This window comes from Variovorax sp. YR634, from assembly GCF_900106655.1.
GTDB lineage: Bacteria > Pseudomonadota > Gammaproteobacteria > Burkholderiales > Burkholderiaceae_C > Variovorax.
Map to the genome: position 1 here is coordinate 169,534 of NZ_FNOL01000010.1, position 47,569 is coordinate 217,102.

46 protein-coding genes and 1 riboswitch (1 of these 47 cut by a window edge) are annotated in these 47,569 nt (G+C 66.8%); of the genes, 9 read left to right on the forward strand and 37 right to left on the reverse strand.

The features are described 5' to 3' along the window. A protein-coding gene (gene uvrA / locus BLV60_RS18535) for an excinuclease ABC subunit UvrA (protein WP_093056728.1) crosses the window boundary here: on the reverse strand, nt 1-1,237 show its beginning. 4,514 nt of this gene lie to the left of the window's left edge; only the first 1,237 of its 5,751 coding nucleotides appear in the window; its start codon is at nt 1,235-1,237; its stop codon lies off the left edge, out of view. A gap of 186 nt (nt 1,238-1,423) precedes the next feature. On the opposite strand from uvrA, the gene BLV60_RS18540 reads away from it, so the two are divergent. Together BLV60_RS18540 and BLV60_RS18545 are read left to right on the forward strand one after the other, a co-directional pair. Further along, on the forward strand, nt 1,424-2,536 hold the full coding sequence (locus BLV60_RS18540; RefSeq protein ID WP_093056729.1) for an ABC transporter substrate-binding protein: 1,113 nt from the start codon (nt 1,424-1,426) through the stop codon (nt 2,534-2,536). A gap of 185 nt (nt 2,537-2,721) precedes the next feature. Beyond that, the gene (locus BLV60_RS18545; protein ID WP_093056730.1) at nt 2,722-3,834 is read left to right on the forward strand and encodes an ABC transporter substrate-binding protein; all 1,113 of its coding nucleotides are present in this window, start codon (nt 2,722-2,724) and stop codon (nt 3,832-3,834) included. 9 nt (nt 3,835-3,843) lie between these two features. On the opposite strand, the gene BLV60_RS34425 is transcribed toward BLV60_RS18545, so the two are convergent. From BLV60_RS34425 to BLV60_RS18610, 14 genes are all read right to left on the reverse strand, one after another. Beyond that, nucleotides 3,844-3,993: a hypothetical protein gene (locus BLV60_RS34425; protein WP_019656389.1), complete on the reverse strand. Its 150-nt coding sequence runs from the start codon at nt 3,991-3,993 to the stop codon at nt 3,844-3,846. A 119-nt stretch (nt 3,994-4,112) separates the two neighbouring features. Continuing rightward, entirely contained in the window at nt 4,113-5,807 is a 1,695-nt protein-coding gene (locus BLV60_RS18550) for an MFS transporter (protein ID WP_093056731.1), read from the reverse strand. Nucleotides 5,808-5,979: 172 nt separating this feature from the next. Next, nucleotides 5,980-6,636, reverse strand: coding sequence for a 2-hydroxychromene-2-carboxylate isomerase (locus BLV60_RS18555; protein ID WP_093056732.1), 657 nt, complete (start codon nt 6,634-6,636; stop codon nt 5,980-5,982). Next, entirely contained in the window at nt 6,633-6,899 is a 267-nt protein-coding gene (locus tag BLV60_RS18560; RefSeq protein ID WP_093056733.1) for a DUF1289 domain-containing protein, read from the reverse strand. The genes BLV60_RS18555 and BLV60_RS18560 overlap by 4 nt, the downstream gene beginning before the upstream one ends. Next, nucleotides 6,896-7,384, reverse strand: coding sequence for a YbaK/EbsC family protein (locus tag BLV60_RS18565; RefSeq protein WP_093056785.1), 489 nt, complete (start codon nt 7,382-7,384; stop codon nt 6,896-6,898). The genes BLV60_RS18560 and BLV60_RS18565 overlap by 4 nt, the downstream gene beginning before the upstream one ends. A gap of 65 nt (nt 7,385-7,449) precedes the next feature. Then, entirely contained in the window at nt 7,450-8,088 is a 639-nt protein-coding gene (rhtB, locus tag BLV60_RS18570; RefSeq protein ID WP_093056734.1) for a homoserine/homoserine lactone efflux protein, read from the reverse strand. A gap of 3 nt (nt 8,089-8,091) precedes the next feature. Then, nucleotides 8,092-9,012 (reverse strand): hydroxymethylglutaryl-CoA lyase, encoded by a 921-nt coding sequence (locus BLV60_RS18575; RefSeq protein ID WP_093056735.1) that lies wholly within the window; start codon nt 9,010-9,012, stop codon nt 8,092-8,094. Between the two features lie 138 nt (nt 9,013-9,150). Beyond that, nucleotides 9,151-9,444 (reverse strand): acylphosphatase, encoded by a 294-nt coding sequence (locus tag BLV60_RS18580; RefSeq protein ID WP_093056736.1) that lies wholly within the window; start codon nt 9,442-9,444, stop codon nt 9,151-9,153. A gap of 16 nt (nt 9,445-9,460) precedes the next feature. Then, nucleotides 9,461-10,630: an acyl-CoA dehydrogenase family protein gene (locus BLV60_RS18585; RefSeq protein ID WP_093056737.1), complete on the reverse strand. Its 1,170-nt coding sequence runs from the start codon at nt 10,628-10,630 to the stop codon at nt 9,461-9,463. Next, complete coding sequence (locus BLV60_RS18590) at nt 10,627-11,856, reverse strand: CaiB/BaiF CoA transferase family protein (RefSeq protein WP_093056738.1); 1,230 nt, start codon at nt 11,854-11,856, stop codon at nt 10,627-10,629. Before BLV60_RS18590 ends, BLV60_RS18585 begins: the two co-directional genes overlap by 4 nt. After that, on the reverse strand, nt 11,853-12,869 hold the full coding sequence (locus BLV60_RS18595; protein WP_093056739.1) for a Bug family tripartite tricarboxylate transporter substrate binding protein: 1,017 nt from the start codon (nt 12,867-12,869) through the stop codon (nt 11,853-11,855). Before BLV60_RS18595 ends, BLV60_RS18590 begins: the two co-directional genes overlap by 4 nt. Before the next feature lie 28 nt (nt 12,870-12,897). Then, nucleotides 12,898-13,293 carry a cupin domain-containing protein gene (locus tag BLV60_RS18600; protein ID WP_093056740.1) on the reverse strand — a complete coding sequence of 132 codons (396 nt, stop codon included), beginning with the start codon at nt 13,291-13,293 and terminating at the stop codon, nt 12,898-12,900. Next, nucleotides 13,290-14,039, reverse strand: a complete 750-nt coding sequence (locus BLV60_RS18605; protein WP_093056741.1) for an IclR family transcriptional regulator — start codon at nt 14,037-14,039, stop codon at nt 13,290-13,292. Before BLV60_RS18605 ends, BLV60_RS18600 begins: the two co-directional genes overlap by 4 nt. A gap of 89 nt (nt 14,040-14,128) precedes the next feature. Continuing rightward, complete coding sequence (locus BLV60_RS18610; protein WP_093056742.1) at nt 14,129-15,049, reverse strand: 2-hydroxyacid dehydrogenase; 921 nt, start codon at nt 15,047-15,049, stop codon at nt 14,129-14,131. Between the two features lie 94 nt (nt 15,050-15,143). Between BLV60_RS18610 and BLV60_RS18615 the strand changes: the two genes are divergently transcribed. After that, on the forward strand, nt 15,144-15,458 hold the full coding sequence (locus BLV60_RS18615; protein ID WP_093056743.1) for an EthD family reductase: 315 nt from the start codon (nt 15,144-15,146) through the stop codon (nt 15,456-15,458). 15 nt (nt 15,459-15,473) lie between these two features. Here the strand turns inward: BLV60_RS18615 and yfcF are convergent, their stop codons facing one another. From yfcF to BLV60_RS18665, 10 genes are all read right to left on the reverse strand, one after another. Continuing rightward, a complete protein-coding gene (gene yfcF / locus BLV60_RS18620; RefSeq protein ID WP_093056744.1) occupies nt 15,474-16,106 on the reverse strand; it encodes a glutathione transferase in 633 nt (210 codons plus the stop codon). A 57-nt stretch (nt 16,107-16,163) separates the two neighbouring features. Next, nucleotides 16,164-17,147: a DUF4349 domain-containing protein gene (locus BLV60_RS18625; protein ID WP_093056745.1), complete on the reverse strand. Its 984-nt coding sequence runs from the start codon at nt 17,145-17,147 to the stop codon at nt 16,164-16,166. Between the two features lie 69 nt (nt 17,148-17,216). Further along, on the reverse strand, nt 17,217-19,220 hold the full coding sequence (locus BLV60_RS18630) for an acetyl-CoA carboxylase biotin carboxylase subunit (protein WP_093056746.1): 2,004 nt from the start codon (nt 19,218-19,220) through the stop codon (nt 17,217-17,219). Then, nucleotides 19,213-19,887 carry a DUF4126 domain-containing protein gene (locus tag BLV60_RS18635; protein ID WP_093056747.1) on the reverse strand — a complete coding sequence of 225 codons (675 nt, stop codon included), beginning with the start codon at nt 19,885-19,887 and terminating at the stop codon, nt 19,213-19,215. Before BLV60_RS18635 ends, BLV60_RS18630 begins: the two co-directional genes overlap by 8 nt. A gap of 12 nt (nt 19,888-19,899) precedes the next feature. Next, on the reverse strand, nt 19,900-20,403 hold the full coding sequence (locus BLV60_RS18640; RefSeq protein ID WP_143042603.1) for an SMI1/KNR4 family protein: 504 nt from the start codon (nt 20,401-20,403) through the stop codon (nt 19,900-19,902). Nucleotides 20,404-20,408: 5 nt separating this feature from the next. Next, nucleotides 20,409-21,209 carry an enoyl-CoA hydratase/isomerase family protein gene (locus BLV60_RS18645; protein WP_093056786.1) on the reverse strand — a complete coding sequence of 267 codons (801 nt, stop codon included), beginning with the start codon at nt 21,207-21,209 and terminating at the stop codon, nt 20,409-20,411. Between the two features lie 17 nt (nt 21,210-21,226). Next, a complete protein-coding gene (locus BLV60_RS18650; RefSeq protein WP_176928825.1) occupies nt 21,227-22,090 on the reverse strand; it encodes an alpha/beta hydrolase family protein in 864 nt (287 codons plus the stop codon). A gap of 22 nt (nt 22,091-22,112) precedes the next feature. Continuing rightward, on the reverse strand, nt 22,113-23,735 hold the full coding sequence (locus BLV60_RS18655) for a carboxyl transferase domain-containing protein (protein ID WP_093056750.1): 1,623 nt from the start codon (nt 23,733-23,735) through the stop codon (nt 22,113-22,115). Further along, nucleotides 23,732-25,402 carry an AMP-binding protein gene (locus BLV60_RS18660; RefSeq protein WP_093056751.1) on the reverse strand — a complete coding sequence of 557 codons (1,671 nt, stop codon included), beginning with the start codon at nt 25,400-25,402 and terminating at the stop codon, nt 23,732-23,734. Before BLV60_RS18660 ends, BLV60_RS18655 begins: the two co-directional genes overlap by 4 nt. Before the next feature lie 17 nt (nt 25,403-25,419). Then, the gene (locus BLV60_RS18665; RefSeq protein WP_093056752.1) at nt 25,420-26,592 is read right to left on the reverse strand and encodes an isovaleryl-CoA dehydrogenase; all 1,173 of its coding nucleotides are present in this window, start codon (nt 26,590-26,592) and stop codon (nt 25,420-25,422) included. A 142-nt stretch (nt 26,593-26,734) separates the two neighbouring features. On the opposite strand from BLV60_RS18665, the gene BLV60_RS18670 reads away from it, so the two are divergent. Then, nucleotides 26,735-27,763, forward strand: a complete 1,029-nt coding sequence (locus BLV60_RS18670; protein ID WP_093056753.1) for an AraC family transcriptional regulator — start codon at nt 26,735-26,737, stop codon at nt 27,761-27,763. Nucleotides 27,764-27,833: 70 nt separating this feature from the next. On the opposite strand, the gene BLV60_RS18675 is transcribed toward BLV60_RS18670, so the two are convergent. From BLV60_RS18675 to BLV60_RS18695, 5 genes are all read right to left on the reverse strand, one after another. Next, on the reverse strand, nt 27,834-28,160 hold the full coding sequence (locus tag BLV60_RS18675; RefSeq protein ID WP_093056754.1) for a thioredoxin family protein: 327 nt from the start codon (nt 28,158-28,160) through the stop codon (nt 27,834-27,836). A gap of 51 nt (nt 28,161-28,211) precedes the next feature. After that, the gene (locus BLV60_RS18680) at nt 28,212-28,904 is read right to left on the reverse strand and encodes an HAD family hydrolase (RefSeq protein WP_093056755.1); all 693 of its coding nucleotides are present in this window, start codon (nt 28,902-28,904) and stop codon (nt 28,212-28,214) included. A gap of 63 nt (nt 28,905-28,967) precedes the next feature. Further along, nucleotides 28,968-30,851, reverse strand: a complete 1,884-nt coding sequence (gene thiC, locus BLV60_RS18685; RefSeq protein ID WP_093056756.1) for a phosphomethylpyrimidine synthase ThiC — start codon at nt 30,849-30,851, stop codon at nt 28,968-28,970. Between the two features lie 90 nt (nt 30,852-30,941). After that, nucleotides 30,942-31,047: riboswitch (TPP riboswitch) on the reverse strand. Between the two features lie 26 nt (nt 31,048-31,073). Beyond that, entirely contained in the window at nt 31,074-31,508 is a 435-nt protein-coding gene (locus BLV60_RS18690; protein WP_093056757.1) for a YchJ family protein, read from the reverse strand. Nucleotides 31,509-31,564: 56 nt separating this feature from the next. Next, nucleotides 31,565-33,385, reverse strand: a complete 1,821-nt coding sequence (locus BLV60_RS18695; protein WP_143042604.1) for a hybrid sensor histidine kinase/response regulator — start codon at nt 33,383-33,385, stop codon at nt 31,565-31,567. 131 nt (nt 33,386-33,516) lie between these two features. On the opposite strand from BLV60_RS18695, the gene BLV60_RS18700 reads away from it, so the two are divergent. Next, nucleotides 33,517-34,263, forward strand: a complete 747-nt coding sequence (locus BLV60_RS18700) for a helix-turn-helix transcriptional regulator (protein ID WP_093056759.1) — start codon at nt 33,517-33,519, stop codon at nt 34,261-34,263. Here the strand turns inward: BLV60_RS18700 and iaaH are convergent. The 7 genes from iaaH to BLV60_RS18735 all read right to left on the reverse strand — a co-directional run bounded on the left by iaaH (nt 34,256) and on the right by BLV60_RS18735 (nt 42,727). After that, entirely contained in the window at nt 34,256-35,767 is a 1,512-nt protein-coding gene (gene iaaH / locus BLV60_RS18705) for an indoleacetamide hydrolase (protein ID WP_218132238.1), read from the reverse strand. The genes BLV60_RS18700 and iaaH overlap by 8 nt on opposite strands. Before the next feature lie 129 nt (nt 35,768-35,896). Next, nucleotides 35,897-37,027: an acyl-CoA dehydrogenase family protein gene (locus BLV60_RS18710; protein ID WP_093056760.1), complete on the reverse strand. Its 1,131-nt coding sequence runs from the start codon at nt 37,025-37,027 to the stop codon at nt 35,897-35,899. 33 nt (nt 37,028-37,060) lie between these two features. Then, nucleotides 37,061-38,308 carry a glutamate carboxypeptidase gene (locus BLV60_RS18715; RefSeq protein WP_093056761.1) on the reverse strand — a complete coding sequence of 416 codons (1,248 nt, stop codon included), beginning with the start codon at nt 38,306-38,308 and terminating at the stop codon, nt 37,061-37,063. Nucleotides 38,309-38,395: 87 nt separating this feature from the next. Beyond that, a complete protein-coding gene (locus BLV60_RS18720; protein ID WP_093056762.1) occupies nt 38,396-39,580 on the reverse strand; it encodes an acetyl-CoA C-acyltransferase in 1,185 nt (394 codons plus the stop codon). A gap of 46 nt (nt 39,581-39,626) precedes the next feature. After that, nucleotides 39,627-41,447 (reverse strand): bifunctional isocitrate dehydrogenase kinase/phosphatase, encoded by a 1,821-nt coding sequence (gene aceK, locus BLV60_RS18725; protein ID WP_093056763.1) that lies wholly within the window; start codon nt 41,445-41,447, stop codon nt 39,627-39,629. Between the two features lie 33 nt (nt 41,448-41,480). Next, complete coding sequence (can, locus tag BLV60_RS18730; RefSeq protein WP_093056764.1) at nt 41,481-42,269, reverse strand: carbonate dehydratase; 789 nt, start codon at nt 42,267-42,269, stop codon at nt 41,481-41,483. A 29-nt stretch (nt 42,270-42,298) separates the two neighbouring features. Beyond that, a complete protein-coding gene (locus BLV60_RS18735; RefSeq protein WP_093056765.1) occupies nt 42,299-42,727 on the reverse strand; it encodes a MerR family transcriptional regulator in 429 nt (142 codons plus the stop codon). Nucleotides 42,728-42,833: 106 nt separating this feature from the next. On the opposite strand from BLV60_RS18735, the gene BLV60_RS18740 reads away from it, so the two are divergent. The 4 genes from BLV60_RS18740 (at nt 42,834) to BLV60_RS18755 (ending at nt 46,985) form a co-directional block, all read left to right on the forward strand. Continuing rightward, nucleotides 42,834-43,898 carry an MBL fold metallo-hydrolase gene (locus tag BLV60_RS18740; RefSeq protein ID WP_093056766.1) on the forward strand — a complete coding sequence of 355 codons (1,065 nt, stop codon included), beginning with the start codon at nt 42,834-42,836 and terminating at the stop codon, nt 43,896-43,898. Nucleotides 43,899-43,907: 9 nt separating this feature from the next. Beyond that, complete coding sequence (locus tag BLV60_RS18745; protein WP_093056767.1) at nt 43,908-45,218, forward strand: leucine-rich repeat-containing protein kinase family protein; 1,311 nt, start codon at nt 43,908-43,910, stop codon at nt 45,216-45,218. Beyond that, nucleotides 45,215-46,135, forward strand: a complete 921-nt coding sequence (locus BLV60_RS18750) for a pseudouridine synthase (RefSeq protein ID WP_093056768.1) — start codon at nt 45,215-45,217, stop codon at nt 46,133-46,135. The genes BLV60_RS18745 and BLV60_RS18750 overlap by 4 nt, the downstream gene beginning before the upstream one ends. Before the next feature lie 79 nt (nt 46,136-46,214). Beyond that, nucleotides 46,215-46,985, forward strand: a complete 771-nt coding sequence (locus BLV60_RS18755; protein ID WP_093056769.1) for an SDR family oxidoreductase — start codon at nt 46,215-46,217, stop codon at nt 46,983-46,985. The last annotated feature ends 584 nt before the right edge of the window (nt 46,986-47,569 follow it).

The following is a 47,569-nucleotide window of genomic DNA, read 5'->3' on the forward strand; positions in this document are numbered from 1 at the left end:
GCCACAGCAGGCTGTCGAGCTTCAGGCGCGCGCCGCTGCAGGTGGGGCACGGCGTGTAGCTGCGGTATTTGGACAAGAGCACGCGGATGTGCATCTTGTAGGCCTTGCTCTCCAGGTAGCCGAAGAAGCGCCGCACGCCGTACCACTGCTTGTTCCAGTTGCCTTCCTTGTAGTTGGGCGTGCCTTCGATCACCCAGTGCTTCTGCTCGTCGGTGAGCTTGTTCCAGGGGGTGTCGCGCGGAATGCCGGCGGTTTCGGCATGGCGCATGAGGTCGTCCTGCGCTTCCTTCCAGGCGGGCGTCTGGATGGTCTTGATGGCGCCGGCTCGCAGCGTGAGCTTGTCGTTCGGAATCACCAGGCCCAGGTCGACGCCGATCACGCGGCCAAAGCCGCGGCAGGTTTCGCAGGCGCCCACGGCCGAGTTGAACGAGAACATCGACGGGATGGGGTCGGCGTAGCGGATGTCGCTCTCGGGGCAGTGCAGGCCGGTGGAGAACTTCCACACATCGGTCGGTGCGTTTTCCTCTGAACCGGTGGCATGCACGGTGACGCGCCCGCTGCCGCGCTTGAGCGCCACCTCGATGGCCTCGACCACGCGCGAGCGCTCGGCGCTCGAGGCGCGGAAGCGGTCGGCCACCACGTCGAGCACCTTGCGCGGCCCGGTGGGCGTGGCCACCTCGCGCTCGGCCTGCACGCGCGTGAAGCCGCTGGCCGACAGCCACTGCGTGACTTCCTCGGCCGTGGTGCTCGCGGGCAGCTCAACCGGAAAGGTGACCACGAGGCGCGGATCTCCCGCCGCGGCCGCGCGCTCGACGATCTGCGCGTAGATGCTGTCGGGCGAATCGTGGCGCACCGGCAGCGCGGTTTCGCGGTCGAACAGGTTGGCCGCGCGCGCGAAGAGCAGCTTCAGGTGGTCGTTCAGCTCGGTCATCGTGCCGACCGTGGAGCGCGAGGAGCGCACCGGGTTGGTCTGGTCGATGGCGATGGCGGGCGGCACGCCCTCCACCTTGTCGACGGCCGGCTTGTCCATGCGGTCCAGGAACTGGCGGGCGTAGGCGGAGAAGGTCTCCACGTAGCGCCGCTGGCCTTCGGCGTAGAGGGTGTCGAAAACGAGGCTGGACTTGCCCGAGCCGCTGGGCCCGGTGACCACCGTCATCTCGCCGGTGCGGATGTCGAGGTCGAGGTTCTGGAGGTTGTGCTGGCGCGCGCCGCGAATCCGGATGGAGCCCTGTGTCATGAGTGCCTTGGGGGGTGGGGCAAACATTCTAGGGAGTGCTCCATGACGGGTTTGCGCACTGCGTCACAAGGTCGGTGGCCGCGCAGGGGTTTGTCCGGATGGAGTTTCAGACACTTTCAGAAACAAATACGACATTTGTTTTCACATGTTCCCGGGCCAGTTCCTGCATTCCCTCGAAAGACTTCCATGACAAAGACGCGCATGCTTTGCGCCGCCGCCCTGCTGGCCCTCAGCGCCGTGGGTGCGTCGGCCCAGATCCTGATCGGCCAGACCACCGGCGTGACCGGCTCGGTGGCCGCGAGCGTGAACGAGACCATCGGCGGCGCGCAGCTGCTGATCGACTCAGTCAACGCCCAGGGCGGCATCCACGGCGAGAAGATCGAAATACTGCGCATGGACGACGGCTTCGACGTGAAACGCGCCAGCGAAAACGCTCGCGTGCTGATCGAAGACAAGAAAGTGCTGGCGCTGTTCATGAGCCGCGGCACGCCGCATTCGCAGGCCATCATCCCGTGGCTCGACAAGTACGACGTGGCGCTCATCGGCCCCTCCACCGGCGCGATGGTGCTGCACAAGCCGCTGCAGAAGCACGTGTTCAACGTGCGCGCCACCTACCAGCGCGAGGCCGAGAAGGCGGTGCAGCACCTGCTGACCATCGGCCTCACGCGGATCGCGGTGGTGCACGTGACCGACTCGTTCGGCACGGACGCACTCGAAGGCGCGATGACCGGCTTCGCCAAGGGCAAGGCCAAGCCGGTCGTGACCATTCCGGCCGACCGCGACAAGCCCGACTACAAGGTCATCGTGCCGGCCATCAAGGACGCCAATGCGCAGGCCGTGGTGTGGATCGGCTCGGGCGTTGCCGTGGTCGATGGCATCAAGGCGCTGCGCGCGGGCGGCTCGGCGGCGCAGGTGGTCACGCTGTCGAACAACGCCTCCTCGGGCTTCATCAAGCAGCTGGGCGACGCGAGCAAGGGCGTGATCGTGACGCAGGTGTTCCCGAACGAGCGCTCGCTCGGCCAGCCGATGGTGAAGGAAGCCCAGGCACTCGCACAGGCCAAGGGCCAGGCGGAGCTGTCGCCAGCAATGCTCGAAGGCTTCGCCTCGGCCAAGGTGCTGGTGGAGGCGCTGCGCCGCGCGGGCCCCAAGCCCACGCGCGCGAAGATGGTCACTGCGCTCGAAGGCCTCAAGGGCTACGACCTGGGCGGCGGGCTTGAAGTGAGCTATTCGCCGCAGGACCACAGCGGCATCGACTTCGCGGACCTTTCGATCATCAGCGACGGGCGCTTCAAGCGCTGAGCCCCGCCCCTCGACTACGCCTTTCGAACCAACAGCCCGCCGGCAAAACCGGCGGGCCGTTGGCCCTGGGCATTCTGCAAACCTTGGTTTGACAGGGTTTCCGCGAACTGGCGGCAAGTGACGTTCAGCAACACATTACACACCTGCTGACAGAAGCACTCCGCTTCGTGGAAAGGCTTTGCTCGATGAAAAAGACGTTCACGTCCTGCGCCGTGGCGCTGCTCCTGGCCATGGCGGCCCCGGGCGCATCGGCCCAGATCCTGATCGGCCAGTCGGCCGACCTTTCGGGGCCGGTGGCGGCCAGCGTCAAGGAAACCATCATGGGCTCGCAACTGGTCATCGACCAGGTCAACGCCCAGGGCGGCATCAACGGCGAGCAGATCGAGGTGATCCGCATGGACGACGGCCTCGACGCCAAGCGCTCGCTGGAGAACACGCGCGTGCTCATCGAAGACAAGAAGGTCGTCGCGCTGCTGCTCAACCGCGGCACGCCCAACACGCTCGCGGTGATTCCGCTGCTCGACAAGTACGGCGTGGCGTTGGTCGGCCCTTCGACGGGTGCGATGGCGCTGCACAAGCCGCTGCAGAAGAACATCTTCAACGTGCGCTCGACCTATCAGCGCGAGGCCGAGAAGGCCGTGCAGCACCTGCAGACCACCGGCATCCAGCGCATCGCCGTGGTGCAGGCCGACGACTCCTTCGGCAAGGACGCGATGGAAGGCGCGAACAAGGGCTTCGAGAAGGCCAACCTGAAGCCGGCCGTGGTCGCGCTGGCCGACCGCAACAAGCCCGACTTCGCGGCGATCGTTCCGCAGCTGACCAAGGCCAACGCGCAGGCGGTGCTGTGGATCGGCTCGGGCACTGCCGTGACCGACGGCATCAAGGCGCTGCGCGCCGCGGGCTCGGCGGCGCAGATCATCACGCTGTCGAACAACGCGGCCTCGGGCTTCATCAAGGAACTGGGCTCGGCGAGTGCCGGCGTGATCATCACGCAGGTGCTGCCCTACGAGCGCTCCTTCGGCCACCCGCTCATCAAGGAAGCGCTGGCGCTGGCCAAGGCCAAGGGCCAGAACGACCTGTCGCCCGCGCTGCTCGAAGGCTTCGTCGCCACCAAGGTGATGGTGGAGGCGCTGCGCCGCACGGGCCCGAAGCCCACGCGCGCAAAGCTCATCGCCACGCTCAACAACTTCCAGTACGACGTGGGCGGCGGGCTCGACGTGAGCTACTCGCCGACGGACCACACGGGCATCGACTTCGTAGACCTGTCGATCGTCAGCGACGGCAAATTCAAGAGATAAGGCTGCGCCTTACTTGGGCGCAGCGGCGGGCGCAGGCTCGTGCGTGGTGGTATCGCCACCGTGCTTCTCGCCCGACATGTCGACCTTGTCGCCGGCCTTGGAGATCACGTACAGAGCAATGGCGGCAAAGATGACGAAGCCGACGACGAGTTTCCACATGGGTGTTGTCTCCTGACGAGGTTGATTGATTCGAGGGGTTCAAGAAAAAGGCCTCATGCGGTTGGCATGAAGCCTCTTTGTTGAACGGAGGGCATGGCGCCCTCCTGTGCGAGCGACGCTCAGTCGTTCGCGTAGATGTCCACGTTCTTGGTTTCGCGGATGAAGATCGTGCCCACCACCAGCGTGATGCCGGCAATGATGATCGGATACCAAAGCCCGTTGTACATGTTGCCGGTGGAGGCCACGATGGCGAAGGCCGTGGTCGGCAGCAGGCCGCCGAACCAGCCGTTGCCGATGTGGTACGGCAGGCTCATCGAGGTGTAGCGGATGCGCGTGGGGAACAGCTCGACCAGCATCGCGGCGATCGGGCCGTAGACCATGGTCACCAGCAACACCAGCCAGAACAGCAGCAGCACCGTCATCACCTTGTTGATCTTGGCTGGGTCGGCCTTGGCCGGGTAGCCCGCAACCTTCAGGTCTTCGGCCACGCCCTTCTTGAAGGCAGCGATTTCCTTGGCGGAGTTCTCGTCGAACTTGGAGTTCGCGACGTTGCCGACCGGCGCCTCGACCGACTTGTCGCCGATCTTCACGATGGCCTTCGAACCCGGCGCGCCGGCCACGTTCTCATAGCTCACCGAGTTCTGCACGAGGTAGCGCTTGGCGATGTCGCACGAGCTGCGGAAGTCGATCTCGCGAGCCACCGGATTGCCCTGGAACGAGCAGGTCGCCGGGTCGGCCGTCACCGTGACGGCGGCCGTGGCCTGTGCGCGGGCCAGGTCGGGGTTGGCGGCTTCGGTCAGCATCTTGAAGACCGGGAAGTAGGTGACCACGGCCAGCAGGCAGCCGGCCATGATGATCGGCTTGCGGCCGATCTTGTCCGACAGCGTGCCGAACACCACGAAGAACGGCGTACCGAGCAGCAGCGCGGCGGCAATCATCAGGTTGGCCGTGGTCGCATCGACCTTCAGCTGCGCCGTCAGGAAGAAGAGCGCGTAGAACTGGCCCGAATACCAGACCACCGCCTGGCCTGCCGTGAGGCCGACCAGCGCCAGGATGACGATCTTCAGGTTCTTCCACTCGCCGAACGACTCGGACAGCGGCGCCTTCGAGGTCTTGCCCTCGGCCTTCATCTTCTGGAAGGCCGGCGATTCGCTCAGCGACAGGCGGATCCACACCGAGATGCCCAGCAGCAGGATCGACACCAGGAACGGAATGCGCCAGCCCCAGTCGTTGAACACCGCTTCGCCGAGCCATTCGCGCACGCCCAGGATCACCAGCAGGCTCAGGAACAGGCCGAGCGTTGCCGTGGTCTGGATCCACGAGGTGTAGGCGCCGCGCTTGCCGTGCGGCGAGTGCTCGGCCACGTAAGTGGCGGCACCGCCGTATTCACCGCCGAGCGCCAGGCCCTGCAGCATGCGCAGCGCGATCAGGATCACCGGCGCCGCGACGCCGATGGTCGCGTAGCTGGGCAGCAGGCCGACGATGAAGGTCGACAGGCCCATGATCAGGATCGTGACCAGGAAGGTGTACTTGCGCCCGATCATGTCGCCCAGGCGGCCGAACACGATGGCGCCGAACGGACGCACCAGGAAGCCGGCGGCGAACGCCAGCAGCGCGAAGATGAAGGCCGCGCCCGCATCCAGGCCACTGAAGAACTGCTTCGCGATGATCGCGGCCAGCGAACCGTAGAGGTAGAAGTCGTACCACTCGAACACGGTGCCGAGCGAGGAGGCGAAGATGACTTTCTTCTCCTCCGCTGACATGGGCCGGGGGGCCGGATGCGGCACTCCCCTCGAATCTAGTGTGGCTGCCATTGGTCATCTCCTGTGTATGCGTTCGTTGCGGTTCCCGGCATTCGGGACCGTGAGGCATTCTTGGAGGCGCGACTGACCCGAGCCTTGCGCGAAACTGAACCGACGCTTACGGATTAGGGTGAAACCCGCGCAGCGCGTTTCAGCCTGTAAGAAATTCGGCCCTTACCGGGTTTTACCTAGGTGCCTGGTTCTTGCTGCTGCGCAGCAGGGATGGGCGCTGGTCCGCAGACGCCCATTGCGGGCCGTCGAACCATGCGTCGCCCATCAGATAGGCACGCAGCATCTGCAGGCCGTCGAAGCCCCAGAACAGGCGGCCATCGACCACATAGGCCGGCGTGCCAAACACGCCGAGCTGCAGGGCCTCGTCGGTGTTGCGCTTGAGCAGGGCCTTGCTCTCGTCGCTGCTCGCTTCGCGCTTCGGCTTCAGCTGCGCGGTGAGCGCAGCAAGGCGCGTGGCGTCGCCAGGCTCTTCACCGCCGCGCCACACGTGGCGGAAGACGGTCTCTGCCACGAGGCGGCTGATGCTGCCGTCGTCACTGGTCGACAGCGCGAGCCGCAGGTGAGCAAGCGGGTTGTAAGGATGCGAGGCCGGCATCTCGATCTCGATGCCGTTCGCATGGCCCAGCCAGAGCACGTGGCGATACGTCCAGCTGCGCTTCGACGGAATCTCCGCCGGGCCGAGTTGCCCGTGCTGCTTGAGCAGCGCGCCCAGCAGCACCGGCTTGTACGCCACGCTGTAGTTCAGGCCTTCGAGCGCCTCGGGCAGGTGTTCGAACGCGAGATGCGCGTAGGGCGAGATGAAGTCGAGATAGAAGTCGATGTGCTTCATGCGTGCCTGTCTCCTGTGTCGGCTGGAGCCCGCCAGATGCCGGCCTTGGCCCGCAACTCTATCGCTCGCCACACATGGCGCCGCGTTTCGTCTTCCATCTTGCTCCAGCCCGCGATCTCGGGAATGGTGCGCAGGCAGCCTTCGCAGAAGCCGCTGAGGCGGTCCATGCGGCACACCGAGGAGCACGGCGAGGGCACGTCTTGCGCCATGGCCTGCACGGCCACGGCGCGTTCGGCGAGCGTTTCCGCCTCGTCGAAATTCACACCACGTCCGCCACCGGCGCGCCGGTGAGCTTTTCGAGGTCATGCGGGCGCAGCTGGAACACCGCATGCGGATGGCCCGCGGCCGCCCAGATTTCCTCGAAGCGGAACAGCTCGCGGTCGATCAGCACCACGGGCTTGGTCACATGCCCCACGGGCGAGACGCCGCCGATGGTGAAGCCGGTGCGCGCCTTCACGAAGTCGGCATCGGCACGGCCGGTCTTGCCGACCAGCGCATCGACCTTCTTCTCGTCCACGCGCTTGTCGCCCGAGGTGATGACCAGCACCGCCACTTCGTCGCTCTTGCGGCGGAAGATGATGCTCTTGGCGATCTGCCCCACGGAGATGCCGAGCGCATCGGCCGCCTGCTGCGCGGTGCGGCAGGCGTCGTCGAGCATGCGTGGCGAATGGGGGTGGCCGGCGTCCTGCAGCACGCGGGAGACGCGCTGGACGCCTTCGGGGAGGGAGTGGAGTTCAGAGCCGCACATGGACATGGATTCGAATCTATCAGGCACCGTGGTGCCGGGGGAATGAGGAAACGGGTCCGCAGCCTCTACGCGCTGCGCTTGAATGCAAACAGGAATGCGCCCATCGCCATCAGCACGCCGCCGAAGACGCGGTTCTGCGCACGCCGGGCGCGCACGCTGCGAAGCACGCCCTGCAGCCGCGCGGCCAGCCAGGCGTAACCGTGCATCACAGTCACGTCGACCATCACCGTCGTGGCCAGCAGCACCAGCAGCTGCAGCCACAGCGGCCGTGTCGGCTGGATGAACTGCGGCAGCACGGCCGCCATGAAGACGATGCCCTTGGGGTTGGTCACGTTGGTCAGGAAGCCCCGCAGCACGCGCTGCGGCGCAGTGAGGTCGGGCTCGGAGGCCGCCTCCTGCGCGTTGCCGTCGATCTTCGCAACGGGCGCGCGCCACTGGCGCCAGCCCAGCCACAGAAGGTAGCAAGCGCCGACCACTTTGATGACCGTGAACGCGGTGGCCGAGGCGGTAAGCACCGCGCCCACGCCGAGCCCGGCCACCAGCAGGATCACGGCGAGCCCCAGCTGGAGCCCGACGATGGTCGCCGTGGTGCGCCGCACGCCGTAGCTGAGCCCATGGCTCATGCTGAGCACCGCGCCCGAACCGGGCGACACGGCGATGACGCAGCTCGCCACCAGGAATGCGAGCCAGACTTGCAAGTCCATGCTTCAACCCGCCCGCTTGGTGCGGATGGCCTTCGAGGCACGCGAGTTCGGCTCGCGGCCCAGCGCCTCGCTGATGTACACGCCCGCGTCGATCAGCCTGTCGAGATCGATGCCGGTCTCGATGCCCATGCCGTGCAGCATGTAGACCACGTCTTCGGTCGCCACGTTGCCGGTCGCGCCCTTGGCGTACGGGCAGCCGCCCAGGCCGGCCGAGGACGATTGGAAGTTCCACACGCCCATCTCGAGCGCCGCCAGCGTGTTGACCAGCGCCTGCCCGTAGGTGTCGTGAAAGTGGCCGGAAATGGCGTCGACATCGAAGTGCGCCAGCGTGGCCTCCATCGCCGCCTGCACCTTGCGCGGCGTGCCCACGCCGATGGTGTCGGCCACGTCCACGCGCTGCACGCCGATGCCCTTCATCAGCTGCGCGAGGTAGCCGACCTTGGCCGGCGCAATCTCGCCTTCATAGGGGCAGCCCACGGTGCACGACATGGCGCCGCGCACACGGATGCCCTTCTCGAGCGCCGCGGCCACCACGGGCGCGAAGCGCTCGATGCTCTCGGCAATGGAGCAGTTGATGTTCTTCTGGCTGAAGGCTTCGCTCGCGGCGCCGAACACGACGATCTCGTCGGGCCACTCTTCGCGCGGCGCAGCGATGGCGGCCTCGAAGCCTTTCATGTTGGGCGTCAGCACCGAATAGCGCACGCCGGGCTTGCGCCTGATGCCGTGCATCACCTCGGCGTTGTCTGCCATCTGCGGCACCCACTTGGGACTGACGAAGCTGGTGACCTCGATCTCCTTGAGCCCCGCGTCCTGCAGGCGGTGCACGAGGCCGATCTTGATTTCGGCGGAGACCGGCTGCTTTTCGTTCTGCAGGCCGTCGCGCGGGCCGACGTCGACGATCTTGACTTTGGTTGGGAGTTTCATGGGATGTCTCTTGTGTCGCGGGAGGATGAGAAACCGCCTTCGATTGTCCGACACATGCAATTGCCCTGCTTGGTACACAAGCCGCGGAAGGTAGCAATGCCCGCCTGCGGGGTTGCAAATGGCGCCAGCCGGCGGGTACTAGGCGGTTTCGCGCTGCTCGAAGCCCTCGGGCACGCCGTGCGTAGCCGCATCGCTCACGTCGACCGTTTCCACGCGCGCACCGTCCGGCCCCTGGTGCGCCCAGCGGATCAACGCCTCCACCGCCGCAGCCTCGCCAGCCGCGAGCGCCTCCACGCTGCCGTCGCGCCGGTTGCGCACCCAGCCGCGCACGCCGAGCCGCTTCGCCGCCTGCACCATCGACCAGCGGTAACCCACGCCCTGCACGCGGCCGCGGATGGCGAGGTGGCGGGTGACGACGGCGTCGTTGTTCATGGCGTGGTGGTGCAGATCAGTACGACTTGGGCAGCCCCAGCGCCTTCTCGGCGATGAAGTTCAGGATCATCTGCGGGCTCACGGGTGCGATGCGCGGAATGTAGCTCTCGCGCAGCAGGCGCTCAACGTGATATTCCTTCGCATAGCCCATGCCGCCCAGCGTAAGCACGGCGTTCTGGCAGGCGTCGTGCGCCGCCTCGGCCGCAAGGTACTTGGCGGCATTGGCTTCGATGCCGCAGGGCTCGCCCGCGTCGTACAGCGTGGCGGCCTTCAGCATCATCAGGTCGGCCGCCTCCAGGTTGGCCCAGGCGCGCGCCAGCGGATGCGCCACGCCCTGGTTCTGGCCGATGGGCCGGCCGAACACGACGCGCTCCTGCGCGTACTGCGAGGCGATGCGCAGCGCCGCGCGGCCGATGCCGATGGCTTCCGCCGCGATCAATATGCGCTCGGGGTTGAGGCCGTGCAGGAGGTACTCGAAGCCGCGCCCTTCCTCGCCGATGCGGTCTTCTTCCGGCACTGCGAGCCCGTCGATGAAGAGCATGTTCGAGTCGACTGCCGCACGGCCCAGCTTGTGGATCTCGCGCACCTCGACCTTGCTGCGGTCCAGCGGCGTGTAGAACAACGTGAGGCCCTGCGTGGGCTTCTTCACCTGGTCCAGCGGCGTGGTGCGCGTGAGGATCAGCATGCGGTCGGCCACCTGCGCGGTCGATATCCAGATCTTGCGGCCGTGCAGCAGGTAGCCGCCATCGGGCTGTCGCACCGCCTGCGTCTTGAGGCTGGTGGTGTCGAGCCCCGCATCGGGCTCGGTCACGGCGAAGCAGGCTTTCTCCTTGCCGGCGATCAGCGGCGGCAGAAAGCGCTGGCGCTGCTCCTCGCTGCCGAACACCACCACCGGGTTGAGCCCGAAGATGTTCATGTGCACCGACGACGCGCCCGACATACCCGCGCCCGATGCGCTGATGGCGCGCATCATCAGCGCCGCCTCGGTGATGCCGAGCCCCGCGCCGCCCTGCGCCTCGGGCATGGCGATGCCGAGCCAGCCGCTCTCGGCCACGGCGCGGTGGAACTCGTGCGGGAACACGGCGCGGTCGTCGTGGTCGCGCCAGTAGTCGGCGGGAAAGTCTTCGCAAAGGCGTTCGATGGCCGCGACGAGCGAGCGCTGGTCTTCATTCAGGGAGAAATTCATTCTTCGCCGTCTTTCTTCAATGAGTCCGGTTGCAGCGTGACGCCGCGCTCAAGCATGCGTTCGATGGCCTCGTCGCCGTAGCCCGCTTCGCGCAGCAACTCCACGCTCTGCTCGCCGATGCGCGGCGTGGGACGGCGGATGGCGGTGGGCGTGGCGCTGTAGCGGCCGACCGGCGCGAGGGTGCGGATGCGGCCCTCGGTCGGATGGTCGAGCTCGGGGTAGAAACCGACGGCGCGCAGGTGCGGGTCGTCGAGCAGGCTGTCGGTGCTGTGCAGCCGCGCGACGGGAATGTCCGCGGCATCGAGCGCGGCAAACCATTCGTCGCTGGTGCGCGTGGCCATCACCTCGGCCACGAAGGCATAGACCGCGCCGATGTTCGCGGCGCGCGCCGTATGGGTGCCGAACATCGGCGAGCTGCGCAGCTCGGGCCGGCCGATCACGTCGAAGAAGGCCTGCCAGTGCTTGTCGTTGTAGATGAGCACGCTGAGGTAGCCGTCGGCCGTGGCGTAGGGCTTGCGATGCGGTGCGAGCAGGCGCGCATAGCCGGTGGGGCCGAGCGGCGGCTCGAAGCTGTGGCCGCCGAGGTGGTCGCCCATGACGAACTGCGACAGGGCTTCGAACATGGGCACTTCGACGGCCTGGCCCTTGCCGGTGCGCTGGGCATGCAGCACGGCGGCGAGCAATGCGATGGCGGCTTGCAGGCCGACGGCGCGGTCGGCCAGCGTGACGGGTGCGTAGCGCGGCGCGCCGCCGCTTTGCTGCGCGAACAGCGAGGCAACGCCTGCTGCACCTTGGATGAGGTCGTCGTAGGCGGGCTTGCCGGCATAGGGCCCCTGCTCGCCATAGCCAAAGGCGCCGAGGTAGACGATCTTCGGGTTGACCGCAGCCACGGCTTCGTAGCCCAGCCCGAGCCGCGCCATCGCCTGCGGCCGCGTGTTGTAGATCAGCGCATCGCACCCCGCCGCCAGCTTCAGGCAGGCCTCGCGCCCCTCGGGCTGCTTGAGGTCGAGCACGATGGAGCGCTTGTTGCGGTTGAGGTGCATCGCCATCGCGCCCATGCCCGGGTGGCGCATCGGGCCGACGGCACGCAGGTTGTCGCCGCCGGGCGGCTCGACCTTGATGATGTCGGCGCCAAGGTCGCCGAGCGTCTGCGTCGCATACGGCCCCATCACCACGGCCGTGAGGTCGAGGATGCGGATGCCCTCCAGAGGTCCGGTCGCACTCATTCGGGCTGGATCCCCGCGGCCTGGATCAGCTTCTTCCACTTCGCAAGCTCCGACACGGTGAACGCGCCCAGCTCTTCCGGCGTGCTGCCGAAGGCATCGAAGCCCAGCTTCGCCACACGCTCCCGGAAGGCCGCGCCGTTGGCCATCTCGGACAGCGCCTTGTTGAGCTTCAGCACGATGTCGCGCGGCGTGCCGGCCGGTGCGAACACGCCGTTCCACGAAGTGATGTCGAAGCCTTTCAGCTCCGGCGTGTCGGCCAGCGGCGGCAGCTCGGGAAAGAGCTTGGTGCGCTCCTGCGTGGTGACGGCAATCGCGCGCATCTTGCCGGCCTTCACCGTGGCAAGGCCCGCGGCGAGGTCGACCACCATCATCGACACCTGCCCGCCGATCAGGTCGGCAATTGCAGGCGGCGTGCTCTTGTAGGGCACGTGCAGCATCGGCACGCCGCTCATGCGCGACAGCGTGGCGCCGCTCACGATGCCGGTGCTGTTGCCGCTCGCATAGGTCAGCTTGCCGGGGTGCGCGCGGCCCCAGGCCAGCAGCTCGGCCACGCTTTTGACGGGCAGGTCGTTGTTGACCACCAGCATGAACGGCAGGTTGCCCATGCGGCTGACGGGCGCGAAGTCTTTCACCGGGTCGTAGGGCAGCGACTTCATCAGGCTCGGGTTGGCCGAGTGCGTGGTGTTGGTCGTCATGAACAGCGTGTAGCCGTCGGGCGGCGCCTTGGCGACGAACTCGGCCGCGATGACGCCGTTGGCGCCGGCCTTGTTGTCGACGATGACCGAAGCCTTGAGCGCCTCGCCGAGCATCTGCCCGGTGATGCGCGCCACTGCATCGGTGCCGCTGCCGGCCGCGAAGGGCACGACGAGCCTGATCGGCTGCTTCGGGTAGCCGTCCTGCGCGAAGGCCCATGGCACGGTGCCGGCAAGCCCCGCGGCCGCGCCGATGGAAATGAAACGGCGGCGGTTCGCCACCGCGACCGTTTGACCTGTCGCGTTCTTCGTCGTCTGCATGTGGTTTGTCTCCGGTTGTTGTGTCGGTTCAGGGCCGGATCACGCGCTCCGGCGATTCCTCGTACGGCGGGCTGTAGATCACCAGCACGCGCACCGGCTCGTCGCTCACCACCGTGAAGGTGTGCATCGCGTCGGCCGGAAAAAAGCAGCTGTCGCCGGGGTGCAGCTCCTGCCGCTGGCCGCCCACCTCGGCGACCGCGCGGCCTTCGAGCATGTAGCAGACCTGCTCGATGCCCGGGTGCGCATGCGGCAGCGCGCCCTTGCCCTTCTGGATGTGGCCGACCAGCACTTCGAGCTGCCTGGCGCCCACGGTCTCGGGGCCGATCAGGCGCTTGTTCAGCGTGCCGGTGTGGTTGGCGGGGTGGTAGCCGGCGATCTCGTCCTCGCGGATGAAGTAGCGTGGGACAGCGGTCGTTGCAGTCATCGGGGGCTTTCTGTCTTGGGTTCGATGGCGAGGCAGGCCGAGCGCAGCATTGCGGCGATCTCCTCGATGCGCGCCTCCATGCGGTAGCGCGGGCCTGCAACCGAGATGGCATAGGCCTCGCCGCCGATGCGCAGCGGCCAAGCCAGGCCGATCAGGTCGGGAATGCTTTCGCCGAGGTTGCCGTACCAGCCGCGCGCGGCGGAGCGCTGCAGCTCGGCCTCGATGGCGTCGGCGGTGGTGAGCGTGGCATCGGTCAGCGGCGCGAGCGTCATGCCATCCAGCAGCTTGCGGCGCGCTTCGGCGTCGAGCGTTGACAGCAGCGCGCGGCCCAGCGAATTGGCGTAGGCCGGGCGCGTTTCGCCCGACTCGGCCGTGTAGCGGATGCTCTGCGGCGCGCTCAGCACCTCCAGGTAGACCACCAGGCCCGCATCGCGGAACTTGGCGAAGACCACCGTCTCGCGCGCCGCGTCGCGCAGCTCTTCGAGCGTGGCCTTCACCCGGTCGAGCACCGGGTCGTGGGCGGCGATGACCTGCGCCATCGCAAGCAGCCGGCCCGTCGGGTAGTAGCCCTGGCGGCGGCCGGTCTCGTACATGTAGCCCTGCTCTTCGAGCGTGCGGATCAGGCCCAGGCAGCTCGACACCGGCATGTCGAGCAGGCGCGCCATTTCTGACAGCGCCAGCGGCTGTTTCTCGCGAGCGAAGAGCTCGACGATCTCGATCACCCGAAACGCAGTTTTCACAGTCATGAAAAGATTTTCATACTTGTGAAAAACTTGCGCTTCGGGGTTTCCCCTGCCCGCACCCTATTCCGGCGGGCCCGACGTAGCTTGTGCCGTCAGTAGCCGCGCGCGGGATCGACCACGCCGGCAACCGGCAGGCCCTGCTCCATCGCGCGGATCTTCGCGGCGATCTGGGTGATGGACTCCTCGCGCAGCGTGCGCGCCGAGCCGTGCGGTGTCACGGTGATCTTGGGATGCCGCCAGAAGGCATGCTCCGCCGGCAGCGGCTCGACCTGGAACACGTCGAGCGTCGCGCCCGCGAGCTGGCCCGCGTCGAGCATCGGAATGAGGTCGTCTTCGACCAGATGGCCACCGCGCGCGATGCTGATGAGATAGCCCTCGGGCCGCAGCTTGCCCAGCGTGTTGCGATTGAGGATGCCGCGCGTCGCCTCGGTCAGCGGCAGCAGGTTGACCAGCACGCGCGTGGACGACAGGAACTCGTCGAACTGCGCCTCGCCGCTGAACACGCGCACGCCGTCGATCTCTTTTGGCGAACGGCTCCAGCCCAGCACCGGAAACTCGAACTGCGCCACGGCCTTGGCCACGCGCTCGCCGAGCACGCCCAGGCCCATGATGCCGACCGGAAAGTCACGCCGAAGCTTCGGCTTGCGGTAGCTCCACTTGCCCTCGCGCGCATCGGCCTCGTAGGCGTCGAACTCGCGGAAGTGGCGAATGAGCGTGTGGCAGACGTACTCGGCCATCTGCACCGACATGCCAGCGTCGTCGAGCCGCACGATGCGCGTGTGCGCCGGCACCTTGAGCTTGAGCAGCGCGTCGACGCCCGCGCCGATGTTGAAGATGCCGCGCAGCTTGGGCTGCTCATCGAGAAACGCCTGCGGCGGCGCCCAGACCACGGCATGGTCGGCCTGCGGCGCGCCGGGCTTCCATGCTTCGATGACGGCGTCGGGGAGTTCGGCCTTCAGGCCTTCGATCCAGGGGTCTGGGCGGTTGTCGGTGAGGTAGACGGTGATTCGCATGGGCACGCATCTTAGGTTGCGCCCGCGTCGCCCTCGGCTTGTGCGGGCACTGGCCATCTCCTATCCTCGAACGCTCACTTCAGGAGACCCCTACATGATCAAATTCAGCGTGATGTATCCCCACGCCCCCGGCGCACGGTTCGATCACGACTACTACCGCGAAAAGCACATGCCCCTGATCAAGGCCCGCATGGGCGACGCATGCCTCTCGTACACCATCGACAAGGGCCTTACCGGCGGCGCACCGGACTCCGCGCCCACCTACGTCGCCATGTGCCACGTGTTCGCCGAATCGGTCGAGGCCTTCCAGAATGCGTTCGGTCCGCACGCGAAGGAGATCAGGGGCGACGTGAAGAACTACACCGACATCGCGCCAGTGATACAGATCAGCGAAGTGGTGGTGGGCTGACGGGCCGCCTCGCCCTCAGCGCAGCGGCCGCTCCAGCGCCACCCAGCTCTGGACGGACGGCCGCTGCCACTGCCGGTCCGCGTACGACGCCAGCCGCTGCGGCACGGCGTCTCCGTTCATGACCAGGCGATTCAGCATCAGCGCCAGGTCGACGTCGGCGATGGACCACTCGCCGAACAGGTTCTCCGCGTCATCGGGAAGCAGCGCCTGCGCCACCTGGAAGAGCGTCTTCGCCGACTGATGCGCCACCGCCGACAGCGGTGCGCTCGCCGGGCCGTAGAAGATCACCTCGGTCGAGCGCTCCTGGCGGATCGGCATCAGGTCGCTGCGAAGCCAGGCCTGCAGCTGGCGCGCGCGGGCTCGGGCACGCGGCTCGGCCGGGTACAGCGCCGTTCCCTGCGCGAAGGTCTCGTCGATGTACTCGGTGATCGCGGACGACTCCGACAGGGAGAAGTCGCCGTGCACCAGCGTCGGCACGCGCTGCGTCAGCGAGAGCTGCGAGAAGCCGGCCGCCCGGTGCTCCAGCGCCCCAAGGTCGACGGGGGACAAGTCGAAGTCCAGCTGCTTTTCATGCAGCGCCACGAACACCGACATGGCATAGGGGCTGGTGAACTGGGCATCCACGTAGAGACGTAGCGGATCCGGCATCGAGAAAGGCTCCTGCGTAAGAAAAAGGGCCTCAAACCGACCCTCCCGCGATCTTACTTACTTGGCTTCCCTGGCTGTGGCGCGGCGACGACGCCACAGCACGCGCACCAGCCATCCCATCGGCAGCACCACCAGCACCAGCCACGGCAGCACCGCCGCGATGAAGGTGATCAGCGAGCCCACGCTTTCCGCCAGCACCGAGCCCGCGTTGCGCAGCGCATGCCCCATCGGGCTGTACCCATCGCTGCCACTCACCAGCGCGCGCCTGGGCGTGAACTGGATCTGGATGTGCTGCTTGCTGGTCTGCTGCGCCAGCACCTTGCGCTGCGTGGCGATGGCGTCGAGCTCGGCCTGCGTGTCCGACAGCGTGCGCTGGATGGCCAGCAGGTCGGCCATGGTGCGCTTGGTGACGGTGTCGCGCAGCATCGTACGCAGGCTGTCGCGGAACTCGGTACGGTTCTTGATGCGGGCCTCGACGTCGATCACCTCGGCGGTCTTGTCCTCGCTGGTGGTGGTGTGCGAGACCACGTTCGCCACGCCGGCCAGGCCGCCGAGCAGCTTGTCGACATCGGCGGGTTCCACGCGCATCTCGAGCATGGCGTTGCCGGGCTGCTGCGGCGTCTCGCGCAACAGGGAAGACGACAGCAGCTCGCACTTCAGCGAACCGCACAGGTCGCGCACCTTGCCCCAGGCATCGGCCAGCTGCTCGGCCGGCACCTCGACGTTCAAGTCCTGCCGCACGGCCAGGAAGCGCTGCAGCGGCGTGTTGTCCTGCGACTGGTCGGTGGCCGACGGTGCGGAGGCCGGTTCCGCGGAACGCATCCGCGCCTCCTTCCTCATGGCCATGCCACCGGCATAGCCAGCTGCAGCCTGCATGGGCGCGGGCGGCGGCGAGGCCGGCTCGGCAAGCGCGGCAGTCTCGTTGTTCCTGCGGTCGCAACCGGCGAGCGACAGCGCGGCCGCCAAGGCCAGCAGGACGATGCCCGCGCGGTGGCGGGCAGAGAGGAAACGGGGCGAACCGGAAGGCGTGCGATAGGTCATGGAGAGTTCCCTTGAATGATGACTACCGCAGCTGATACGGGCAGGCGCCCGGAACGGGGTTAAGTTTTTTCAGGCGGCCGCGGCACCCATTCGCAACAACTCGTCGCCTTCGGCCACCTGCTCGCCCGGCGCGAACATCAGCTCTTCCACCGTCCCGTCGGCCGGCGCTGCGATGGTGTGCTCCATCTTCATGGCCTCCATCACCGCAAGCGGCTGGCCGCGGCTGACCTTGTCGCCGGCCTTGACCGCGAAGGACACGACCTTGCCCGGCATAGGCGCAGTGAGCCGGCCGCCTTCGGCCTGCGTGTCGCCAGCGTGGGCGAGGCGATCGATGGCGGTGATCTTCGTGGCGCCCTTCGAGGCGAAGATGTGGGCGGTGGCGCCATCGACGTGCACGTCCAGCGTCTGGCGGTTGCCCGCGAACTCGACCTCGAACTCACCCGACGGGAACTGCCCGACCACCAGCGGGCCTTCGGCGCCGCCGGCTTCGAGCCACAGGCTGCCGTCGCGCTTGTAGGTCAGCAGGGCGATCTGTTCGGCGCCGCGAAATTCGAAGTCGAAGCGGCGCAGGTACTCGCCGTGCGAACGCCAGCCGTCGCGGCGTTCGAACGGGTCGGGCACGCCAACCGGCCGTTCAGTGACCAGCGTGCGCGTGATCGCGGCAGCGGCTGCCAGTGGCAGGCCCAGCGCTTCGCGGTCGAACAGCACGGCGCGCTCGCGCTCGATCAGCGCGGTGTCGAGGTTGGCCTTCGAGAACGACTCCGTCGCCAGAATGCCGCGCAGGAACTGCACGTTGGTCGACACGCCCACGATCTGCACCTGCGCCAGCGCGGCGTCGAGCCGGGCCAGCGCCTCTTCGCGTGTAGTGCCGTGCACGATGAGCTTGGCGATCATCGAGTCGTAGAAGGGCGAGATCTCGCCGCCCTCGCGCACGCCATCGTCGATGCGCACGCGACTGCGCTGGAAGGCCGTGGCTTGCGGCTTGCGATACACGCGCAAAGTGCCGGTGGCGGGCAGGAAGTTGTTGTCGGGGTTCTCGGCGCAGATGCGTGCCTCGATGGCATGGCCGTGGATCTGCAGCTCTTGCTGCTTCGCGGGTAGCGTCTCGCCCGATGCCACGCGCAGTTGCCATTCGACGAGGTCGAGGCCGGTGATTGCTTCGGTCACAGGGTGTTCAACCTGCAGGCGCGTATTCATCTCCATGAAGAAGAAGTTCATCTCGCCGCCCTCGCGCTGCTCGACGATGAATTCCACCGTGCCCGCGCCCACGTAGTTCACCGCACGTGCCGCGGCCACGGCGGCATCGCCCATCTGCTTGCGCATCGCCTCGGTCATGCCGGGCGCGGGCGCTTCTTCGAGCACCTTCTGGTGGCGCCGCTGCACCGAGCAGTCGCGCTCGAACAGGTAGACGTAGTTGCCGTGCGTGTCGCCGAACACCTGGATCTCGATGTGGCGCGGGCGCTGCACGTACTTTTCGATCAGCACCGCATCGTCGCCGAAGCTGTTGATGGCCTCGCGCTGGCACGAGGCCAACGCGACGGCGAAGTCTTCGGCCTTGTCGACCGCGCGCATGCCCTTGCCGCCGCCACCCGCGCTGGCCTTGATGAGCACCGGGTAGCCGATGCGATCGGCCTCGCGCTGCAGCAGCTGCGGGTTCTGGTCATGGCCGTGATAGCCCGGCACCAGCGGCACGCCGGCCTTTTCCATCAGCTGCTTCGACTCGGCCTTCAGGCCCATCGCCTTGATGGCCGAGGGCGGCGGGCCGATGAAGACCAGGCCCGCGTCGGCGCAGGCCTGCGCGAACTCTTCGTTCTCGCTGAGGAAACCGTAGCCCGGATGCACGGCCTCGGCGCCCGTGGCCTTGGCGGCTTCGAGGATCTTTTCCCAGCGCAGGTAGCTGTCCTTCGGGGCGCTGCCGCCGAGGTGCACCGACTCGTCGCAGGCGCGAACGTGGTTGGCATGCGCGTCGGCATCGGAGTACACGGCGACCGTGCGAATGGCCATGCGGCGCGCCGTCGCGGCAACCCGGCAAGCGATTTCGCCGCGATTGGCGATCAGGATCTTCTTAAACATTCGGAGTGTCTCCCGGAGGATTCTTTTTCAGTTGGAATGCGGGCACCACGCCCGGATCGGGTCGGCCGCTGAAGATGCGGGCCACGCGGGCGAACAGCGCCTTGAGGAAACGCCAGCTCTTGCGGATGAGCCACACGCTCAGCACAAGCACCAGCACGAACAGCACGAGAAAGACGAAGGGATGCGCCACCGCGAGCCACAGGCCCGCCGGCACCATCGTGTCTTCGACCAGCGAAGCGCCCACGTTAGAAAACGGCTCGGGCGATGTGTTGATGGCCGCGCGCGTCGTGGCCTTGGCCGCATGCGCCGTGGCCGCGAAGCTGCCGCCCACCAGCGCCGCGACGACGGCCATCGCGCCATGGTCAGCGCCGAACACGCTGGCCGCGAGCGCCGCGCCGGCCGGGATGCGGATGGCCGTGTGCACCACGTCCCACAGCGAATCGAGGCCGGGAATCTTGTCCGCGAAGAATTCGATGAACACCATGAAGCCGCTGGCCGCGATCACGACCGGATGCGCCAGCAGTTGCAGCCCGCTCGGCAGCGGCACCCAGCCGAAATAGCCCACCACGCCGGTCAGCAGCACGACCAGGTAGAGCCGCACGCCGCTGGCCCAGCCGATGGCGGCGGTCAGTGCGATCAGCTGGGGCATGTCGAGGCTGGTGTTCATGGCGATCAGTCCTCAGTCGAATTCGATGGTGCCGGCTTCCATGGAAGCCACGAGGTCCGCGAGCCATGCCTCGACGGACGCATGCTCGACGGGGCGGTCTTCGTCCGCCTTCCAGAAGGCGATCAGCTGGCCCGGCTCGCCGCCGCCCTCGGCATCGATGTCCACGCACAAGTGGCTGCCGCCGCCGTTCGACAGAAACGGCACCCAGCCACGCCGCCACGTGGACGGGTCTTCGAAGTCGGAGCCGATCATGTCGTCGAGCATCTCCTTGGTGTCGGCGATGTCCTCGAGCGCGCTGAACATGCGGTTGTCCTGCAGGCTGTCGAAGCTGCTGTTCGGCTGGCCGTTGCGCCAGCGGTAGAGCGCGCGAAAGGCTTCCGGCAGCTCCAGCGAGAACTTCGCCTCGAAGGCATCGAGGTCAGCGTCGCTCACACCGGGTTGCAGCACCGCGTGGTAGTCCGCGCGATGGGCAGCCAGCCACGCGTCCATGCGTTCGATGAGGGCGTCATGCGTCATGGTGTTCAGGCCTTGTTCGTTTCCAGCCACGAGGGCTTGCGCTTCTGCAGGAAGGCCTGCACGCCCTCGCGGCCTTCGTCGCTCGCACGAATGTCGGCGATGCCCTCGACGGTCTTCGCGATCAGCACATCGTCGATCTCGCGGCCGGCCACGTCGGCAATCAGTTGCTTGCAGGCGCGCACGGCAGCAGGGCTTGCGCCGGTCAGCGCCTTCAAGAGCTCGTCGACCTTGGCATCGAGCGCATCGGCTGCGACCACTTCATGCACGAAGCCGATACGGTGGGCCTCGGCGGCCGTGAAACGCTCGGCCGTGAGAAAGTAGCGCTGCGAGGCGCGCGTGCCCATCGCGCGCAGCACGTAAGGGCTGATGGTCGCGGGCACCAGGCCGATCTTCACTTCGCTCAGGCAGTACCACGCGGTGTCCACACTCACGGCCATGTCGCACGCGGCCACCAGCCCCATGCCACCCGCATACACATCGCCTTGCACGCGCGCAATGGTGGGCTTAGGGCACTCGGCAATCGTGCGCAGCATGGCGGCCAGCTTGCCCGCGTCGGCGATGTTCTCGCCGCGCGTGTAGTCGGCCATGCGGCGCATCCAGTTGAGGTTCGCGCCCGCGCAGAAGGCCGGGCCGTTGGCACCGAGCACGATGGCTTTTACTTGTGGCGCGGCGCCGGCTTCGGTGAAGGCCTGCGTCAGCTCGGCGATGACGGCGTCGTCGAAAGCGTTGCGTGCGTCGGGCTGGTCGAGCCAGATGCGGGCGATGGCGCCTTCGAGGGTCAGTTTCAGCTTGGTGTATGCGCTCATGTTGCTTGTCTTTTCGTTCATTGCAAGTGCCGGGGCAGGCCGAGCTTCGCGAGGAACTGATCCACCATCGGCCCCCAGATGGCGGCGTTGTCGCGGCCTTCGAAGAAGGCATGGCCGTCACTGCCGTAGGGCGGCACGCCCTCGAAACGCACGTCGACGCCCTTGGCTTTGTAGGCCTCCAGCAGCCGCTTCGCCAATGCGGGGCCGAAGAAGTGGTCGTTCTCCGAATAGACCCACAACATCGGCACCTTGGTGGTCGACGCGTAGCGGCCGAAGGCATCGACCAGCTTCGCTTCGTTGCATACGTCGTCCGGCCCGCGCGAGCCGCGCCCGCCCGCAAAGTTGATGGTGCCGACCACGCCCTCGGGGTTCAGGCTCGACAACGCCAGCACACCGAAGCCACCGGCCGATTTGCCGAGCAGCACCATGTGCTGCGCGTCGGCATACGGCAGCGTGCGCGCGTAGTCGAGCGCGGCGCTGATGTCCTTCGCAGTTTCGAGGCCCGCCTGCACGTAGTCGGGGTTGGCGCAGCTGAAGTAGTTCTCGGCCCACGGCCCATCGGACTTGCCGTAGCCGCGCCGCAGCGGGTTGAGAACCAGGAAGCCGTGCTTCGCGAACATCTCGGCCTGCCGCGCGTAGCGGTCCTGCGTCTTGGGAAAGTCGGCGGGCGAGCGCGGCGTGCCGTGGTTGATCACCAGCACCGGGAACGGTCCGTCGCCCTCGGGCCTGTATTCGGTGGCGGCCAGCTTGATGTGCGACTCGCCGAAGAAGCCCTTGACCGTCATCGGTATCTCGATGTCGCGGCGCGCCACGCTTTGCGCGTGCGCGCCCAACGCTGAGCAAAGCAAGGCGGCGATGAGTGTGAGTCGGCGCAGCGTCATGAGAGCGTTTCCGTCCCGAGCCTTACATGCGGAAGATGCCGAATTTCGGCTCTGGAATCGGCGCATTCCGTGCCGCAGCCAACCCCAGCGCCAGCACGCGCCGCGTATCCGCCGGATCGATGATCCCGTCATCCCAGATCCGCGCGGTGGCGTAGTAAGGGTGCCCCTGGTCTTCGTACTGCTGGCGGATCGGCGCCTTGAAGGCTTCTTCCTCTTCCTTGCTCCAGCTTCCGCCCTTCAGTTCGATGCCGTCGCGCTTCACGGTGGCCAGCACGCTCGCGGCCTGCTCGCCGCCCATCACGCTGATGCGCGCGTTGGGCCACATCCAGAGAAAGCGCGGGCTGTACGCGCGGCCGCACATGCCGTAGTTGCCGGCGCCGAAGCTGCCGCCGATGATGATGGTGAACTTGGGCACGTTGGCGGTAGCCACGGCCGTCACCATCTTGGCGCCGTGGCGCGCGATACCCTCGTTCTCGTACTTGCGGCCCACCATGAAGCCGGTGATGTTCTGCAGGAACACCAGCGGAATCTTGCGCTGGCAGCACAGCTCGATGAAGTGCGCGCCCTTCTGCGCCGACTCGCTGAACAGGATGCCGTTGTTGGCGACGATGCCCACGGGCATGCCCTCGATCTCGGCAAAACCGCAGACCAGCGTGGCGCCGAAGCGCGCCTTGAACTCGTGGAACTCGCTGCCGTCGACAACGCGCGCGATGATCTCGCGCACGTCGAAGGGCTTGCGCGTGTCGGTGGGGATCACGCCGTAGAGCTCCTCGCGCGGGAAAGCGGGCGCGCGCACCTCGGCCTTGGCCGGGGCCTCGGCCGCCTTCGCATTGAGGTTGGCCACCGCCGAGCGCGCGAGCGCCAGCGCATGCAGGTCGTTCTGCGCGAGGTGGTCGACCACGCCCGACAGGCGCGTGTGCACGTCGCCGCCGCCCAGGTCTTCAGCCGTCACGACCTCGCCCGTGGCCGCCTTCACGAGCGGCGGGCCGCCCAGGAAGATGGTGCCCTGGTTCTTCACGATGATCGATTCGTCGCTCATCGCCGGCACGTACGCGCCGCCGGCCGTGCACGAGCCCATGACCACCGCGATCTGCGGAATGCCCTGGGCGCTCATGTTGGCCTGGTTGTAGAAGATGCGGCCGAAGTGCTCGCGGTCGGGGAACACCTCGTCCTGGTTCGGCAGGTTGGCACCGCCCGAGTCGACGAGGTAGATGCAGGGCAGGCGGTTCTGCTCGGCGATCTCCTGCGCGCGCAGGTGCTTCTTCACCGTCATCGGATAGTAGGTGCCGCCCTTCACCGTCGCGTCGTTGCACACGATCATGCAGTCGACACCATTCACGCGGCCGATGCCCGCGATGATGCCGGCGCCCGGCGCCGACTCGGCCCCCTTGGCGTCGAGGTACATCGCATGCGCGGCCAGCGGCGCGATCTCGAGGAAGGGCGTGCCCGGGTCGAGCAGCTCGGCCACGCGATCGCGCGGCAGCAGCTTGCCGCGTGCGGTGTGCTTGGCACGCGCGGCCTCGCCGCCGCCCTGCTCTACCTTCGCGAACTGCGTGCGCAGGTCATCGACCAGCGCGCGCATGGCTGCTGCATTGGCCTGGAAGTCCGCCGAGCGGGCGTTGAGTTTGGTTTCGAGTTGGCTCATGCTGTTTTTTCTTGGCTAAGGCCGAGTTGCTCGGTCATGGCATCGCGGATCTTGAATTTCTGGATCTTGCCGGTCACCGTCATCGGGAACTCGCTGACGAAGCGGATGTACTTGGGCACCTTGTAGTGCGCGATCTGGCCCTTGCAGAACTCGCGCACTTCTTCTTCGGTGGCGCTCTGGCCGGGCTTGACGATGATCCAGGCGCACAGCTCCTCGCCGTATTTCTTGTCGGGCAGGCCGACGACCTGCACGTCCTGCACCTTCGGGTGGCGGTACAAAAATTCTTCGATCTCGCGCGGGTAGATGTTCTCGCCGCCGCGGATCACCATGTCCTTGATGCGGCCGACGATGTTGACGTAACCCTCGCCGTCCATGGTCGCGAGGTCGCCGGTGTGCATCCAGTGCTCGGCGTCGATGGCCTCGCGGGTCTTGGCCTCGTCGTCCCAGTAGCCGTGCATGACGGAGTAGCCGCGCGTGCACAGCTCGCCCGACTGGCCGGCCGGCATGACGGCACCGGTCTCGGGGTCGACGATCTTCACTTCGAGGTGCGGCTGCACCGTGCCCACGGTCGATACGCGGCGGTCCAGCGGCGTGTCGGTGCTGCTCTGGCAGCTCACGGGGCTGGTCTCGGTCATGCCGTAGGCGATGGTGATCTCGCTCAGGTGCATCTCGCTGACCACGCGCTTCATCACCTCGATAGGGCATGGCGAGCCGGCCATGATGCCGGTTCGCAGCGTCGACAGGTCGAACTCCTTGAAGCGCGGATGGTCGAGCTCGGCGATGAACATGGTGGGCACGCCGTGCAGGCCGGTGCACTTCTCTGCCTGCACGGTCTCGAGCACGGTGAGCGGGTCGAAGCCGTCGTTCGGGTACACGATGGCCGAGCCGTGCGTGAGGCAGGCCAGGTTGCCCAGCACCATGCCGAAGCAGTGATACAGCGGCACCGGAATGCACAGCCTGTCGGCGGGCGAGAGCTTCATGCACTCGCCGATGAAGAAGCCGTTGTTCAGGATGTTGCGGTGCGTGAGCGTCGCGCCCTTGGGAAAGCCTGTGGTGCCGCTGGTGAACTGGATGTTGATCGGGTCGGTGGCTTTCAGCGTCTTCTGCACCTGTTCGATGCGCGGGTCGCTGGCATCGCCGCTCGCGAGCAGCTGCGAAAAGCGCTGCATGCCGGGCTGCTCGTCACCCTGCCCGGCCTTGTCGATCCAGAAGGTGTGGGCCAGTTGCGGCACACGCTTCGGGCCCAGTTCGCGCAGCATGCCGAGGTAGTCGCTGGTCTTGAACTGCGCCATCGTCACCAGCGCCTTGCAGCCGACCTTGTTGAGCGCGTACTCGAGCTCTGAAGTGCGGTAAGCGGGATTGATGTTGACGAGGATCAGGCCGACCTTGGCGGTGGCGATCTGCATCAGCACCCACGCCACGTTGTTGTGCGACCAGATGCCCACGCGGTCGCCGGTCGCAAGGCCGAGGTTCAGCAACGCGCTGGCGAGTTTGTTCGATTCGGCCTGCAGCTCGCGGTAGGTGTAGCGCTGGCCTTCGTGGCGACTGACGAGCGCCTCGCGGTCGGGCTGCTTGCCGACCATGTCGTCGAAGAAGTCGCCGATGGGTTGTTCGATGAGGGGGACATCGGTGGCGCCTTGCGCCATGCTTTGGGTCAAGAGCGCCATGGCGATGCGTCCTTATTTCAGGCGGTTTCGGAGAACAGCTCGCGGCCGATCAGCATGCGGCGGATTTCGCTGGTGCCCGCGCCGATCTCGTACAGCTTGGCATCGCGCCACAGCCGCTCGACCGGAAAGTCCTTCGTGTAGCCAACGCCGCCCAGCGCCTGGATCGCCTCGCCGGCCATCCACGTTGCCTTCTCGGCCGAGTACAGGATGGCGCCGGCCGCATCCTTGCGGAAGGTGCGCGCATGGTCGTTGCGGTCGCAGGCCTTGCCCACGGCATACACGTACGCACGCGTGGCCTGCCAGGTCGAATACATGTCAGCCAGCTTGCCCTGCATGAGCTGGAACTCGCCGATGCTCTGGCCGAACTGCTTGCGCTCGTGGATGAAGGGCAGCACCGCGTCCATGCACGCAGCCATGATGCCCAGCGGGCCACCCGAGAGCACTGCGCGTTCGTAGTCGAGGCCGCTCATCAGCACCCTTGCGCCCTGGCCTTCTCCGCCGAGCACGTTCTCTTCGGGTACTTCGCAGTTGTCGAAGAACAGCGGGAAGGTGTTGGAGCCGCGCATGCCGAGCTTGTCGAGCTTGGTACCGGCGGAAAAGCCCTTGAAGTTCTTCTCGACGATGAAGGCCGTCATGCCGCGTGCGCCCATCTCGGGCTCGGTCTTGGCGTAGATGACCAGCGTGTCGGCGTCGCCGCCGTTGGTGATCCACATCTTGCCGCCGTTGAGCACGTAGTAGCCGTTCTTCTTCTCGGCCTTGAGCTTCATGCTCACCACGTCGGAGCCGGCGTTGGGCTCGCTCATGGCCAGCGCGCCGACGTGCTCGCCGCTCACCAGCTTGGGCAGGTATTTCTTCTTCTGCGCGTCGCTGCCGTTTCGATGGATCTGGTTCACGCACAGGTTGGAGTGCGCGCCGTAAGACAGGCCCACCGAGGCCGAGGCGCGCGAGACTTCTTCCATGGCCACGATGTGCGCCAGGTAGCCCAGCTCGGTGCCGCCGAATTCCTCTTTCACCGTCATGCCGTGCAGGCCGAGGTCGCCGAGCTTCTTCCACAGGTCGTGCGGGAACAGGTTGTCGCGGTCGATGTCGGCGGCGCGCGGCGCGATTTCGTTGGCGGCGAAGTCCTGGATCGCGCTGCGCAGCGAGTCGATGGTGTCGCCCAGGTCGAAGTTCAGGCCGGGATCGTGCATGGGGTTTGTCTCCTCTGAAGGGGTCTGCGCGCAATGCCACCCGCGCTGGATGGCGCTTGCGAAAGATCGCAGCTTACGCCTCGCCGTGCCGCAATTGGCGCCACAATGGTTGCAAATCACGCCACGACCGATCCGCTGCACCATGTCGCCCCCGTCGTTCCTCAGACCCGCCCGCGCCGTAACGCCGATGGCCTTCGTGAGAGCTATCGTGCAGGGCTACGAGCGCTACGGCATGGACCCTGCCGAGGCCCTGAAGGCGGCACAGATCACGCCGCGCGAACTGGCCCGGCCGGGCGCGCGGGTGACGGCCGCGCAGTTCGAGGTGCTGTCGGGCCACGCCATGCAGGAGCTCGACGACGAAACACTCGGCTGGTTCTCGCGGCGCCTGCCCTGGGGTACCTACGGCCTGCTGTGCCGCGCCTCCCTGAGCTCGCCCGACCTGGGCGTGGCCATCAAGCGCTGGTGCCGCCACCACCGGCTGCTGACCGAGGACATCGGCCTGTCGCTCGAAGTGGCCGGCGGCATGGCCACGCTGCGCATCGCCGAGAACGTCCCGCTGGACGACGCCTTCCGCGAGTTCTGCCTGGTGACCACCCTGCGCTTCGTGCACGGCTACATGTGCTGGGCCATCGACTCGCGCATCTCGCTGCGACACGCGAGCTTTCCGTTTGCCGCGCCACCGCACAGCGACGCCTATCCGCTGATGTTCACGCCAGACGTGCGCTTCGACGCGCCGCAGGCGGGCATCAGTTTCGACGAACGCTATCTCGCTCTGCCCTTGCAGCGAGACGAACGCGCGCTGCGCACCATGCTCAGGCGCGCACTGCCGCTCACAATCCTGCAGTACCGGCGCGACCGCCTGCTGGGTCAGCGCGTGCGCGAGCTGCTGCGCTCACGCGCCAGCGAGGCCACCACGGCCGAGGCGCTGGCCGGGCTGCTCAACGTATCGAGCCGCACGCTGCACCGGCAGCTGCACGAGGAAGGCACCTCGCTGCAGGCGCTGAAGAACGAGGTGCGCCACGAGATGGCTGTCGACCTGTTGCGCCGCACCACGCGGCCTGTCAAGCAGGTGGCGCTGGCCGTGGGGTTTCGCAACGAGAAGAGTTTTTCGCGGGCGTTCCTGCAGTGGACGGGGCATGCGCCTCGCGACTTTCGGCAGCAGGGGCTGTAGCGGAGGGCGTTCGGGGCACGTTCGGGGTGCGTGCGAATGACACCGGGTACTTCCCTCCGGGAATGACGCGTCAGCTAGGCTGTGCGATCAACGCAAGCGCGTCGGCAATCGACTGACTGTCCTCAGGCCGCACCAGCTTCGCGACCTGCTTGCCGTCACGCATGAACACCAGCGTGGGCCACAGCCGCACGTTGAACGAACGCCCCAGTGGACGCCCGCTGCCGTCTTCGACCTTGATGCGGCGAATGTCCGGGTACTTGGCAAAGGCCTCGGCGATGTTCGGCTGGGCGGCCTTGCAGATGCCGCACCAGTTGGTGCCGAACTCGACCACGGCAGGGCCGGTGAGCGCGTCGATCTCGCTGCGGTCGGGCTGCTCGGTTTTGTATTCGGAAGTCATGGGAAGTGGTTCCTGCGGCTCGGGAGTTGCGCCCTGCATTCCACCAGAAACTCAGGCCGCCTGCAGCCCGTAGCCCGAAAGCAGCGCCGGCAGTTCGGCCATGTCGCTGAACACCTTCACCGCGCCCACGCTCAGCAGCGGTCCGGGGCCGCTGTGGCCCGATTCGCCGGTGCTGTAGCCGAACACCGTGGCTCCTGCAGCCACGCCGGCCATTGCGCCGGTGACGGTGTCTTCGACGATGGCGCAGCGCTTCGGGTCGACACCGAGGGCTTCCGCCGCAGCGAGATACACGTCGGGGTGCGGCTTGGAGCGCGGCATCTCGTGTCCGCTGAAGATGCGGCCCTGGAAATAGTCGAGCATGCCGACCTTGGCGAGTTGCAGTTCGACCTTGTGGCGGTCTGCTCCCGATGCGCAGGCGATGCGGCCCTTGAGCCTTGAATGGATTTCGCGAATGGCGGCGGGCGCGTGGGGAATGGCGACGAGGTCGCGCTCCAGCGCCTCATTGCGGCGGGCGCGGAAGGTCTTGAGCCAGTCGTCGGTGATCCTGACGCCGGTCTTCGTCTCGATGAGCGCCGCCTCGTCCTTCACCGCCTTGCCGGTGAAGGTGTTCATCGATTCCTCGGTCGTGATGTGCCAGCCGAGCTCGCCGAGCATTTCGGCGAGCACGCGGTTGGTGATGGGTTCGGAATCGACGAGCACGCCGTCGCAGTCGAAGAGAACGGCGGAAAAAGGAAAGGGGGTCATTGCGGTGCCGGAGTTCGGTGATTGGCCCCATGGTAGCAACGCCCCCTTTTCGCAGGAGGAAGCTCAGGCTATCGGACGGATCGGGATGTACATCTCGCCGCCACCGGCCATGAATTCCTTCGACTTCTCTTCCATGCCCTCGGCCATGGCGGCGGCCTCGGCGACGCCCTTCTTCGCTGCGTATTCGCGCACTTCCTGCGTGATCTTCATCGAGCAGAACTTGGGCCCGCACATCGAACAGAAATGCGCCACCTTGCTCGAATCCTTCGGCAGCGTCTCGTCATGGAATTCGCGCGCGGTGTCGGGGTCGAGGCCCAGGTTGAACTGGTCTTGCCAGCGGAATTCGAAGCGCGCCTTGCTCAGCGCATCGTCGCGCGAGCGGGCCCCAGGGTGCCCCTTGGCCACATCCGCCGCATGCGCGGCGATCTTGTAGGCAATGATCCCCTGCTTCACGTCGTCGCGGTCCGGCAGCCCCAGGTGTTCCTTCGGAGTCACGTAGCAAAGCATCGCGGTGCCGGCCCAGCCGATCATGGCCGCGCCGATGGCGCTGGCAATGTGGTCGTAGCCCGGCGCGATGTCGATCGTCAGCGGCCCGAGCGTGTAGAACGGCGCCTCGTGGCAGTGCTTGAGCTGCTCGTCCATGTTCGACTGGATCATGTGCATCGGCACGTGGCCCGGCCCTTCGATCATGGTCTGCACGTCGTGCTTCCATGCGATCTGCGTGAGCTCGCCCAGCGTGCGCAGCTCGGCGAACTGCGCCTCGTCGTTGGCATCGGCGCCTGAGCCGGGACGCAGGCCGTCGCCGAGCGAGAAGCTCACGTCGTAGGCCTTCATGATGTCGCAGATGTCTTCGAAGTGCGTGTAGAGAAAGCTCTCCTTGTGGTGCGCGATGCACCACTTGGCCATGATCGAGCCGCCGCGCGACACGATGCCCGTCATGCGGTCGGCCGTGAGGTGGATGAACGGCAGGCGCAGGCCGGCGTGGATGGTGAAGTAGTCGACGCCCTGCTCGGCCTGCTCGATCAGCGTGTCGCGGTAGATCTCCCAGGTCAGGTCTTCGGCCACGCCGCCCACCTTCTCGAGCGCCTGGTAGATGGGCACCGTGCCGATGGGCACCGGCGAGTTGCGCACGATCCAGTCGCGCGTGGTGTGGATGTTCTTGCCGGTCGACAGGTCCATCACGTTGTCGGCGCCCCAGCGAATGGCCCACACCAGCTTCTCGACTTCTTCCTCGATGCTCGAGGTGACGGCCGAGTTGCCGATGTTGGCGTTGATCTTCACCTTGAAGTTGCGGCCGATGGCCATCGGCTCGACTTCGGGGTGGTTGATGTTCGCGGGAATGATCGCGCGGCCGCGGGCCACTTCGTCGCGCACGAACTCGGGCGTGATGATGCGCGGAATGGTCGCGCCCATCGGGTTGCCCATCACGCGCCTGGCGCGCTCTTCGTTGGCAAGGTATTCGGCCATCCACTCGCGCTTGCCGTTCTCGCGCAAGGCCACGTACTCCATTTCGGGCGTGACGATGCCGCGGCGCGCGTAGTGCATCTGCGTGACGTTGGCGCCCGACTTCGCGCGGCGCGGCGTGCGCTGCAGTGCCGAGGCGCCGGCGCGCAGTTCGGCCAGGCGTTGCGCGTCGCGGTCTTCGTTCTTGGCGCCGTCGTCCAGCGCGTGATGCGAGCGGCCTTCGTAACTTTCGGTGTCGTTGCGCTCCAGCACCCAGGCGCCGCGCACGTCGGGCAGGCCGCGGCGCACGTCGATCTCGACCTTCGGGTCTGTGTACGGGCCCGAGGTGTCGTAGAGCGACACGGTCTCGCCGTTGGTCAGCGCAACGTCGCGCACGGGCACGAACAGGTCGGGCCGGCTGCCCGGAATGACGCACTTGTGCGACGCGGGAAAAGGCTCGCGCGTCAGCGAAAGCAGCGTGGTGAACTTGTCGGGGGCATTCATCGGAGGCACTCCTTGTTAAGGAAAGGGTGCTCCGCAATCGCTCGGTGGGCTTCGGGAAGCCCGTCACGGAAGGGGGAGTGACGGACCGAAGTCAGGGAGTGCAGCTCTTCTTACGCCGGTATGACCCGGATCAAGTTCGCGGGTCGGCTGCTTTGCCATCTCAGCACGCCACATGCGTGCACCCCGGAGCGGGGCCGATTGTGCGGGCCCCGGCCCGGGGCGTCAACCCAGGGGTACTTGCAGGTCGCCGTCCAGGTAGTACCAGCGATCGCCTTCGCGCACGAAGCGGCTGCGCTCGTGCAGGCGCGTGGCGGCACCGGTCGCCGCGCTGCGCTGGCGCGCGACGAACTCGATTTCGGCATGGTCCGCGTCGAGCACCGAGCGCGAGCGGATGTCCAGTCCCAGCCATTTGACGCCCGGCTCGAACTCGATCGAGGCCGGCCGCTTCGACGCATGCCAGGTGGCGAGCAGGTATTCGCCGCGCTCCAGCACAAAGGCCGAATAGCGCGAACGCATCAGCGATTCGGCGTCGGGCGCGGGCGCGTTCCCGAAATCGTCGAGATAGCGGCCACAGCACAGGGCGTAGCCGATGGGCTTGTCGCGGCGGTCTGTACGGCCGCAGGGGCAAGGTCCGGTGGTGGGATCGTTGGCGCTCATGAAGACCGCTATTGGAACACCTTGCGGGCCGGGCGCGGACAGGGCAAGCCCCGAGGCTAGGCAGGCCGGCTTGCGGCAATGGCTTCCTGCAGGGCCTGCGCGCCCGCCGGCTTGTAGATCAGCGCATAGCCCGCGCGCTCGACCTCGGCCCGCGTCGCATGCGCGGTTTCGCCGGTGAGGATGACGACGTTGCGCGCCTTGCCGACCGCCTGCAGGGCCTGCGCGGCGGCCAGGCCCGAGAGGCCGCTGCCCAGGCGCAGGTCGCTCAGCATCAGGTCGAACACGCCGCCGTGCTGCAGCGCCTCGCGCGGGTTTGCGGCCACCGCAACCTCGTGGCCCCAGCCGAAGAGCAGCGAACGCATGGCTTCGCGCACGGGCTGCTCGTCGTCGAGCACGAGGATGCGGATCGGCGCCAGCGGTGCATTGCCGACAGGCTCCGGCAGCGCCTCGCCGGCCTGTACCTCGGATCCCGGCAGCGCGGCCGCCTCTTCCAGTACCAGCGAGAAGGTGCTGCCGCGGCCCGGCGCGGTGCGCACCTCGATGCGCGAACCCATCACGTGCGCCATGCTCGCCACCAGCGACAGGCCCAGCCCGAGGCCGCGGCTGCGGTCGCGGCCCGGGTTGTCGACCTGGAAGAACTCCTCGAACACATGCGTCTGGTGCTGCGCCTCGATGCCCACGCCCGAGTCGCGCACCTCGATGCGCCACGCGGGCACACCGCTGGGCGGGCGCTGCAGCCGCCGCGCGAAGACGAAGACGGTGCCCGCCGGCGTGTACTTGATGGCGTTGTCCACCAAGTTGCCGAGCAGCCGCACGAGCATGCGCGCATCGGCGCGCACGACGGCCTCGGTCGGGCGAACGCGCAGATCGAGCCCCTTGGCATCGGCCAGCGCGGCGAAGCGGCCGTTCAGCGCCTCGAAGATCGGGTCCAGGTGCAGGGGCTCCAGCCGCACCGGGGCCACGCCGCCGTCGAGCTGCGCGATGTCGAGCAGGGCATCGACCGAAGCGCGCAACGCATCGACGCTGTCGCGCATGAAGCGCAGGTTGTCGGCGCTCGGCGCGCTGCGGGTGTTGAGCGCGTCGACGAAGATCGCCAGCGCATGCATCGGCTGGCGCAGGTCGTGGTTGGCTGCCGCGAAGATGCGCGCGCGCTGCGCCGCGAGCTGGGCCACGTGGTCGAGCTGGCGCGCGAGCGCATCGGCCAGACGCGCGTTCTCGAAGCCGTGCTCGATGGAACGCACGATCAGCCGGTTCTGCTTGCGCGCGTAGTACAGCGCGGCAAACATCTGCGAGACCACCAGGCAGCCCATGAGGATGGTCACGCTGCCCGGCTCCACCACCAGCCGCAGCGCCATGCCGAGGAACATCGGCACGCTGAAGCACAGCGCGGCCAGCCACCACTGCGCGAGCGCCGCGATGACGACGCTCGATACACCGCTGATGAAGAAATACATCAGCAAAATCAGCGTGAGGTTGTCGTGCGGAAAGAAGAGCCACGGCGCCAGCCCCCAGATCAGCCCCGGCACCAGCATGCGCACCTCCAGCCGCCGGCGCGTGCGCACTGCCGTGGCCACGTCGATGCTGGCCGGATCCACGCGGCGAAGGTGGCGGTGCCGCTGCCACTGCGAGGTGTGCACCAGCAGGCCCCACACCATCGCACCGGGGTTGCGCGTGAGTACGAGAAAAGTAATCCAGAAGATGGCCGCGACGGTGGCTGCCATCAGCGGTGTGTCGTAGGTGTCGTCCACGTAGGCCCGCGCGAGGCTCTGGTCGACCAGTGGATTGGGGTTGGGCGACTCGACCCAGTAGTCGCGCAGGCGGCGCAGCATTTGCCCCGGAAAAGGGGTGCGGCTGGAGCTGGAGGAAGACGACTGCATGGGCGAAGAAACCGGCTTTCGATTCTGCGCGCATTGCCTGCCAGAGCGCATCCCCTGCGGGCATCCACCCTTGGCGCGGCGCTTGCTAAACGTTAGCGTTACAACGGCTCCCTCGAGAAAGTCGGCGATGTATGTACCTCACAGGCTCTGAACAGCACGCACTGCGCGGCGTTTTCACGCTGCTGGCGGAAGACCGCGGCGAGCAGGAGATCCGCGAGCGCCTGGGCTGGGCGCTGCTCGACCTGCTGCATGCGGACCAGTTCGCCTCGTTCGTGTGGGACGCCGCCAGCGGCAGCTTCGGCGCGCGCGTGGCGCTGCACATGGACCCCGCGAATCTCGACAGCTATGCGCAGTGGCACCAGCACCACGACCCGATCACATTCGTGCTGCAGTCGCGGCGCCGCGCCACACGCGTGACCGAAGTGATGCCGCAGCGCGAGCTGATGCGCACCGCATTCTTCAACGACTTTCTCGCGCGCGACGGGCTGCACTGGGGCATGAACCTGCATGCCTTCGAGGGCGAACGCGCGCTGGGAGACCTGCGCATCTGGCGCCGCAAGGGGCGCAGCGATTTCGGCGATCACGAGAAGGCGTTGCTCGACCTGATCGAGCCGGCGTTCGCGGGCGCTCTGCAACGGGCGCAGCGCGCGACTGCTCCGGCGTCCGGGGCGCGCGAAGCCGCGTGGGCCTTGCTGAGCGTGCGCGAGCAGGAAGTGGCCCGCTGCGTGCGCGAAGGGCTCACCGACAAGGAGATCGCGCGACGCCTCGCGGTGGGCGTGCCCACCGTGCGCACCTACCTGCGGCGCATCTTCGACAAGCTGGGCATCGAGCGCCGCTCGGCGCTCGCAGGCTGGGCCATGCCGCCCGCGCTCACTTAGGCGCCGGCAGCCGGCCGAGCACCTGCTCCACCGCCATGCCCACGGCCAGCAGCTTGCGGTCGCTGCCGGCAGGGCCGTCCAGCTCCAGGCCCACGGGCAGGCCGCTGGTTGCGCCGAGGCCCGATGGCAACTGCACGCCCGGTATGCCGGCGTTGCTGCCCGGGTCGGTGTTCTGGATCAGCGAGCCGAAGTTCTCGGGGCTGCTGGCTTCGGCCCCCGCGGCCAGTGCCACGCGCGGCACCGTCGGGAACACAAGTGCGTCGAGCCTGTTCTTCGCGAAGGTGTCGCGGTAGAGCTTCTGCAGCGCCGGGCGCGCGACGCGCATCGCGTTCTCGTAGACCGGCTTCGCATCGACCACGCCACTGGCTGCGGGCAGCTTGCGCGGGATGACGAAGGTCTCGAAGGTGCCCTTGACGTCGGGGCTGGCGATGCCGGCCGTGAGCTGCGCAATGTCGATGCCCGTGCGGTACTTCGCGAGGTAGGTCACCATGTCGTCGTGCGCCTCGTAGAGTGCCAGCGGAAAGCCGACCGCGCCGTTGAGCTCCATCAGCTTCGGCATCTCCACATCGACCAGCGTGACGCCGGCCGCGCGCAGCTTCGCAAACGCGGCGTCGGTGGCGGCGCGCGTGTCGGCGTCGAGATTGGCCTGCATGGCCGGCACCACGCCAAGGCGCACGCGCTTCAGGTCGGCGGGCTTGAGCGGCTTGCCGCCCGCGATGACGCCGTCGAGCAGCGCCACGTCGGCCATCGATTGCGCCATCGGCCCCGCCGTGTCGCGCGTGTGCGAGATCGGCGCAATGCCCTGCTGCGGATAGCGCCCCACTGTCGGACGCAGCGACGCACAGCCGTTGAACGCACACGGAATGCGCACCGACCCGCCCGTGTCGGTGCCCAGCGCGGCCGGCGCCATGCGCGCACCCAGCGCGGTGCCGTTGCCCGACGACGAGCCGCCCGCGATGCGCGTCGCGTCGTAGGCATTGCGCACGCCCACCTCGGGGCCGGTCTGGAACGCGGGGTTGTAGCCGGTGACACCGAAGGCCAGTTCGTGCATGTTCGTCTTGCCGAGCACCACCGCACCGGCCGCACGCAGCCTGGCCACCACCGGGGCGTCGGCGGAGGGCACGAAGCCCTTGAGCGCGGGTGTGCCGGCCGTCGCGGGCAGGCCCTGCACCTGGATGTTGTCCTTGATGGCCACCGGCAGACCGGCCAGCGGCTTGCAGGCGCCACCGCGCTTGCGCAGTGCATCGGCGGCGCGCGCGGCCTTCAGCGCGCCGGCTTCGTCTAGCGTGATGAAGGCGTTGAGGTTGGCTTTGGCCCTGGCTTGGGCGAGATACGCCGTCACCAACTGCTCGCTGGTGACGGTGCCGGCGCACAGTTGCTGCACGGCTTCGGTCGCGGTCAGCGTGGAAATATCAGGGGCTGCGAGCTGCGCGCGCGCCGGCAGGGCCACGGCACCGATGCACAGGAGTGCCAATGCGGGGGAAGCGGTTCTGAAGATGGACATGGCAAAGACCTCCGACAAAGAGGCCACCATGCTGCGCCTGCTGCGCGTATCTGTCTGTCATCCAAACCGATGACAGACGGGTGGGGTTGTGGCGCTACCGGAACATCACCCGCCCCGGCCGCATGTCGCTCACGCCAGCGCGCGTTGAATCAGCAGCTTCTGGATGTCCGAGGTGCCTTCATAGATCTGGCACACGCGCACGTCGCGGTAGATGCGCTCCAGCGGAAAGTCGTTCACGTAGCCGTAGCCGCCCAGCGTCTGGATGGCTGCGCTGCACACGCGCTCGGCCATCTCGCTGGCGAACAGCTTGGCCATGGCGGCTTCCTTCAGGCAGGGCAAGCCGGCGTCGCGCAGGCTCGCGGCATGCCAGATCAGCTGACGCGCGGCTTCAAGCTGCGTCGCGCATTCGGCCAGGCGAAAGCCCACGGCCTGCTGGTCGAAGATCGAGCCGCCGAAAGCCTGGCGTTCCTTGGCATAGGCCAGTGCTACGTCGAAGGCGCTGCGTGCCATGCCCACGCTCTGCGCGGCAATGCCGATGCGGCCGCCTTCGAGCGCGCCGAGCGCGATCTTGTAGCCCTCGCCTTCCGCGCCGATCAGGTTCTCGCGCGGGATGCGGCAGCCGTCGAAGTTGATCTGCGCTGTGTCGCTGCTGTGCTGGCCCAGCTTGTCTTCCAGGCGCGCCACGTTGTAGCCCGGCGCATCGGTCGGCACGATGAACGCGCTCATGCCGCGCTTGCCCGCGCCCTTGTCCGTTACCGCGATGACGATGGCCACCTGGCCGTTCTTGCCGCTGGTGATGAACTGCTTCACACCGTCGATCACGTAGGCGTCGCCGTCCTTGCGCGCCGTGGTGCGCAGGCTCGAGGCATCGCTGCCTGCCTGCGGCTCGGTGAGACAGAAGGCGCCGAGCATCTGGCCCTGCGCCAGCGGTTCGAGCCACTGCTTCTTCTGCTGCGCGTTGCCGTAGCGCATGAGGATGGCGTTGACCGGGCAGTTGGTCACGCTGATGGCGGTGCTGGTGCCGCCGTCGCCGGCCGCGATTTCTTCCAGCACCAGCGCGAGAGTGAGGTAGTCGAGGCCGGCGCCGCCGTTCTCTTCGGGCACGCAGATGCCGTAGGCGCCCAGCGCCGCGAGGCCCTGGTGGGCTTCCTTCGGAAAGCTGTGCTCGCGGTCCCACTTGGGCGCATTGGGCCAGAGTTCGGCTTGCGAGAAATCGCGCACCGCGTCGCGAATGGCTTCCTGGTCGGCGCTGAGCAGCATGGCGTTGTCTCCTGTCTTTTCTTCTGTTCGTGCTTATTTGCCGGCGCCCAGATCCATGATCAGGCGCGCAGCCATGTACAGGCGGCGCGGAATGGCGCTGATGTCCACGTACTCGGCCTTATCGCTGTGGTAGCCGAAGCCCGGCAGGCCCAGGCTCTCGATCACGGGCTTGCCCGAGAGCGCCGCATAGGCTGCGTCGGTGCCGCCGCCGGTGCGCTCTTCCACGCCCAGCGTGCCGCCGGCTTCCTTGTAGTAGCCCACGGCCTTGTCGACCAGCTTCTTGCCGCCTTCGCCGGCATTGAAGGCCGGGCGGCCGCGCGTGACGATCACCTTGACGTCAGCCTCGGGCAGTTTCTTCTGCTGCGCGCGTTCTTCCAGCGTCTTCATCGCGGCATCGAAGTCTTCGTTGCGCGCATAGCGCACGTCGGCATTCAGCGTGGCGCTGGCGGGAATGATGTTCGACACGTTGCCGGCCTTGGCAATGGTCCAGTTGAAGCGCAGGTTCTTCGACTTGTCGTCGATGCTCATGGTGCGCAGCACGAGGTCGGAGGCCTCGACCAGCGCGTTCACGCCCAGCTCGGGCGCCGCGCCCGCATGCGAGGCCTTGCCGGTGATGTTGACCTGCACATAGGCGATGCCCGAGGTACCGAGCGAGAGCTTCTCGTCGCCGGCGCTGGTGGGCTCGAAGGAGAGCACGTAGTCGGCCAGCTTGGCTTCTTCCTGGATCAGGTCGCGCGAGCCGAAGGAGCCTTTTTCTTCATCAGTGTTGAACAGCACGGTGATGGTGCCGTAGTCGCGCACGCCGTAGTCCTTCAGCAGCTTGAGCGTGTGCAGGATGACGGCGTTGCCGCCCTTGTCGTCGGCGATGCCGGGGCCGTAGGCCTTGTCGCCTTCGATCTTGAACGGCGCCTTCGCGAGGATGCCCTTCAGGTACACGGTGTCCATGTGCGAGAGCAGCAACAGGTTCTTTCCGCCGCGGCCCTTGATCTTGCCCACGATGTTGTCGCCCACCACGATGCCGGCCGACTTGCTGCGCGTGACGGTGAAGCCCAGGTTCTTGAGTTCGCCCTCGAGGTAGCTGCCGGCGGCGGCGATGCCTTCGGCGTCACCGGTACCGGTCTCGATGTTGACCAGCTTTTCCAGCGTCTTGATCACCGCGGGCTGCTCGTCGGTGGCAGCCTGGAACAGCACGTTGTCGCGCTTCTGGGCCCAGGTGGCGCCCGCCACGAAGGCGGTGGCCAGCACGGCGGCGATGGCGGTACGGTGGATGGATGGGCGCATGAAATCTCCTGCTCTACGCATTGTTTGAAGTGTCTGAATGAAAAAGCCGGCAAACGCCCATCCCTCGGACGCCCCCGGCCATTGTTTTTATAGCAATTCGAGTGCCACCGCGGTGCCTTCGCCCCCACCGATGCAAAGCGTCGCCACGCCGCGCTTCTTGCCGCGCGCCTTCAGCGCATGGATCAGCGTGACCATGATTCGAGCGCCGCTGGCGCCGATCGGGTGGCCCAGCGCGCAGGCGCCGCCGTGCACGTTGACGATCTCGTGCGACACGTCGAGCTCGTGCATCAGCGCCATCGGCACCACGGCGAAGGCTTCGTTCACCTCCCACAGATCGACGTCTTTCACCTTCCAGCCGGTCTTCTGGAACAGCTTGGCGACGGCGCCGACCGGGGCGGTCGAGAACCACTCGGGCTGCTGCGCGTGCGTGGCGTGGCCGACGATGCGGGCGATGGGCCTGGCGCCGATCTTCTTCGCGTGCGACTCGGTCATCATGATCAGCGCGGCCGCGCCGTCGTTGATCGACGAGCTCGATGCGGCGGTGATAGTGCCGTTTTCTTTCTTGAACGCGGGCTTCAGCGTGGGAATCTTGTCGAGCTTGACCTTGCCCGGGCCTTCGTCGATCGAAATGACGGTGTCGCCGCCGCGGCCCTTGACCGTGACGGGCACGATCTCGTCCTTGAAGAGGCCGGTATCGGTGGCCTTCTTGGCGCGCTCGACACTGGCGATGGCAAACGCATCCTGCTGCTCGCGCGTGAACTTGTACTTGGCCGCGCAGTCTTCGCCGAAGGTGCCCATCGAGCGGCCCGGCTGGTAGGCGTCTTCGAGGCCGTCGAGCATCATGTGGTCGAAGATGCGGTCGTGGCCCATGCGGTAGCCGCCGCGGCCCTTGAGCATGAGGTAGGGCGCGTTGGTCATGCTTTCCATGCCGCCGGCCACCATCACGTCGTGCGTGCCGGCCAGCAGCAGGTCGTGCGCGAGCATCGCGGCCTTCATGGCCGATCCGCACATCTTGCTGAGCGTGACCGCGCCGGCGCTGTCGGGCAGGCCGCCCTTGTAGGCCGCCTGGCGCGCCGGGGCCTGGCCCTGGCCTGCCATCAGGCAGTTGCCGAACAGCACTTCGCCCACGCTGTCGGGCGCGATGCCGGCGCGCTCGACGGCGGCCTTGATGGCTGCGCCGCCGAGGTCGTGCGCGGAGAGGGACGAGAAGTCGCCCTGGAAGCCACCCATGGGGGTGCGGGCGGCGCCGACGATGACGATGGATTCGGACATGGAGGTCTCCTTCAGAAGTGTGAAAGCGGAATCAAGAAGCGATCGGTCAGAAATGCGTCGCGTGCCCTTCGTGCTGGAAGCGCTGCGATTCTTCGTACGGGAACACATCGAGCATCTGCCCGGCCTGGATGCGTTCCTTGTGGTGCTGCCAGAAGGCGGCGTCGAGCAAGTCGGCGTGGTGCGCCATGAAGGCTTCGCGCACATCCTTGTTGCCCAGCAGGAAGGGCTCGAAGGTTTCGGGGAACACGTCCTTCGGCCCCACCGAGTACCAGACCTCGCCGCTCATCTCGTCTTCATCGTTGCGCGGCGTGGGAACCTTGCGGAACTTGCAGTCGGTGACGTATTCGATTTCGTCGTAGTCGTAGAACACGACCTTGCCGCCGCGCGTGACACCGAAGTTCTTCCACAGCATGTCGCCAGGGAAGATGTTGGCTGCGACCATGTCCTTGATGGCGTTGCCGTACTCGATCACCGCGTGCTCCAGCTGGTCTTTCGCGCGCCTGGCATGCGCCGGGCTCTCGGGGTGGGCCAGCGTGTCGAAGGCTTCCTGCAGGTAGATGTTGAGCGGGATCATCCGCCGCTCGATGTAGACGTGCTTGACCACGACTTCCATTTCCCCGTTGCCGTCGCGGTCGCCGATCTCGAGCTGGCTGGGCGCGAACTTGCGGATTTCCTCGATCAGCTCGGGCTCGAAGCGATCGAGCGGAAAACCCACGTCGCTGTACTCCAGCGTGTCGGCCATGCGGCCCACGCGGTCGTGCTGCTTCACGAGCATGTACTTGCCCTTGATCTGCTCGCGCGTGGTGTCTTTCTGCGGCGGATAGAAGTCCTTGATGACCTTGAACACGAAGGGGAACGACGGCAGGTCGAACACCAGCATCACCATGCCCTTGATGCCAGGCGCGATGCGAAAGCGGTCGCTCGAATAGTTCAGGTGCGAGAGGAAGTCTCGGTAGAACAGCGTCTTGCCCTGCTTGGCAAGGCCGAGCGCGTTGTAGATCTCGGCGCGCGGCTTGCGCGGCATGAGCGAGCGTAAAAACTGCACCCAGGCCGAGGGCACCTCCATGTCGACCATGAAGTACGCGCGCGCAAAGCTGAACAGCATCTGCAGGTCGTCTTCGCCGAACAGCGCCGCGTCGATGTAGAACTTGCCGTGGCTGTCGTGCAGGATCGGCAGCGAGAAAGGAATCTCGGTGAAGCCGTTCATGATCTTGCCGACCACGTACGCGCCCTTGTTGCGAAAGAACAGGCCCGACAGCACCTGCAGCTGGAAGTTGGCGCGCAGCTTGACCTGGTGGAAGCGGTTCAGGATGACGTGCGCCACGCGCTCCGCATCGCGCCGCTTGTTGGCAAAGCTGCCGAGCAGAGCGAAGTCGTCGAGCATCTGCTCGAGGGTGTCGGCCAGCGTGTCGGGCTCCGGGTAGTACGGTCGGTAGGTGGGCGCGCCGCGCGGCTCGATGTACTCGGTGCTGATGGCCGGGCGCACGAAGATGAAGTCGTTCTGGAAGTACGCGCGGTGCAGGATCTTCGTGGTCACCGAGTTGAAGAAGCTCTCGGCCAGCTCGGGCTGGTGGTGGTCCACCAGCAGCCCGATGTAGTGCAGCTTGATCTGGTGCCACACGTCCATGGGCTGGTCGCCGGCCTTGAACTCTTTTTCGAGCCGGGCCACGGCCTCGCTCACGCGCAGGTCGTAGAACTCGATGCGCTCGCGCTGCGCTCGCTGCTGGCCGTGCCAGTCAGCGGTTTCGAAACGGTGCTTGGCGCGCGCCGACTCGGCGCGGAACAACCGGTAGTGCCGGTTGAAGCCGTCCATCATCGCCTTCGCGATGTCGTAGGCCAGCGGCGAATCGAGGCGCTGCGGGAACATGGGCGGGCAGGCAGTTGGAGGCGCCCGGGCCGCTCAGGCAGCGGCGGCGTCTGTCGTGCCGTCGGCCTCGGGCTGCGGCGTCATGGCCTGCGCCTCCTGCACCGACTGGTTCACCTGCGTGCCCTGCAGCGTCAGCGACTGGATCACTTCGCCGGGCTTGCTCCACTTGTAGCGGATGCGCTGCACCGCAGCCTTGTACACCGCGTCGAGCGGCTTGGCGCCGTCGACGCTCAGGCCCAGGTCCTGCAGCAGGCCGTCGTGCACGCCGAAGGTCCAGCCGTGGATGCGCACCTTCTGGCCGCGCGCCCAGGCGTCGACCATGACGGTGCTGACGGCCACGTTGACCACCTGCTCGGCCACGTTGAGTTCGCACAGCGCATCGACGCGCGCTTCTTCGGGCAGGCTTTCGAGCATCACGCTGTGGCGGTCGCGCACGTCCTGGATGTGGCGGATCCAGTTGTCTGCCAGGCCGATGCGCTTGCCGCTGAGCGCGGCCTTGACGCCGGCGCAGCCGTAGTGGCCGACCACCATGATGTGCTCGACCTTCAGGTGCTCCACCGCGAACTGGATCGCCGAGAGCGCATTGAGGTCGGAGTGCACCACGATGTTGGCGACGTTGCGGTGCACGAACACTTCACCCGGCTCCAGGCCGGTGATCTGGTTGGCGGGCACGCGGCTGTCGGAACAGCCGATCCACATGTAGCGCGGCGTCTGCTGCTTCACCAGGCTGGTGAAGAAACCGGGCCGGTCGCGCTCCATCTGGGCAGACCAGGCGCGGTTGTGGGCAAAGAGGTCGTCGAGGTTATCGGTGTTGTCGGGCATAGGCGGCTATTGTCGATGAGTCGTGTTTTTCAGGCTCTGGCTTCGGCGGGCTTGCGCGTCTTGTTCGTCTCTTTCGCTTTTTGCGCCTTGGCAAGGGTGGCCCGCCCCTTCTTTTCGTGCTCCCGCACCTCCGCGAGATTGGCTTGCAGCTCGGCCAGCTGCGCCTCGAGCTGGGCCCGGTGGGCACCCAGCACGCCGAGGAATTTTTCCAGCTGCGGCACGGTGTCGCGCGGGCTGTCGTACATGTCGAGGATGTCCTTCGCCTCCGTCAGGCTCAGGCCGAGGCGCTTGGCGCGCAGCGTGAGCGTGAGCCGGGCGCGGTCGCGCGCGCTGTAGATGCGCTGCAGGCCGGCCCGCTCGGGCGTGAGCAGGCCCATGTCCTCGTAGAAGCGGATGGCCCGCGTCGTGAGGTCGAATTCCTTCGCGAGCTGGCTGATGGTGAAGGTTTGCGCAGGCATGACGGGGGTCTGGAGAAAGGGCGTTACGGGCGCGACAGCAGGTTTGCGCCGCGATCCCTACAATGGTGCCACTACTCCATGACGTTTACGTAAACGTCAATCTTACATGAACCTCCTCGAACGCGAACTCCACTACCCCCTCGGCGACACGCTCCCCGAGCCCGGCGAAACCCTGGAAGTGGCGCCTGGCGTGCGCTGGATTCGAATGCGGCTGCCCTTTGCGCTCGACCACATCAACCTCTGGCTGCTGCGCGACACCCTCGACGGCGTCGAGGGCTGGACGGTGGTCGACTGCTGCATCGCCCGCGACGAGGCGCGCGCGCAGTGGGAGCAGGTGTTCGAGACGCAGCTGCAGGGCATGCCGATCCTGCGCGTCATCGTCACACACATGCATCCCGACCACATCGGACTGGCCGACTGGCTCTGCACGCGCTGGAACGCACCGCTGTGGATCAGCTCGACCGACTACCACGTGGCCCGCGTGCTCAGCACCGCCGGCGACACCCTGGCGGGCGGCGAACCGGCGGCGCGCTTCTTTGCCTCGCACGGCCTGACCGACCCCGAATCCATCGCCAAGATCCGCGCGCGCACCAACTACTACGCGAACATGGTGCCCTCGGTGCCCGAGAGCTTCGTGCGCATGCTCGACGGCGACATCGTCACCATTGGCGGCCACGACTGGCGCTGCATCAGCGGCTACGGCCACGCTCCCGAGCACATCGCGCTGTATTGCGACGACCTGAAGCTGCTGCTTGGCGGCGACATGATGCTGCCGCGCATTTCCACCAACGTGAGCGTGCACGCGGGCGAGCCCGAGGCAAATTCGCTGCGCCTCTTTCTCGACAGCATCGACAAGTTCAAGGCGCTGCCGGCCGACACGCTGGGCCTGCCTTCGCACGGCAAGCCCTTCCGGGGCATCCACCGCCGCGTCGACCAGCTGCAGGAGCACCACCGCGACCGGCTGGCAGAGCTGCTCGAAGCCTGCACGGCACGCGCGCTGACGGCAGCCGAAGGCCTGCCGATTCTGTTCAAGCGCGAGCTCGACCTGCACCAGATGACCTTCGCCATGGGCGAAACGGTGGCTCACCTGCACCTGCTGTGGTTCTCCGGCCAGGTGAAGCGCGAACTGGGCAAGGACGGCATCTACCGCTTCGGCGCGAAGGCCGCCTAAACTCCCCGGATGGACGACATGCTGGCTCAGCTGCGCGCGGGCCGGCTGGCAGGCGCAAAAAGAATCGATCTCTCGTGCGGACTCACCGAGTTTCCGCGCGAGCTTTTCGACCTCGCGGATTCGCTCGAGGTGCTGAACCTGTCGGGCAATGCACTCGACACGCTGCCCGACGACCTGAACCGCCTGCACAGGCTGCGCGTGCTGTTCTGCTCGGACAACCGCTTCACCACGCTGCCCGAGTCGATCGGCCGGTGCCACGACCTCGACATCGTCGGCTTCAAGGCCAACCAGATCCGCACGGTGCCGGCCGCAGCGTTGCCGGCCTCGTTGCGCTGGCTGATCCTCACCGACAACCAGATCGAAGAACTGCCCGACTCCCTCGGCGAATGCACGCGGATGCAGAAGCTCATGCTGGCGGGCAACCGCCTGCGCGCGCTGCCGCAGTCGATGACCGCGTTCAAGCAGCTCGAACTGCTGCGCATCTCGGCCAACCGCTTCGAGACGCTGCCCGCATGGCTGCCCTCGCTGCCGCGCCTGTCATGGCTCGCCTGCGCGGGCAACCCCTTCGACACGCAGGCCGAAGACGCGGCGATCACCGCGCAGTCGGTGCCGCACATCGACTGGCGCGAACTGGCGCTGGGCAGAAAGCTCGGCGAAGGCGCTTCGGGTGTGATCCATCAAGCCACGCTCGGCAAAGCACAGCAGGTGGCGGTCAAGCTCTTCAAGGGTGCAGTCACCAGCGACGGCTGGCCGCACAGTGAAATGGCCGCCTGCATCGCGGCCGGCGTGCACCCCACGCTGATCGCTGCGCAGAGCCGCATCGACGGGCACCCCGAAGGCACGGAAGGCCTGGTGATGGGGCTGGTCGATCCGTCATTCGTCACCCTCGCGGGGCCACCGAGCCTTGCTTCATGCACGCGCGACGTCTATGCCGAAGAAGCGCGATGGACGCCCAACGTGGCGCTGCGCATCGCACGCGACATCGCCTCCGCCATGCAGCACCTGCATGCGCGAGGGATTCTTCACGGCGACCTCTACGCGCACAACATCCTGTGGCACGCACAGCGCGGCGGCCGGCTCGGCGACTTCGGCGCGGCCTGGATGACCGGCGCGCTCGACGCGGCACAGACGCGCGCGTTCCAGACGCTGGAAATGCGCGCCTTCGGCTGCCTGCTGGAAGAACTGCTCGAACGCTGCACCGACGCGGTGCCCGCATCGGTGACCACGCTGAAAGACCGCTGCCTGCAGCCCGACGCCGCCGCGCGCCCGACCTTCGCCCAAGCGCTGTCGTTACTGCAGCAGGCATCTTCATCGCCATGACCCGGCGCCGACCGCCGCAGCTGCCGCTACCCACGCGCGACGGCGTTGGCCCGAGCTGCGTCGGCCTGTCTTCCGGCCCCTGGCCGACCATTGCCGAATTCCTGATCGAGCGTTTTCCCGCGATCACGCGCCAGGCCTGGCTCGAGCGCATCGAAGCGAACGACGTCATCGACGAGCATGGCGTGCCCGTGACCGCCACGCGCCGCTACCAGTCGCCGCTGCGCGTGTACTACTACCGCACGCTCGACGACGAAGTGCCCATCCCATTCGAAGAGCAGATCGTGTTCCAGGACGACGATCTGCTGGTCGTGGACAAGCCCCCCTTCGTGCCCGTCACGCCCACCGGCAAGTACCTGCAGGAAAGCCTGCTGGTGCGCCTCAAGCGCAAGTTGAAGCTCGACGACCTCGTGCCGATGCACCGCATCGATCGCAGCACCTCGGGGCTGGTGCTGTTCTCTGTGCGGCACGCCACGCGCGGCGCGTACCAGGCGATGTTTCCCGAGCGCCGCATCGCCAAGCACTACGAGGCCGTCGTGCCGTGGCGCGAGGGCGTGTCGTCTGTGCCCGAGGTCTATCGCAGCCGCCTGGTCGACGACGAACATTTCATGCGCGTGCGAGAAGAGCCCGGCGAGCCCAACTCCGAGACCCGCATCGAGGTACAGGAGGTGCGCAATGGCCATGCGCTGTTGAAGCTCTCGCCGGTGACGGGCCGCAAGCACCAGCTGCGCGTGCACTGCATGGCACTGGGCATGCCGATCGTGAACGACCCGATCTACCCAGTGCTGCTGCCCGAGGGCGCGGACGACTTCGGCAAGCCCTTGCAGCTGCTGGCCCGGTCGCTGGCCTTCCTCGATCCGGTGACCGGCGACCTGCGCAGCTTCACGAGCCCCCGGAGCCTGTCGCTGACACCGAGGTGACGCGCGCGCGGCGCGGCGCGCACTAAGCTCGTTTCCTGAACTTGCATTGCCGATCTTTCATTCAGGAGACACCCGCACCATGGACACCACCCAACTCTTCTCGCTGAAGGGCCGCACGGCGCTGATCACCGGCGGCTCGCGCGGCATCGGCCGCATGATCGCCGAGGGCTTCCTGGCCCAAGGCGCGCGCGTGTACATCTCGGCTCGCAAGGCCGCAGCCTGCGACGAAACCGCGAAGGAGTTGTCGGCCTTTGGGCATTGCGTGTCGCTGCCTGCGGACGTGTCGACGCTCGAAGGTGCGCAGGCGCTGGTCGATGCCTATTCGAAGCACGAAGGCTCGCTGGACATTCTGGTGAACAACGCCGGTGCGGCCTGGGGGGCGCCTTATGAAGAGTTTCCCGAGAGTGGATGGGACAAGGTGGTGGACCTGAACCTGAAGACGCCGTTCTTTCTGACCAAGGCGTTGACGCCGATGCTTAAGAAGGCTGCGACGGACCACCTGGCGAAGGTGATCAACATCGCTTCTATCGACGGGATTTCGGTCAATCCGCAGGAGACTTATTCGTATGCGGCGAGCAAGGCTGGGCTGATTCAGTTGACTCGGCGGATGGCGCTTCGGTTGGCGCAGGATCGGATTGTGGTTAGTGCTATTGCGCCTGGTGCGTTTGCTTCTGACATGAACAAGCTGGCGCGGGATCACGGGGATGAGGTGAAGGGGCGGATTCCGGCTGGGCGCATCGGGGTGCCTGAAGATATGGCTGGGGCGGCTATCTACTTGGCCTCGCGTGCAGGGGACTATGTGATGGGGTCTACGTTGGTTGTGGATGGGGGGGTTACTCACGCTCGTTGAGTTTTTTCTTTCCGGGGCCGGGTCTCGCCCCGGCGAGCGAGCTACTTTCTTTTGCTTCGCCAAAAGAAAGTAGCCAAAGAAAAGGCGACCCTACTGTCTGCGTCCCTCCGCTTCGCTACGGGCAACCTGCGGTGCTCGACTCCGGAGGGGGTCCGCAGAACTCGCTGCACTTCGTTCCGCTCAGACAGCTGCGGCCCTGATCCCTCCTACGTCTGCGCTCCTCGACGCAGCCAGAAGGGATTGGGGAGCCCAACAGGCCATCGCTGCGCTCGGCCTCTGAACAGCCGATACCAAGCCGAGCGAAGCAAAGGCCCGTTCCGTTTCCCCTCCCCTCTGGCTGCGCCGAGGAGCGCAGCGTTTCGCGGATCAGGGCTCGCCCTTGTCTGAGCGAAGCGAGTTTGGGCGAGACCCCGCGAAACGCGAGCACCGCAGGTTGCCCCTTCGCTACGCGAAGGGGTCGCAGACAGTGGGGTCGCCTTTCTTTTGCCTGGCGATTTCAAATCCCAAGTGCAACGATGGGTTGAATGTCGACATTCTGGTTGAAGCAGTCCTCGAAGAGGACTTGAGCCGGTGTGCGGAAGCCC

Coding starts and splice junctions, on each gene's coding strand:
- BLV60_RS18540 (WP_093056729.1), top strand. CDS start 1,424: ATGACAAAGACGCGCATGCTTTGCGCCGCCGCCCTGCTGGCCCTCAGC.
- BLV60_RS18545 (WP_093056730.1), top strand. CDS start 2,722: ATGAAAAAGACGTTCACGTCCTGCGCCGTGGCGCTGCTCCTGGCCATG.
- BLV60_RS34425 (WP_019656389.1), bottom strand. CDS start 3,993: ATGTGGAAACTCGTCGTCGGCTTCGTCATCTTTGCCGCCATTGCTCTG.
- BLV60_RS18550 (WP_093056731.1), bottom strand. CDS start 5,807: ATGGCAGCCACACTAGATTCGAGGGGAGTGCCGCATCCGGCCCCCCGG.
- BLV60_RS18555 (WP_093056732.1), bottom strand. CDS start 6,636: ATGAAGCACATCGACTTCTATCTCGACTTCATCTCGCCCTACGCGCAT.
- BLV60_RS18565 (WP_093056785.1), bottom strand. CDS start 7,384: ATGTGCGGCTCTGAACTCCACTCCCTCCCCGAAGGCGTCCAGCGCGTC.
- rhtB (WP_093056734.1), bottom strand. CDS start 8,088: ATGGACTTGCAAGTCTGGCTCGCATTCCTGGTGGCGAGCTGCGTCATC.
- BLV60_RS18575 (WP_093056735.1), bottom strand. CDS start 9,012: ATGAAACTCCCAACCAAAGTCAAGATCGTCGACGTCGGCCCGCGCGAC.
- BLV60_RS18580 (WP_093056736.1), bottom strand. CDS start 9,444: ATGAACAACGACGCCGTCGTCACCCGCCACCTCGCCATCCGCGGCCGC.
- BLV60_RS18585 (WP_093056737.1), bottom strand. CDS start 10,630: ATGAATTTCTCCCTGAATGAAGACCAGCGCTCGCTCGTCGCGGCCATC.
- BLV60_RS18590 (WP_093056738.1), bottom strand. CDS start 11,856: ATGAGTGCGACCGGACCTCTGGAGGGCATCCGCATCCTCGACCTCACG.
- BLV60_RS18595 (WP_093056739.1), bottom strand. CDS start 12,869: ATGCAGACGACGAAGAACGCGACAGGTCAAACGGTCGCGGTGGCGAAC.
- BLV60_RS18600 (WP_093056740.1), bottom strand. CDS start 13,293: ATGACTGCAACGACCGCTGTCCCACGCTACTTCATCCGCGAGGACGAG.
- BLV60_RS18605 (WP_093056741.1), bottom strand. CDS start 14,039: ATGACTGTGAAAACTGCGTTTCGGGTGATCGAGATCGTCGAGCTCTTC.
- BLV60_RS18610 (WP_093056742.1), bottom strand. CDS start 15,049: ATGCGAATCACCGTCTACCTCACCGACAACCGCCCAGACCCCTGGATC.
- BLV60_RS18615 (WP_093056743.1), top strand. CDS start 15,144: ATGATCAAATTCAGCGTGATGTATCCCCACGCCCCCGGCGCACGGTTC.
- yfcF (WP_093056744.1), bottom strand. CDS start 16,106: ATGCCGGATCCGCTACGTCTCTACGTGGATGCCCAGTTCACCAGCCCC.
- BLV60_RS18625 (WP_093056745.1), bottom strand. CDS start 17,147: ATGACCTATCGCACGCCTTCCGGTTCGCCCCGTTTCCTCTCTGCCCGC.
- BLV60_RS18630 (WP_093056746.1), bottom strand. CDS start 19,220: ATGTTTAAGAAGATCCTGATCGCCAATCGCGGCGAAATCGCTTGCCGG.
- BLV60_RS18635 (WP_093056747.1), bottom strand. CDS start 19,887: ATGAACACCAGCCTCGACATGCCCCAGCTGATCGCACTGACCGCCGCC.
- BLV60_RS18640 (WP_143042603.1), bottom strand. CDS start 20,403: ATGACGCATGACGCCCTCATCGAACGCATGGACGCGTGGCTGGCTGCC.
- BLV60_RS18645 (WP_093056786.1), bottom strand. CDS start 21,209: ATGAGCGCATACACCAAGCTGAAACTGACCCTCGAAGGCGCCATCGCC.
- BLV60_RS18650 (WP_176928825.1), bottom strand. CDS start 22,090: ATGACGCTGCGCCGACTCACACTCATCGCCGCCTTGCTTTGCTCAGCG.
- BLV60_RS18655 (WP_093056750.1), bottom strand. CDS start 23,735: ATGAGCCAACTCGAAACCAAACTCAACGCCCGCTCGGCGGACTTCCAG.
- BLV60_RS18660 (WP_093056751.1), bottom strand. CDS start 25,402: ATGGCGCTCTTGACCCAAAGCATGGCGCAAGGCGCCACCGATGTCCCC.
- BLV60_RS18665 (WP_093056752.1), bottom strand. CDS start 26,592: ATGCACGATCCCGGCCTGAACTTCGACCTGGGCGACACCATCGACTCG.
- BLV60_RS18670 (WP_093056753.1), top strand. CDS start 26,735: ATGTCGCCCCCGTCGTTCCTCAGACCCGCCCGCGCCGTAACGCCGATG.
- BLV60_RS18675 (WP_093056754.1), bottom strand. CDS start 28,160: ATGACTTCCGAATACAAAACCGAGCAGCCCGACCGCAGCGAGATCGAC.
- BLV60_RS18680 (WP_093056755.1), bottom strand. CDS start 28,904: ATGACCCCCTTTCCTTTTTCCGCCGTTCTCTTCGACTGCGACGGCGTG.
- thiC (WP_093056756.1), bottom strand. CDS start 30,851: ATGAATGCCCCCGACAAGTTCACCACGCTGCTTTCGCTGACGCGCGAG.
- BLV60_RS18690 (WP_093056757.1), bottom strand. CDS start 31,508: ATGAGCGCCAACGATCCCACCACCGGACCTTGCCCCTGCGGCCGTACA.
- BLV60_RS18695 (WP_143042604.1), bottom strand. CDS start 33,385: ATGCAGTCGTCTTCCTCCAGCTCCAGCCGCACCCCTTTTCCGGGGCAA.
- BLV60_RS18700 (WP_093056759.1), top strand. CDS start 33,517: ATGTACCTCACAGGCTCTGAACAGCACGCACTGCGCGGCGTTTTCACG.
- iaaH (WP_218132238.1), bottom strand. CDS start 35,767: ATGTCCATCTTCAGAACCGCTTCCCCCGCATTGGCACTCCTGTGCATC.
- BLV60_RS18710 (WP_093056760.1), bottom strand. CDS start 37,027: ATGCTGCTCAGCGCCGACCAGGAAGCCATTCGCGACGCGGTGCGCGAT.
- BLV60_RS18715 (WP_093056761.1), bottom strand. CDS start 38,308: ATGCGCCCATCCATCCACCGTACCGCCATCGCCGCCGTGCTGGCCACC.
- BLV60_RS18720 (WP_093056762.1), bottom strand. CDS start 39,580: ATGTCCGAATCCATCGTCATCGTCGGCGCCGCCCGCACCCCCATGGGT.
- aceK (WP_093056763.1), bottom strand. CDS start 41,447: ATGTTCCCGCAGCGCCTCGATTCGCCGCTGGCCTACGACATCGCGAAG.
- can (WP_093056764.1), bottom strand. CDS start 42,269: ATGCCCGACAACACCGATAACCTCGACGACCTCTTTGCCCACAACCGC.
- BLV60_RS18735 (WP_093056765.1), bottom strand. CDS start 42,727: ATGCCTGCGCAAACCTTCACCATCAGCCAGCTCGCGAAGGAATTCGAC.
- BLV60_RS18740 (WP_093056766.1), top strand. CDS start 42,834: ATGAACCTCCTCGAACGCGAACTCCACTACCCCCTCGGCGACACGCTC.
- BLV60_RS18745 (WP_093056767.1), top strand. CDS start 43,908: ATGGACGACATGCTGGCTCAGCTGCGCGCGGGCCGGCTGGCAGGCGCA.
- BLV60_RS18750 (WP_093056768.1), top strand. CDS start 45,215: ATGACCCGGCGCCGACCGCCGCAGCTGCCGCTACCCACGCGCGACGGC.
- BLV60_RS18755 (WP_093056769.1), top strand. CDS start 46,215: ATGGACACCACCCAACTCTTCTCGCTGAAGGGCCGCACGGCGCTGATC.